We start from the raw sequence: 54421 nt of genomic DNA on the forward strand, positions 1-54421 counted from the left end.
CGTTCAGGCCTTAAGCGCAGCTTTCCTCTACGCGGTGGCCTCCGTGATCATCAAGCGCCTCAAGGGGGTTCCGCCGCACCTGATCGCCTTGGTCCAGGCAGTTCTCGGAACCCTGATGCTTCTGCCGCTTGCCGACTTCTCCAGGCTGCCGATGGAGACTGCCCAATGGGCCTACCTGCTGGCGCTCGGGGTGGTTCACACCTGCATCATGTACATTTTCCTGTACTCAGCGCTTCAGAACCTGCCGACGCCGGTGATCGCGGTGCTATCCTTCACCTATCCGGCGGTCGCCATCCTGGTGGATTTCATCGCCTATGGCCGCGACCTGTCCTTGAACCAGTGGAGCGGCATCGTGCTGATCCTGCTCGGCAGTGCCGGGGTCAATCTCAAGTGGCGGCTTGGGTTGAGCAAATCGCCCGGCAATGCCGCCGCGCACTAGTTCTACCGCTCCAGCAGGTCCGGCCGCCGCTCCCGGGTGATCCGCTCCGATTCCTGGCGCCGCCAGCGCTGGATCATCGCATGGTTGCCGGAGAGCAGCACGTCGGGAATAGAGCGGCCCTCCCATTCGCGGGGGCGTGTGTAATGCGGGTATTCGAGGCGGTTCGCCTCGAAGCTTTCCTCGGTGCCGGAGGCCTCCTTGCCCATGACGCCGGGCAAGAGCCGCACGCAGGCGTCGAGCACGATCATCGCGGCCATCTCGCCGCCGGAGAGCACGTAGTCGCCGATCGACACTTCCTGGAGGCCGCGGCCCTCGATGACGCGCTCGTCCACGCCTTCGAAGCGGCCGCAGACGATCACGACGCCGGGACCCGCCGCGAGTTCGCGCGCAAAGGCTTGCGTGAGTGGCTGACCCCGCGGGCTCATGAGCAGTTTCGGCCGGGGATCGTTCTCAGGAACGTTCGCGTCGATGGCTTGGCCAAGCACGTCGCAGCGAAGCACCATGCCGGGACCGCCGCCGGCGGGCGTATCGTCGACGACGCGGTGACGGCCGAGCCCATGGTCGCGGATGTTCCGGGCCGCGAGCGACCAGACGCCCCGCGCGAGCGCATCGCCCGACAGGGACATGCCGAGGGGGCCTGGGAACATGTCGGGGTAAAGGGTCAGGATGGTGGCGTCGAAACTCACGCCTCGTCCTCAGGCTCGGATTTGGCAGGCTCGAAAAAATCGTCCGGAGGAACGGCTACGATGCGTTTTGCCGAAATATCGACGTGGGGCACGAAGGCCTTGGTGAAGGGCAGCAGGGCGGTTGGGCCGTTCGGCATGGGGGCGATCTCCAGAAGATCGCCGCCGCCGTAATTGGGAACGTCGACCACGGTGCCGATAGCCTCGCCGGCCTCGTTCTGGACGGTGAGACCGATCAGGTCCGCGAGCAGGAACTCATCCTCCTCGTCCGGGAGCGGGAGCTTGCTCCGTTCCAGATAGACCTGCACCCGGTTGAGGGCCTCGGCGGCCTCACGGGTTGTGACGCCATCGACCTGCGCGACGAGCATATCCGTTGCGGCGCCGGGCGCGGGCCGCACCCCTTTCAGGGTCAGCAGCCGACCATTGGCGGCGATCAGCGGCCTGTAGCCGGCAAGCGCCTGCGGGTCGCCCGTATAGGATTTCAGCCGCACCTCGCCCTTCAGGCCCTGGGCACGGCCGAACTCGCCCACGAGGACGAGGTCGCCTCGCTGCGCCGGAGAGACACCTCCTCCCCCTTGTTGGGAGGAGATGGAGGTGGGGGTGCTGGCGCCATGGTCGGTTGCCTTGACGCCAGCACCCCCACCCCTGCCCTGCCCCGACGCAAGCCGGTTGTTCCCGGTTTGCGTATCCTTTGACGGATCCTGGGGGAGGGATGAGGTGGAGCGTTGTTGGAAACGCTCCTTCTTCGTCATGGTGCTTACGCAGCCTCGCCTTCGGAGCCTGCAGCCGCAGCGGCAGCCCGTGCGTCGGCGCGCTCCTGGGACTTCTTGCCGGGCACGGCCTTCTGCGGGTTGCTGCGGGCCGGGCGCTTCATGAGGCCGGCGTTGTCGAGGAAGCGCAGGACGCGGTCGGTGGGCTGAGCGCCTTTGGCGAGCCAAGCCTGGATCTTCTCGACTTCGAGAACGACGCGGCCGGCGTCATCCTTCGGCTTCATCGGGTCGTAGGTGCCGACCTTCTCGATGAAACGGCCATCGCGCGGGGAGCGCGAGTCGGCGACGACGATGCGGTAGTAAGGACGCTTCTTGGCACCACCACGGGTGAGACGGATCTTCAGGGACATTTTATTCTCCTAGTGTTTAGGCTTTTCACCAAATTCGCTGATCAGGCGTTCGATAGAGGATTCATCCTCCAGGTCACCCGTGGACCGAAGCACTTCCACATTGGTCATGCCGTCCTCGAGCAGATCAATCTCCCAGTATGCACCGGGAACACGGGCGAGAACGGTGATCCCGTCCTCTCGAAAGAGGCGGATTTCGTTCCAGATTTCCGCATCTTCCAATCTCTTTGACAGCGCGTGAGCGCGCTGAAGAAGCTCAGCAGCTGTCATCCTAAAACTCACTTCTTCTTCCCGAACGGGAGGCTGCCGATGCCGGGAAAACCCGGGATCTTGCCTCCGCCGAGTCCGGGCAGGCCCGGCACGCCCTTCGGCATGGACGGAAGACCGCCCGCGCCACCGGGGAAGTCGGGCAGCTTGCCGCCCATCTGCTTCTGCAGGGCCTCGATCTGCTCCGGCGTCGGCTGGGGCATGCCGCCACCGCCGCCGATGCCGAACATCTTGCCGAGCTGGCCCGCCATGCCCTTGCCCTTGCCGCCGCCCATCATCTTCATGACGTCGGCCATCTGGCGGTGCATCTTGAGGAGCTTGTTGATCTCCTCGACCTTGGCGCCCGCACCCGCCGCGATGCGCTTCTTGCGCGATGCCTTCAGGATGTCCGGGTTGCGGCGCTCGGCCGGCGTCATGGAGTCGATGAGGGCGCGCTGGCGCTTGATGATGCGGTCGTCGAGATTGGCGTTTTCCAGCTGCGCCTTCATCTTGGCCACGCCCGGGAGCATGCCCATCATGCCGGAAAGGCCGCCGATCTTTTCCATCTGGGCCAGCTGGTCGCGCAGGTCCTCCAGGTCGAACTTGCCCTTGCGCATCTTCTCGGCCATGCGCTGAGCCTGCGCCTGATCGAAGTTCTCGGCGGCCTTTTCGACGAGCGAGACGATGTCGCCCATGCCGAGGATGCGGTTGGCGACACGCGAGGGGTGGAACTCCTCCAGCGCATCGACCTTTTCGCCCGTGCCGATGAGCTTGATCGGCTTGCCCGTCACGGCGCGCATCGAGAGCGAGGCGCCGCCGCGGGCATCGCCGTCCATGCGGGTCAGCACGATGCCGGTGACGCCCAGCCTCTGGTCGAAGGCGCGGGCCGTGTTGACCGCGTCCTGGCCGGTGAGCGCATCGGCGACGAGCAGCACCTCATGCGGGCCCGTGGCGGCGCGCACTTCCGCCGCCTCCACCATCAGGGCCTCGTCCACGGTAACGCGGCCGGCTGTGTCGAGCATCACCACGTCGTAGCCGCCAAGGCGCGCGGCTTCCATGGCGCGCCGGGCGATCTGCACCGCCGTCTGGCCGGCCACGATGGGAAGCGTATCGACGCCCACCTGCTTGCCGAGAACCGCGAGCTGCTCCTGGGCCGCCGGACGGCGGGTATCGAGGGAGGCCATGAGCACGCGCCGCTTGTCGCGGTCGGTCAGGCGCTTGGCGATCTTGGCGGTGGTCGTCGTCTTGCCCGAGCCCTGCAGGCCGACCATGAGGATGCCCACCGGCGGGGCCGCGTTGAGGCTGATGACCTCGGCGTCCGCGCCCAGCATCTCCACGAGCTGGTCGTGGACGATCTTGACCACCTGCTGGCCGGGAGAAACGGATTTGACGACCTCGGCGCCGACTGCGCGGGCCCGCACCTTGTCGGTGAAGGAGCGCACCACCTCGAGGGCCACGTCCGCCTCGAGCAGGGCGCGGCGAACCTCGCGCAGGGCCGCGTTCACATCCTCCTCGGTGAGAGCGCCGCGGCGCGTCAGCCCGTTGAGGATATTGGAAAGCTTATCGGAAAGGCCTTCGAACATGATCAATCAATTCCTCTTGCGATGAGCGGTACATCGCGATCGCTGAGGGATTTTTCAAAGTGGTCGATCGCCGCCTTGAACTTGTCGCGGCAGTCCGGATTGCAGAAGCCGACGACCTCGCCCCGGTAAAGGGTGAGAGAATCCGCCGCGATCGGCTTTCCCGACCACGGGCAGGTCTCGTTGACCGCGTCCTCGATGCGCAATGTGCTGTTCGACATCCTTCGTCCTCTTTCGTCGTGACCGGGCTTATTCTGGTCGCGACGGCGTAGGGGAAACCCAAATGGAAGCGCGCCCGAGGGCGCATCGCGCTGTCGGACGTTGACCTCCAGCCTCTCGGGCTGGTCGGCGGCTCAAAAGGGCTCGCTCTACAGATTTGCGGTCAGCGCTTAAGGGAAAGGAGCGCAAGAGTCAAGAATAAGCCCGAAGATCTGGAGTCCCCGGGGCGCGGGCACCGTCATCCCGGACGACGCGCAGCGAAGATCCGGGATCGTGTTCAGGACAAAGCACCGTTCTCGTCTTGCGATCCCGGATCGTCTTTGGCGTCCGGGACGCCGTTATACTCGGTTGCGTTCGAACCCTTGCCGCTTCGAACCCTTGCCGATCTGCCCTCCCATCCCCACGCTTAAAGCTTCGCCGAGGAATCCTGCTCCGAGGAACCCTGCTCTCATGAATCGCCGCACCCTTCTCAAGGCCTTGGGCCTTCCCGTCATTGCCGCTACCGGAGCCCTGGGCTGGATGACCGCTGCGCGCTCGAGGAACCGCTACTACGAAGGCCCGGTGACGGATCATTTCGACGGGGTGCGGTTCTTCTCGCCGGGCCAGCCGCAGGACAAGGGATTTACGGAGCTTCTCCGCTGGCAGCTCGGCGGCGGGCGCAAGGACTGGCCGGACAGTTTCCCGAGTCCCTTCCGGGACAAGCCCCCGGCCGAGGTCCAGGGCCTGCGAACGGCGCTGATCGGCCACGCCTCGTTTCTGATCCAGGTGGCAGGCCTCAACATCCTCACCGATCCGGTGCTGTCCGAGCGGGCGAGCCCCGTCTCCTTCGCCGGCCCCAAGCGGGTCAACCCGCCGGGCATCGCCTTCGAGGACCTGCCGCCGATCCATGTGGTGCTGATCACCCACAACCATTACGACCATCTCGACACCGACACCCTGGGAAGGCTCTGGCAGCGAGACCGCCCGAAGATCGTGGCGCCCCTCGGCAACGACGCGGTGATCCAGGCCGAGCATCCCGAGATCCCGGTCGAGACGCGGGACTGGGGCGGGTCCGTCGATCTGGGCAATGGCGTCACCGCTCACTTCGAGCCCGCCTATCACTGGTCGGCGCGGGGCATCAACGACCGGCGCATGGCGCTCTGGTGCGCCTATGTGCTCACCACGCCGGCAGGCACGATCTACCACATCGGCGATACGGGCTTCGGCGACGGCAAGATTTTCCACCGCGTTCGCGAGCGCTTCGGCAAGCCCCGCCTCGCCCACCTGCCCATCGGCGCCTATGAGCCGCGATGGTTCATGGAGCCGCAGCACATGAACCCCGAGGATGCCGTGAAGGTGCTGGGCATCGTCGAGGCCGAGCAGGCGCTGGGCCACCATTGGGGCACGTTCCGGCTCACCAACGAGGGCGTCGACGAGCCGCCGCAGGAGCTGGCGGCGGCGCTCCAGGCGGCGGGGATCCCGCCTGAGCGTTTCAGGGCGCTGAGGCCTGGCGAGGCATGGGCGCCGTCGGACTAAGGATCAGCTCCGGCAGCTCGTGGGGAGCATCCACGAGGCAGGCAACGCCTGCTTCAATCAGTTCTTGCCGTGAGCCGTAGCCCCAGGTCACGCCAATGGTTGCAAGCCCGTTGGCCTTCGCCCCGATGGCGTCGTGCTTCCGGTCGCCGATCATGACGGCGCGTGCCGGATCGAAGCGCTCCTGCTCGAGGATGTGCCGGATGAGATCGCGCTTGTCGGCATTCCGGTTGTCCGGCTCCGAGCCATAGATCTCGGAGAAGAACTGCGACAGCTCGAAATGATCGAGGATCCGCCGGGCAAAAACCTGGAGCTTCGAGGTCGCCACATAGAGACGGACGTCCTCCTCCCGCAGATCCTGAAGCAAGGCCGGGATGCCCGCATAAACCTCGTTCTCGAACAATCCCACATCGCCGTAGCGCTCGCGGTAGAAGCGCACGGCGTCCTGCGCATCGTCGGACCCTCCCAGAAGCTCCGTGAAGCCTGCAATCAGCGGCGGCCCGATCATCCAGGTCAGCGCGTCCGCTTCAGGAACGGGACGCCCCAAGCGCTCAAGGGCATATTGGACCGAGCGGGTGATGCCCGTCTTCGGATCGGTCAGGGTTCCGTCGAGATCGAGGAGCGCGATCATTCTTTCGGCTGAACGTAGATGTTCACCTCGAAATTGGTGTCCTGCGAATCCGTGAAGTCGCTGACGTATTCCTCGATGAAGGCGTCCTTCGCCACGATCTCCTTGATGTCGAGATAGGCCGTGATGGTCTCGTAGGTGCCGTCGATCTCGTCGTAGGCGTCCTTGTGCACGAAACGGAACGACTTGCCCTCCGGCGTCCTGCCGAACTTGATCTGAGGCGTCAGCTCGGTCTTGCCCTCGGGTGCCCCGGCGATCGGCACCATCGCCTCGTATTTGAAGCCGTTGTCGTCGGTGTCGACGAAGATGGTGAGCGGCCGGCCCGTGGGGGCGATCCCGGCCTTCTTCAGCTCGTCCTCGATCTTGGTGAAGGTGGTCTTGAGGTTGTCGAAGGCCTCGTCCCAGGTGCTGGTGCCCGCGAGCACCGCCGTGGGTTTTGCGGCGAGCACGCCCTCCTCCACCCCGGTCGGATCGCTCGGGTTGGGGAACAGGGTCGTGCGTCCCGCCTGTTGCGCAGGCGCGGCGGGAGCCGGCTGCGCGGTCACCGGCGTTTGCGGCTGTGCCGGAGCCTCCGCCGGAGCGGGGCTCGGAGCGGCAGGAGGCGTGATGGGGGCGACGGCTGGAGCCGAAGCTGCCGGGGCACCCGCCCCGGGAGCCGAAGGGGAGGTCTCCGCCGCAGGGGGCGTCTGCGCCAGGGCGAACCCAGAGCACAGGGCTAGGACCAGAACGACAGGAAGGGAACGCAGCCGCATGAGAGTAACGCCTTACCCACGAATCACGAAAAGATACCTTGCAGCAACATAGGAGGCTTTGCGCAAAGCCGCGAGAGTGTCCTCGCGCCGCTGTGGCGGGGCGGATTGCAGCAGGCGGCCCAAACCCTGAGACTGCCTAAAAAATCCTCTGGTTGACATTCCCCAGCCCGCACCGAAGCTTAGGCCCTGGCTTATGCTTGAGCCTCCTCATGCTCCGGGCTGCTCGATGACGGAAGAGTTTCTGATCTTTGCCCTGGTCGGCTTCCTGGCTCAGCTCGTCGACGGGGCGCTCGGCATGGCTTTCGGGGTCCTGTCGACCACGAGCCTGCTGGCCTTCGGGGTGCCGCCCGCAACCGCCAGCGCCGTCACCCACGTGACGGAGATCTTCACCACGGCGGCCTCGGGCACCTCCCATGTGGTCCACCGCAACGTGAACTGGCGGCTCGTGGCCCGGCTCGCACCGGCCGGCATGCTCGGCGGAGTCATCGGGGCCTTCGTCCTGTCCAATATCGATGCGAAAACAGTCCAGCCTCTGGTGTCAGCTTATCTCATGGGGATCGGCGTCTACATCGTCTTCAAGGCCTTCCGCCCCCTCTGGCCGCGGGAGGTTCGCGACAAGCTCGTGCCGTGGATCGGGGCGGGCGGCGGCCTGCTCGATGCCATGGGCGGGGGCGGATGGGGTCCCATCGTCACGAGTTCCCTGATCGGGCGGGGTCATGCTCCCCGGCAGGTGATCGGCTCCACGAACCTGACGGAGTTTCTCGTCACCCTGGTCATCTCCGCGACCTTCATGGTGACCCTGGGCTGGTCCGAGCTGAGCTCGGCCGCAGGCCTTATCGCCGGCGGCGTTCTGGCAGCTCCCCTGGGCGGGTTCGTGGTGAGCCGCGTGCCGACCCGCCCCCTGATGATCGGGGTCGGCTGCCTGATCATCGCCACCAGCATCCCCCGGATCGTGCAGGCCTTCTGACGATGTTGCCGCAGAGGCATTCAATCCTTTGCGACGTCTGCCCTCTCGCGATTTCTGCCTTTTTAAGCCATATACGGCCCCATGAGCGCCCTTTCGAACAGCCGTTTCCTGAAAATGAACGGTCTCGGCAACGAGATCACCGTGCTTGACCTGCGCGGATCGAGCCACCGCGTCACCCCGGTTGAAGCGCGCGCCATCGCGGCCGACCCGCGTTCGCGCTTCGACCAGCTGATGGTGCTGCACGATCCGGTCACCCCCGGCACCGACGCCTACATGCGCATCTACAACACGGACGGCTCGGAGTCCGGCGCCTGCGGCAACGGCACCCGCTGCGTCGCCTGGGCGATGATGAGCGATCCCGCCATGAGCCGTCCCCTGTCTGAGGGTCTCGTGCTGGAAACAAGGGCCGGGCTTCTGCCCGTGGAGCGCGTGTCGGACCTCGTGTTCACCGTCGACATGGGCCCGCCGCGTCTCGCCTGGAACGAGATTCCCCTGCGCGACCCCTACCCGGACACGCGCAGCATCGCCGTCGATAGCAAGCTGCCCGAGGCTCCCGAGCTTCAGGGCCCTTCGGCGGTCAGCATGGGCAACCCGCACGCGATCTTCTGGGTCGAGGACGCGCTCGCCTACGATCTTGCCGCCATCGGCCCCGTTCTCGAGCGCGACCCGGTCTTCCCCGAACGCGCCAACATCTCGTTCGCCCAGGTCACCAGCCCCGAGCACATCCTGCTCCGCGTCTGGGAGCGCGGAGCAGGCGCCACCCGCGCCTGTGGCTCTGCCGCCTGCGCCACCGTCGTGGCCGCAGCGCGCAAGGGGCTCACCGGCCGCAGGGCCGTGGTGTCGCTGCCGGGCGGCGATCTCGTCATCGAGTGGCGCGAGAGCGACGGCCACGTGCTCATGACCGGCCCGACCGAGCTGGAGCACGAGGGAACCCTCTCGCCCGCCCTGTTTGCCGGAGCGGCCTGATGGCGGTCGAGGTCGTCACCTTCGGCTGCCGGCTCAACATCTACGAGTCGGAGACCATCCAGCGCCATGCGGAGGAGGCGGGCCTCGGCGATCTTGTCGTCGTGAACACCTGCGCCGTGACCGCGGAGGCATCGCGCCAGGCGCGCCAGTCCATCCGCCGGATCGCGCGCGAAAAGCCCGATGCCCGCATCGTCGTGACGGGCTGCGCCGCGCAGGTGGAGCCTGAAACCTTCGCGGCGATGCCCGAGGTGTCGCAGGTTATCGGCAACCACGAGAAGATGAAGGCCAACACCTGGGCCGGCCTGCGCGATTTCGGCGTGGGTCAAGCTGAGAAGGTTCTCGTCAACGACATCATGGCGGTCAAGGAAACCGCCATGCATCTCATCGACGGCCTGCGCGGGCACACCCGCGCCTTCGTGCAGGTGCAGAACGGCTGCGACCACCGCTGCACCTTCTGCATAATTCCCTACGGCCGCGGCAATTCCCGCTCCGTGCCCATGGGCGAGGTGGTGAGCCAGGTCCGCACCCTTGTGGAGCACGGCTCGCGCGAGGTGGTGCTCACCGGGGTCGACATCACGAGCTACGGCGTCGATCTGCCCGGCGAGCCGAAGCTCGGCACCCTGGTGAAGAGCCTGTTGCGCCACGTGCCGGAACTGGAACGCTTACGCATCTCCTCCATCGACTCGGTGGAGGCCGATGACGATCTGCTCGACATGATCGCCACCGAGAGCCGTCTGATGCCGCATCTGCATCTCTCCCTGCAGGCCGGCGACGACATGGTGCTCAAGCGCATGAAGCGCCGGCACCTGCGTGGCGACGCCATCGCGTTCTGCGAGCAGGTCAAACGCTTGCGCCCCGACATGGTGTTCGGGGCCGACATCATCGCGGGCTTTCCGACCGAGACCGAGGACATGTTCTCGCGCTCCCTCGACATCGTCGAGGAATGCGGGCTGACGCATCTTCACGTCTTTCCCTTCTCGCCCCGCCCCGGCACCCCTGCCGCGAAGATGCCCCAAGTGGCTCGCGACGTGGTGAAGGACAGGGCGCGCAGGCTTCGCGAGCGGGGCGAGGCCGCCCTGTTGCGGCACTTGACCGAACAGGTCGGCACCCGCCGCAACGTGCTGATCGAAGCAAACCAGCTCGGCCGTACGGAGGGGTTTACCCTGGTGCGTTTCGCATCGCCTGTGAAGCGGGGCGAGATCCAGACTGTCACCATCGCGGGTCATGACGGCAAGGGATTGCTGGCCGCGTAACCACGTAGCGGAGCGTGGAGGCGTTTTCAGAATTAAGCACTGTCATCCCGGCGAAGGCCGGGATTCATAACCGTGAGCCAAGCGGAGTTAAGCACCGTCAGCGGCTATGGCTTCCCGCCTGCGCGGGAACGACGGCGCTGCGGGTCTCACGTCTTATCCTGTCCCTGATCGACTGCATCGTCCGAGATGCCCCCGCACGCCTTCACCCGCTCCCGCATATGCTCCGGCACCGGCGCCTCGACGGTGATCGGCGGCTTTTTCGGATAAAGCGGCACCGTGACGCCGCGGGCATGGAGATGCAGGCCCGGACCGTGGAAGCGCGGCGCCGTGCCGTAGATGGGATCGCCCAGGATCGGGAAGCCGGATGCCGCGCAATGCACCCGCAGCTGGTGCGTGCGGCCGGTGACGGGGCGCAGTTCGAGGAGGGTGAGACCTTCCGCTCGCCCCAGCACCCGCCACTGGGTCAGCGAGGGCTGGCCCTTCGGGTCCACCTTCATCCACCAGCCGCGATCGGGCGATTTCGGCGCAAGGGGCAAATCGATCTCCCCCTCATCGGCGTCCGGTCCGCCTTCCACGACGGCCCAGTAGACCTTGTCGATCTCGGCCTTCTTGAACATCTCGTTGAGGCGCGCAATCGCCTTCGGGTGGCGGCCGAGGATGAGGCAGCCGGAGGTGTCCTTGTCAAGGCGGTGCGCGGCCTCCGGGCGGCGGGGCAGGCCGAAGCGCAGGGCGTCGAGATGGTGAAACAAGGTCTCGCCGCCCTTGGGGCCGGGATGCACGGGCAGGCCGGCAGGCTTGTCGATCACGAGCATCAGGGCATCGCGATACAGCAGACGGGACACTATCTCTTCCGCATTCATGCTGCCTCGGCTATCGAGGCAGGAACGTGAAAGCAAGCACAACAATCAAAAGGCAAAGCGAAACCCATGGCTGAGACCAAGCCTGACAAGCCCGGATTCCTGTCCCGTCTGTTCGGGCGCAAGGCTGACCCAGCCCCTCAACCCGATCAGGCGGTGCCGCAGGCCGGCAGCCATCCGGTGGCCGGCGGCCATCCTGAGACGATGCCGTCCCCGCCGACCACTGGCGCGGACGATCTCACGGCCGCACCCTCGACCGTCACGACCGCCTCCCCCGACACAGCCGAAGAGAACAAGACCCCGGCACAGCTCGCAGGCGCCGATCTTCAACCGGTGGAAGGCCTGGACCCCGAGGGCACCAACCCGCAGGAGCCGCTGCCGCGCATCGTCACCGAGACAGGCCCGGAGCTGCGCCCCGATATGGCGGCCGAAGCAGTGCCAGCCCCTGAGCCGCCTCCCGCCGCGGTCCCGCTCTCCCCCCAACCGGAGCCGGCTCGGGGCTGGTGGCAGCGCCTGACGGAGGGCATGCGCCGCACCTCTTCGTCCCTGTCGGACAGCGTCACCGGCCTCTTCACCAAGCGCCGGCTCGACGATGCCACGTTGGAAGAGCTGGAGGATGCCCTGGTCCAGGCGGATCTCGGCGTGCCCACGGCCATGCGGATCACGGAAGCGATCTCGGCCGGCCGCTACAACAAGGAGATCTCGCCCCAGGAGGTAAAGGCCATTCTGGCCGGCGAGGTGGAGAAGACGCTCCAGCCCGTCGCTCAGCCTCTCACCATCGACCGTGCGAAAAAACCATACGTGATCCTCATGGTCGGCGTGAACGGGGCGGGCAAGACCACCACCATCGGCAAGCTCTCGCAGAAGTTTCGCCAGCAGGGTCTGACGGTGATGCTGGCGGCCGGCGACACCTTCCGGGCAGCGGCCATCGAGCAGCTCAAGGTCTGGGGCGAACGGGTTGGCGCGCCGGTGCTGTCCCGCGAGCAGGGAGCCGATGCGGCAGGCCTCGCCTATGACGCGCTCCAGGAGGCCAAAGCCAACGGCACCGACGTGCTTCTCATCGACACGGCGGGCCGCCTGCAGAACAAGGCGGGCCTCATGGCCGAGCTCGAAAAGATCGTGCGCGTGGTGAAGAAGTTCGATCCCTCCGCGCCGCATGCCACCCTCCTCGTGCTCGACGCGACGGTGGGGCAGAACGCCATGAGTCAGGTCGAGCTGTTCCAGAAGGCCGCCGGCGTCACGGGCCTCGTGATGACCAAGCTCGACGGCACGGCGCGAGGGGGAATCCTGGTGGCGCTGGCCGCGAAGTTCGGTGTGCCGGTCCATTTCATCGGCGTCGGCGAAGGGGTGGAAGACCTGGAGCCCTTCACCGCCCGGGATTTCGCCAGAGCCATTGCCGGGCTGGAGGGATGATAACATCCTCTGTCATTCCCGAACGAACGCGTAGTGGAGGGAAGGGAACCCATGTTCAGGCATGGCGCTATGGATCCCCTTCCCTCGCCCGCGGCTCGCCGGGGATGACACCGTAGTGCTAACCCCAGTGTCATTCCCGGCCGGAGATGGCGAAAGCCATCGCAGGGGAAGGGAATCCACAACCAGGTGCAACGCCATGGATCCCCTTCCCGCACTTCGTGCGCCGGGGATGACACCGGTGTCCCTTTGTGTGCAAATCCATTAGAAGAAGCTCATGACCGACGAAAAGCGCCTCCCTCCCCTCCTCAAGCTCGCCCTCGAACTGGGGCCGCTCGCCCTGTTCTTCATCGGCAACGCCTATGGGGACCGGTTCGGCTTTGCGGAAGATCAGCGCATCTTTGCCGCCACGGGCCTGTTCATCGTGGCAACCATCATCGCGCTCGGCATCAGCTACGGGCTCACCCGCAAGCTGCCGATCATGCCGGTGGTGTCGGGCATCGTGGTGGTGGTGTTCGGGGGGCTGACCCTGTTCCTGCAGGACGAGACCTTCATCAAGCTCAAGCCCACCATCGTGAACACCCTGTTCGGCCTCGTGCTGCTGGGCGGACTTTATTTCCGCAAGCCCCTGCTGCAGATCGTGCTCGACAGCGTATTCGAGCTGACCGAAGAAGGCTGGCGCAAGCTCACCCTGCGCTGGGCCCTGTTCTTCTTCGCGCTGGCGGCGATCAACGAGATCGTTTGGCGCACGCAGACCACGGATTTCTGGGTCAGCTTCAAGGTCTTCGGCATCATGCCGCTCACCATCGCCTTCGCGCTCGCGCAGACGCCGCTGCTGCTCAAGCACGAGATCAAGAAGGCGGAAGAGGTTTAGGCACACCCTCTCGACTGTCATTCCGGGGGCGGCTCTTTGAGCCGCCCCCGGAATCCATAAACACGACACTGCTCGAACAGGGCACCTCGCAAGCCGCTGCGTTCTATCCTGCACTATCAGCGGTTATGGATTCCGGGCTCTCGCTACGCTCGCCCCGGAATGACAGCGAAGCGAAACCCTCACCCCACCGGCTTCATCAGCACCATCTTCCGCGTGACCCCCGGCAGGGGATCGCACTCTACCTCGGTCCAGAGATCCTCCTCGCCAGCCGCCACCACTGTCTCCTGCGAGGCCAGGAGCTCGCAGCCGGCACCCTTGGTCGCCTGCTCGATACGAGAGGCGATGTTGACGGTCTCGCCCACCACGGTGAATTCGAGCCGGCTCTCGTCGCCCACGACGCCGCAGAACACGTCGCCCGTATGGATGCCGATGCCTAAGCGCACCGGCGGGTTGAAGCCGCGCTTGGCGTTCCAGCGCTCGATGAGCGTCAGGAGGGTCCGGCCGCAGGCGAGGGCCCGCTTGGCGTCACCGTCCTGCGCGCCCGGCACGCCGAACAGAATCAGCGCCCCGTCCCCGGTGAACTTGTCGATGACGCCACCGTGCCGGGAGGCTGCCCGCAAAACGCGCCGGCGGAAGGACGTGATGAACACGGCAAGCTGCGCCGGCTCCATGGTTTCCCCGAAATACGTGGAGGCGCGAATGTCCACGAAGAGCACCGTCACCGGAATGCGCCGTCCCTGGCGCAAGGACGCGAAGGCCTGGTCGGTGAGGATGGGCGCGAGCTCGCGCGGCAGGTAGCGGGTGAGATTGACCCGCAAGGTGGTCTCCCGCACCGCCCGCTCCAGCATCAGCCGCCCCTGGCGCGCCACCAGGATCAGGATCAGGGCGGCAGCAAAGACCATGACGATGCGGACCATGTTGGCCTGCGGGGAGAACAAGCCCACGATCCGGGCCAGATCCTCTTCCCGTTCCGCCGGGGTCAGCATGCCGCCCGCAAAAGCAATCAGGGTCAGGCCGATCACATAGACAGCCGCCACATAGGCCTGGAGCCGGGGCTGATAATGGATGGCGGCCGCCGCCATGGTGATCGGCACCACCCATGCCACCGGAAAAGCCGCGAAAAGGCTGCCGGGTATCCCTAAACCCCAGTGGCTGTAGCCGAGATTGCCCAGGACCAGGAGGGCATCGAGGGCCGCGGTGATGACGGGCAGCTTTTCAATGGCGATCCGTTTCGAGGCAAGCCAGGCCCCAACCCATCCCAGCGCACCGAACAGGACCAGGGTCAGCTCCGCGGCCGAGATCTGCTTGAGCGCCATGGGATTGTCGAGTTCGACGCCTGCCGTGGCAACCAGAACCGCCAGCAGCAGGAGCCCTGCGGTGACGATGCGCGCGACCCCTGCGCGCTGCAGGGCGCCGGTATCGGCCTCGCGGATCAGCCGATGCGTGGCATCGCTCAAGGCAGGCGTCGTCCGCAGCTTGCTGAGCATGTCCAAGGCGGGGCGGATGCGGGGTCGCGGGGTCACAGGTTTCTTTTTGCTCCCGGGCAGGTTGATTTTAGGCACTGACAGGTGCCTCAACGCCCATTACCGATCAGTTACGCAACCATGACCTGCCGGTAAGATTCAGGCAGGATCCTGCTACCAGGAATATATGGCTCATGAGCGAGACCTCACAAGCGATCACCCTTTATGTGGATGCGGATGCCTGCCCGGTGAAGCCCGAAATCTACCGGGTCGCCGAGCGCCACCGGGTCAAGGTCTTCGTGGTGTCCAATTCCTTCCTGCAGGTGCCGCAGGATCCGCTGATCGAGCGGGTGGTGGTCAGCTCAGGGTTCGACGCGGCGGATGACTGGATCGCCGAGCGGGCAAGCCGCGGCGCCATCGTCGTCACCGCCGACATTCCGCTGGCGAGCCGCTGCGTGAAGGCGGGCGCCGACGTGATCGGCCCCACGGGCAAGCCTTTCTCGGAAGCCTCCATCGGCATGGCGCTCGCCACCCGCAACCTGATGGAGGACCTGCGCGCCATGGGTGACGTGACGGGCGGGCCGAAGCCGTTTTCGGCCAAGGACCGGTCGGCCTTTCTGTCGGCGCTCGATGTGGCGATCAACCGGCTCAAGCGCGCGGGGTTTGGCGCAACCGCTCCTTGAACGCGGCAAAATTCTCCGGCGTCAGGGGCCCGATATGCTTGTGGCGGATGGTGCCGTCGGGGCCGACGATAAAGGTTTCGGGCACGCCGTAGACGCCCCAGTCGATGGACGCGCGGCCGTTCGGATCGACGCCGACGGCCGCATAGGGGTTGCCCAGGGCGCCGAGGAAGCGGCGGGCGTTGTCCGGGTTGTCCCGCTGGTTGATGCCGACCACGCGCACGGACGGGTCCCTGGCGAGCTCCACCAGCAGCGGATGCTCGTGGCGGCAAGGCGCGCACCAGGAGGCCCAGACGTTCACGACCGTGACGCGGCCCTTCAGGTCCTCGTTGGAGAAGCCGGGCACCGGCCTGCCCTCGGCGAGAAGCCCTTCCAGCGGCGCCAGGCTGAAGGCGGGAACAGGCTTGTTGATGAGGACGGACGGCACCTCGGCCGGATTTTTCCCTGAGATCAGCTGCACGCCGAACAGCGCCACCAGTCCGACGAAGACGAGGGCCGGCAGCAGGAAGATCAGGCGCGAGCGGGAGGGAGCGGTCGCCTCAGCCACGGCGGGACCTCCGGCCGATGCCGCGGGCCTCAAGCTCGGCAAGTGCCCGCACCTGAATCCGATGATCGATGAAAGCCCGCAGGATCAGCCCAAGCACGACAAGCGCCGTCAGGATGTAGGAAAGAGCGATGAAGAAGGTGTGCGACATCGTTTAAGCCGCCTGGGCATCGAGGCGCTCGGCCTCCAGGATGGTAAGCGTGCGCACCCGGCGACGCAGGATCTCCGTGCGCATGCCGGCAAGGTGCAGGGTGACGCCCACGAGGGTGAAGGCGACGGCCATGATCAGGAGCGGCACGAGCATGGAGGCATGGATCGTCGGCCCGCCGAGGCGGAACACGGAGGCCGGCTGGTGCAGGGTATTCCACCAATCGACGGAGAACTTGACGATCGGCACGTTCACGGCCCCCACGAGGGTGAGGATCGACACGGCGCGGGCAGCCCGGTTCGGCTCCTCAATGGCGCGCCACAGGGCGAGAATGCCGAGATAGACCAGCAGCATCACCAGCATGGAGGTGAGCCGTGCATCCCATTGCCAATAGGTGCCCCACATGGGCTTGCCCCAGAGCGAGCCGGTGACAAGGCAGATCAGCGTGAAGGCCGCCCCGATGGGAGCGGCCGCCTTCTGCGACACGTCCGCCAGCGGGTGGCGCCAGACGAGGGTGCCGAGCGCCGAAGCAGCCATGGTCATGTAGAAGAACAGGGACAGCCAGGCCGCGGGCACATGGATGTACATGATCTTGACCGTGTCGCCCTGCTGGTAATCGGCCGGTGCCACGAACCACACGAGGTAAAGGCCGACGGCCAGCAACAGCGCGCCCAAAGCCCCTACCCACGGCAGGAGCGTGCCGCTGAGGCTCATGAAGCGGGTCGGATTGGCAAGCTCTCGGATCATGGGTTCGATGTAGCGGTCTAAGGACATGCCTGCAACGTGGAGATCGCCGCAAGCGGAATAACGATTTCGCCAGGATGGAGGCTTTTAGAGCCTATGAGGAGCGTTGGGCATTCAGGAAATGTGCGTAGGATCTTGGCCGTGGTGTCATCGCCGGCGGCCATAGGGCAGGCAAACGGATCCAATCGCGCGCTCAGCACCATGGATCCCCTTCCCTCGCTGGGGATGACACGGCGCCCGTGAGTCCAGTGCGCCTTTCATTCGCCATCCCATCCGGCCTATAGTTTCCGCCCCTGTTGCGGAGCGATCATGCGCCTTGGTGCCCTGAGCCTTCTTGCCCTGACCGTTCCGGTTCTCCCGGCAGCGGCGCAGGACATCAGCCTACGCCTGCCGGTTGCCTGCGAGATCGGCCGCACCTGCTTTGTCCAGAAGTACCTGGATCACGATCCCTCTCCGGTGATGCGGGACTATCAATGCGGCGCCGTGGGGGAGAACGGCCATGACGGGACCGACATCCGGTTGCCGTCGATGGTGGAGCAGCGCGCCGGCGTCGATGTGGTCGCGGCCGCAGACGGAAAGGTCGCCAACACCCGCGAGGGCGTTCCCGATGCTTTCGTGACCGAGCAGACCCGCGAGAAAATCAGCCAGATCGGGTGCGGCAACGCAGTGGTGATCGATCACGGCAACGGCTGGCGGACCGCCTATTGCCACATGGCGAAAGGCAGCCTCACGGTGCGCTCGGGGCGGGAGGTGAAGGCGGGCGACAAGATCGGTCAAGTCGGCCTGTCAGGGCTGACGGAGTTTCCGCACCTGCACTTCACGGTTCTCAAGGACGGCAAGCCGGTGGATCCCTTCGCCTACGGGGCGCCGGAGAAATCCTGCGGCGGCGGAAAATCCCTGTGGGAGGCATCCCTCCAGCGGCCGCTCGCCTACCAGACGGGAACCGTTCTCAACAAGGGCTTTGCCCCGGGGCCCGTGACGATGGAGGCCATCGAGGCAGGCACCGCCGAGCAGGAGACGCTCACGACGAAGTCCCCTGCCCTGGTGGCCTATGTGCGCGCCATCGCTCTCAAAGGCGGCGACGTGCAGACGCTCACCCTGTTCGACCCCGACGGCAAGCCGCTGGCCCAGAACAAGGCGCCGCCGCTCGACCGCGACAAGGCGCAATGGATGGCCTTCGCGGGGGTCAAGCAGCCGTCCGGCGGTTTCCGTCCCGGCCTTTACCGGGCCATCTACCGGGTGGAGCGCGACGGAAAGCCCGCCATCGAGCAGGCCTTCGGCATCAGCCTCCAGCCGTGATACCCTCGTGCGCCGCCCGGCTGTCGGCGGGAGCCCCGTCGCGCTCGGTGAGGCCGTAGTCGCGGATCACGCCCGCAACCCGCAAACGGTAATCGCGAAAGACGCCGGCGCGGCCCGCGCCTTGCGTGGTGCGGTGCGAAGACAGGTTGCGCCAGGCCCGCACCGCCTCCTCGTCGCGCCAGAACGATAGGGACAACAGCTTGCCCGGTTCGGTGAGGCTCTGGAAGCGCTCGACCGAGATGAAGCCGTCCATGGCGGTCAGGTCGGAGCGAAGCGCCGCCGCAAGACCGAGATAATCCCGCTTTCCGCTATCGCCATCGGGCCAGACCTCGAAGATCACCGCGATCATGGTTTGATCAACTCCGCATGAGGGGCCGAGGCAAGCCGGAGGAAAATCCGGTCCTCCCGGCGGATGAACTGCTCGCGCTTGGCGAATTCGTAGTTGGCCCGTCCCATGGGATCGCTCCGCAGGCGTTCGCGATAGGCCTCATAATCCGCAAGGCTCTTGATGTTGTAAACGCCATAGGCCGTTGTGCTGGACCCTTCATGGGGGGAGAAGTAGCCGATGAGATCCGCGCCGCAGCGGGGAATGGCCTGGCCCCAGCTGCGGGCATATTCGTCGAAGGCGGAAACCTTGAAGGGATCGATCTCGTAGCGGATGAAGCAGGTGATCATTGGCGGGCATCCTGTCTGTTGAACGCCCGCATGTCTTAGCGGATTGAATGACGTGAATGGTTCGGCTACAATCGAACTATGAAAGAAGGTCCCGTCATTGCTTCTGTCGCCGCGCTCCTGGGAGACCCGGCACGCGCCAACATCCTCACCGCCCTCATGGATGGGCGGGCGCTCACCGTAAGCGAGCTCGCCGGGGCCGCGGGCGTTACCCTCCAGACCACCAGCGGACACCTGGCCAAGCTCGAGGCTGCCAACCTGCTCACGGCCGAGAAGCAGGGGCGCCACCGCTATTTCAGGCTCTCCGGCTCGGACGTGGCGCAGGTGCTGGAAGTCCTGATGAGCCTAGCCGAGCGCACGGGCGCAACCCGGGTCCGCACAGGCCCGAAGGATGCGGCGCTCAGATCCGCCCGGGTCTGCTACGACCATCTGGCCGGCGAGCGCGGTGTGGCGCTGCTCGACGGGCTTCGGCAACAGGGGCTTCTCAAGGGCGAGAAGGACATGGCTCTCACCGAGAAGGGCCATGCCTTCTTCAGCGGTTTCGAGATCGACCTGGCGGCCCTGGAAAAAAGCCGCCGTCCCGTTTGCCGGGCCTGCCTCGACTGGAGCGAGCGGCACAATCATCTCGGCGGCGCCCTGGGAGCGGCCATCCTGTCCCGGCTGATCGACAAGGGCTGGGTCCGGCGCGACACCGGACGGGTCCTGACCTTCACCTGCGAGGGCGCGGAAGGGTTTGCGTCCACCTTCACCCCGGCACAGGCCAGGGGTTCGCAAGCCGCCTGAGACCCTAGGCGAGCCTGTAGGAGTCGATCCTCTCGAACCCCAGCGAGCGGTAGAGCCGCAGCGCACCGGACGGGTTATCCGAATCGACCTTCAAATCGAGGAAGGCCGCCCCCCTCGCCTGGAAGGCTCGAAACGCTTGGCACAGCAGCGCCGAGCCGAGCCCCTGCCGGCGCAGGCCCGGAGCCACGGCGAGATCCTTGACGAAGGCGCTGGTCCAGCACTGCGCCACCCCCACGGCCCGCCCCTGCCCGTCGGCCGCGATGAAGCAGAGACCGGGATCGTATTCCGAGTCGTCCCGCAGGCTGGGCCACCAGATCCCGAAGGGCTCCACGTACCCGCCGCCCTGCGCATAAGCCGCAACGAGGAGCGCATGAACGGCTTGCGCATGGTGCTCGGGCTCGAACGGGACGAGCCGGATCCCTGCCGGCCAGAGGGGCTCCGGCAGGGGATCGGCCAAGAAACGTCGCATTCGAAGCACGAGACGCTCCGCCATCCCGCCTACTCCCCCGAACGCAGGGCTGCCGCAGCCCCGACGGTGCCGACCACCGCAGCGATCAGCGACAAGGCTGCAAGGATCAGGAACGGGGTCGCGAAGGGCACGGTCCCGCCGACCGCCGCATTGGCCGCCGAGACCCCGAAAATGAGAGTGGGGATCATGAAGGGCAGCACCAGGATGGCCAGGATCAGCCCGCCGCGCCGCAAGGACGAGGTCAGCGCCGCACCGACCGCGCCGATGAAGGTGAGCGCGGGCGTTCCCACGAGCAGGGTCGCCACCATGGCGAGCATGGCCTCCGGCGACAGCGCCACGAGAAGGCCGAGGAAGGGGGCGGCGATCGCAAGCGGCAGGCCGGTGACGAGCCAGTAGGCCACCACCTTGGCCAGCACGACGATCTCCAGGGGCGCGTGCGACATGCGCAGGAGATCGAGCGACCCGTCGTCCTGGTCGCCCTGGAAGAGCCGGTCGAGACCGATGAGGGTCGCGAGCAACGCCGCGATCCAGAGGATCGCCGGGCCGATGCGCGAGAGCAGGTTGAGATCGGGCCCGAGCGCGAAGGGGATGAGGGTCACGATCATCAGGAAGAAGATCAGCCCCATCACGCCCGAGCCGCCGACGCGGGCGGCGAGCTTCAGGTCCCGGACCAGAAGAGCGTTGAAGGAGCGGATCATGCGTCCTCTCCGCCTCTTCCTTCTCCCGCGGGGGCGAGAGGGATTTTGGTGCGCTCGATCCTGATTTCCTTCGCGTCCTTCAGAAACAGCGGCGAATGGGTGGTGGCCGCGATCATGCCGCCGCTCTCCCGATGGCCTTCGAGAATCAGCCGCAGGGTTTCCTGGGAGCCGGTGTCGAGGGCGGAGGTCGGCTCGTCGAGGAGCCACAGCGGTCTGTGCGCCACGAGCAACCGGGCCAATGCCACCCGGCGGCGCTGACCGGCCGACAGATACGCCACCGGCAGACGGGCCGCATGGGCGAGCCCCACCGCCTCCAGGGCCTCATGGGGCTTCAGAGCGGGACTGCCCAGGAAGTCGCGGGCGAAGGAAAGATTCTCCTCGGCCGTGAGCGCCGCCTTGAGGGCGTCCCGGTGCCCCACATAGTGCAGGCACTCGAGCAGGGGCCGCTCGCCGGCCCCCTCCAGGAGAATTGTTCCGGTTGCGGGATGAAGCCGCCCGGCCAGAATATCGAGGAGGGAGGATTTCCCGGCCCCGTTCCGGCCGGTGATCACCAGGGCTTCGCGGGGCTCCAGAACAAACGAGACGCCCTCGAAGATGCGGCGCTCCCCCCGGTCGCAGGCCAAATTGTTAACGCTCAGACGCAAACCAGCGACCCCTGCCCTCATTGCACCCCAGAATGGTTCTAAACCGTGTAGCGGGATGGCTCGAAATGATCTATAGCACCCCTGGCTGCGCCGCGCGCCAAGGCGTCCAATCCGCCTCGCGCGCTCACTCCCTATCCGGGCGCCCCCGGAGCGGCGCGCGCATATCGCGCTTTCGGCCGAACACAATGTTCGTAACCCAAATGCACGCGAGGATTCGCCGTGACGCTCAACAATAGCTTCAATGCCCGCCAGACCCTTCAAGTCGGCGACAAATCCTACACCTACTACTCCCTCGTCGAGGCCGAGAAGAACGGTCTTGCCGGCGCCTCGAAGCTGCCCTTCTCCATGAAGGTGCTGCTCGAGAACCTCCTCCGCTACGAGGACGGCCGCACAGTCACCAAGGCCGATATCGAGGCCGTGGCCGCCTGGCTCGACAACAAGGGCAAGGACGAGAAGGAAATCGCCTACCGTCCCGCCCGCGTCCTGATGCAGGACTTCACCGGCGTTCCGGCCGTGGTGGATCTCGCGGCCATGCGCGACGCCATGAAGAACCTCGGCGGCGACCCGCGCAAGATCAACCCGCTGGTGCCCGTCGACCTCGTCATCGACCACTCGGTGATCGTGGACGAGTTCGGCACGCCCAAGGCCTTCGACCGCAACGTGGAGCTGGAATACGAGCGCAACGGCGAGCGCTACCGCTTCCTCAAGTGGGGCCAGACCGCCTTCGAGAACTTCTCGGTCGTGCCCCCCGGCACCGGCATCTGCCACCAGGTGAACCTGGAATTCCTGTCCCAGACCGTGTGGACCCGCAAGGACACGGCGACCGGCGAGGAAGTGGCCTATCCGGACACCCTGGTGGGCACCGATTCGCACACCACCATGGTCAACGGCCTTGCCGTTCTCGGCTGGGGCGTGGGCGGCATCGAGGCGGAGGCCGCCATGCTCGGCCAGCCGGTCTCCATGCTGATTCCGGAAGTGATTGGCTTCAAGCTCACCGGCAAGCTCCGGGAGGGCGTGACCGCCACCGATCTCGTGCTCACCGTCACCCAGATGCTGCGCAAGAAGGGCGTGGTGGGCAAGTTCGTGGAGTTCTACGGCCCCGGCCTCACCGACATGTCGGTGGCCGACCGCTCCACCATCGGCAACATGGCGCCCGAATACGGCGCCACCTGCGGCTTCTTCCCCATCGACCAGAAGACGGTCGATTACCTGCGCACCACCAGCCGCACGGACGAGCGCGTGGCTCTCGTGGAAGCTTATGCCAAGGCGCAAGGGATGTGGCTCACGCCTGACATGGCCGACCCCGTCTTCACCGACAGCCTCGAGCTCGACCTTGGCGACGTGGTTCCCTCGCTCGCCGGCCCCAAGCGCCCGCAGGACCGTGTGACGCTGGACACCTCCAAGACCGAGTTCCTCGGCGCCATGGAGAAGGAGTTCCGGAAAGCGCAGGAGATCGGCAAGCGCGTGAAGGTCGACGACGCCAACTACGATCTCGGCCACGGCGATGTGGTGATCGCGGCGATCACCTCCTGCACCAACACCTCGAACCCGAGCGTGATGATCGGCGCAGGCCTTCTCGCCCGCAACGCGGTGAAGAAGGGCCTCACCTCCAAGCCGTGGGTGAAGACCTCCCTGGCGCCCGGATCGCAGATCGTCGAGGAGTACTTCAAGAAGGCCGGCCTCCAGGGCGACCTGGATGCGCTGGGCTTCAACATCGTCGGCTTCGGCTGCACCACCTGCATCGGCAACTCGGGCCCGCTGCCGGAGAACGTCTCGAAGGCGATCAACGACAACGACCTCGTGGCGGTGTCGGTGCTCTCCGGCAACCGCAACTTCGAAGGCCGCGTGAACCCGGACGTGCGCGCGAACTACCTCGCCTCGCCGCCGCTGGTGGTGGCCTACGCGCTCGCCGGCTCCATGCTGGTGGATCTGGTCAACGATCCGCTCGGCACGGACTCCGACGGACAGCCGGTGTACCTGAAGGACATCTGGCCCTCCTCGGCCGAGGTGCAGGACTTCATCGACCGCACGATCACCAGCGAGCTGTTCAAGAGCCGCTACTCGGACGTGTTCTCGGGCGACGAGAACTGGAAGAAGGTGACGTTCGAGCCGGGCCTCACCTACGAGTGGGACATGGGCTCCACCTATGTGCAGAACCCGCCCTACTTCGAGGGCATGACCAAGGACCCGAAGCCGGTCACGGACATCGTGAACGCCCGCATCCTCGGGCTCTTCCAGGACTCGATCACCACCGACCACATCTCGCCCGCAGGCAACATCCGCGCCGCGTCGCCGGCCGGTGAATACCTGCAGTCGCATCAGGTGCGCGTTGCCGACTTCAATCAGTACGGCACCCGTCGCGGCAACCACGAGGTGATGATGCGCGGCACCTTCGCCAACATCCGCATCAAGAACCAGATGGTTCGGGACGAGAGCGGCCACGTGGTCGAGGGCGGCTACACCATCCACCACCCCTCGGGCGAGCGGATGTTCATCTACGACGCCGCCATGCGCTATCAGGCCGAGGGCGTTCCGCTGGTGGTTCTTGCCGGCAAGGAATACGGCACCGGCTCGTCCCGCGACTGGGCCGCGAAGGGCACCAACCTGCTCGGCGTGCGCGCCGTCATCGCCGAGAGCTTCGAGCGCATCCACCGCTCGAACCTGGTCGGCATGGGGGTTGCTCCCTTCGTGTTCGAGCAGGGCACGTCCTGGGAGACCCTGGGCCTGAAGGGCGACGAGACCATCACCATCAAGGGCCTCGCCGGCGACCTGAAGCCGCGCCTGCGCATGGAGATGGAAATCACCTCCGCGGACGGCTCGGTGAAGCGCGTTCCCGTGCATTGCCGCATCGATACGCTGGAGGAGGTCGAGTACTTCCGCAACGGCGGCATCCTGCACTACGTGCTGCGCCAGCTCGCAGCGTAAGGCACACGCCAAAACGCCCGCTCTTCGCATGAGGAGCGGGCGCTGACAGCGAAGAACAGGGGCGCTCCAGCCGTGGGGCGCCCTTTTTGTTGGCTCGGATAACGGGGGCTCATCGGCGATGTCGCTTTCGGTCCCTTGCGGCGCTTTAGCCCGTCCCTCGAGCGGTCGCTTGTGCTTACAACGCTATTCCTTGGTAAGCCGGCTCGGGGTTTCGTTAAGCCCGCGTTAACCGTCCTGGGCGGAAGCTTGCTTCATTGTTTCTCTGACCTTCTCAAAAGCTATGAGCGATCTTCTCGTCAGCATCCGTCACGCCAAGCCCGATGACGCTGCTGCTTTGTCCAAGGTTTTCGATGTGGCTTGGCGCGAGGCTTATCTCGGCATCATTCCGGGCCTCACCCTTGAGAAGATGTTCTCGCGCCGCAGCGAGCGCTGGTGGCGCTCCACGGTGTCCCGGGGCCGGCCGCTGGTGGTGCTGGATATCGGCCAGGGGGCGGCGGGCTATGCCTCCTATGGCCGCTGCCGGGATCGCTCCCTGCCGGCGAGGGGCGAGATCGACGAACTCTACCTGCTGCCGGAATACCAGGGTCTCGGCTTCGGCCGGCGCCTGTTCAAGGCTGTGCGCAACGACCTGCGGCACCGGGAGATGGACCGGTTCGTCGTGTGGGCGCTCGAGGACAACGAACGCGCCTGCGCGTTCTACGAGGGAATGGGCGGGCAGAAGGTCTCGCGGGTCGAGGAGCGCATTGGGGGCACGCCGCTGGCCAAGGTGGCCTACCTCTTCCGCTGACGGCGCTTTGCCGCAAGACGGGTCCCCTTTCCGGGAAAACGCCCTAAAAACCTGATTTCGCTTCTTGTTGCCGGGGCTTGCTCCGGCTAGTGAAGCGTCCAGCTTCAGGGAGCGGCTTTACTGGACCTTTTGGGTCAGGCCGCTCTCAGGGCCAGCTTTTGCCGCATTTTCACCGGTGAACCGGCGTCCCCTCCTGCCGGAGGATGCCTCACTTGGAAAATGCTCCAAGCCTTGTTCCGGAGACCAGCTCTATGCGCATTGACGCAATCCCGATTGGAAAGAACCCGCCGGACGACGTGAACGTCGTGATCGAAGTGCCGCTCGGCGGCGAGCCCATCAAGTATGAGATGGACAAGGAGTCGAGCGCTCTGTTCGTCGATCGCTTCCTCTACACCGCCATGCGGTATCCCGGGAACTACGGCTTCATCCCGCACACGCTCTCCGGCGACGGCGACCCGTGCGATGTGCTGGTGGCCAACACCCGCGCGATCATCCCCGGCGCCGTCATGAGCGTGCGCCCCGTGGGCGTGCTGGTGATGGAGGACAATGCGGGCGAGGACGAGAAGATCATCGCCGTGCCCTCCGCCAACCTGACCCAGCGCTACGACCGGGTGCAGAACTACACCGACCTGCCCGAGATCACGATCAAGCAGATCGAGCACTTCTTCGAGCACTACAAGGACCTCGAGCCCGGCAAGTGGGTGAAGATCATCCGCTGGGGCGACGTCACGGAGGCCCGCCGCCTGATCAACGAGGGCATCGAGCGGGCCAAGAAGAAGTAAGACAGGCTCGCGCTCTCGTCCCACGACAGGAGGCCAGGCATTTGCCTGGCCTTTTTCATGGAGCCACCTGGGATCACCCGGCCGCAGCGGGGAACCCGTGGCCGGTGCTGCGGTGCTCGGCGAGCGCTTGGCGCAGGATCTGCACCGCCGAGGACAGGAACAGGCCCGCCATGAGGGCTGCGACGATCAGATCGGGCCAGGCGCTCGCAGTCCACCAGACCGCCCCTGCCGCAAGCGTCACGACGATGTTGCCGATGGCGTCGTTGCGCGAGCACAGCCAGACCGACCTGACATTGGCGTCGCCGTCCTTGTAGCGCATCAGCAGGAGCACGCTGGCGACATTGGCCGCGAGGGCCAGAAGCCCGATCCCGCCCATGATCTCCGCCCGCGGCAGTCCCAGGACGAGCACGTGATGAACGGTTGAGCCCAGCACCCAGGCTCCCATGACCGACAGGCTCAGCCCCTTGAACAGGGCAGCGGTCGCCCGCGTGCGTAAGGAAGCGCCGATCACCGCAAGGCTCAGGCCGTAGGTGACGGTGTCGCCGAGGAAATCGAGGGCATCGGCTTGCAGGGCCTGCGAGCGGGCCAGGTGCCCGGCCACGATCTCGGTGACGAACATGGCGGCATTGATGAGGATCACCGTCCACAGCACGCGCTTGTAGCGCGGATCGACTCCATCGAAGACCGGCACGCCTCCATGGCACCCGCAGGCCCCATCGGCAGGGCCGTGACCTGCCGATGGCATCGCCTCGTGCACCGCATGGTCGTGGCTGTGAGCCTTGTGGGGGCTGCAGCATGCATCGTGCCGGTGTCCGCAGGCTTCGCTCATCGTTTGCTCCTTTTCAGCGTCGGTGCAGAACCGTACAATCTCTAGCGGCTAGAGGTTCAAGAGATAAATGACCGATCTGTCCATTGGAGAACTGTCGCGCCGGGTTGCGGTGAAGGTGCCGACGATCCGCTATTACGAGCAGATCGGGCTCCTGCCCGTCCCGCCGCGCACGGAAGGGCGGCAGCGGCGCTATGGGGCGCAGGCCGTGTCCCGCCTCCGCTTCATCCGCCATGCGCGGGATCTAGGCTTCGAGGTGGAGGCGATCCGGGAGCTTCTGAGCCTGAGCGCCATGCCGGAACAGCCCTGCGAGCCGGCCGACCGGATCGTTCTGCGGCACCTCGAAAGTGTCGAGCGCCGCATCGAGCAGTTGAGCCTCCTGCGCGCCGAGCTGCGGCACATGTTGGACGATTGCACCCATGGCCAGGTGCGGGAATGCCGGATCATCCAGGTTCTGGCCGATCACGAGCAATGCCGGCACGAGCACGGCAGAACAGTCTAGAGCGCCTCGCCCCGGAGCAGGCGCGGTGCCTCCCGGCCTGTCAGTCCCGCCGCCTCGCCGATGAAGAAGCGCTTCAGGCCCGGCATCCGGTCGACGAGGCCGAGGCCTAAGTCGCGGATCAGGCGCACGGGCAGGATGTCATTGGAGAAGAGCCGGTTCAGGCCGTCCGTCACCACGCCCATGGCGGTGATGTCGGTGCGGCGCGCGCGCTCGTATTGGTCCAGAACGTCGGCCGCGCCCGGATCCATGCCGAGCCGCATGGCGTCCGTGACGATCTCGGCAAGCGCCGCAGCGTCATGCAGGCCGAGATTGAGCCCCTGACCCGCGATCGGGTGGATCACATGGGCCGCATCGCCCAGAAGCGCCAGGCGCTCCCCCACGAAGGAGCGCGCCACGCCGAACGACAGGGGAAAGGCCTGGGGCTTGGTCTCGAACGAAAGCGCCCCAAGCTGCAATCCGAAGCGGCGCTCCAATTCGACGAGCAGGTCCTCGGGGTGGGATTCCAGCAAGGCTGGCACGTTCTCGGCCCGTTCGGTCCAGACGATGGAGGAGCGATTCTTAAGGCTGCCATCGGCCTGGAGCTCCGATTTGAGCGGCAGGATCGCAAAAGGGCCTGAGGGCAGGAAGTGCTCAACGGCCCTGCCCTCGTGATCGCGCTCGTGCCCGATGGTGGCGACGATGCCGGACTGTTTGTAAGGCCACGAGATCCAGCCGATTCCCGCCTGTTCGCGCAGGCGCGAACGCCCGCCATCGGCGGCCACCAGGAGTGCGGCCGGCAGGGTTTCCCCGCCGGCCAGGGCGACCTCGGTGCGGGCGCCGTGCACGGTAAAGCCCTTGACGCCTTCAGGCCTCAGTTCGACCTCCGCCTCCCGGCAGGCCTCCAGAAGAGCTGCGGTCAGGTGGCCTGCCGTCACCATATGGGCGAAAGGCTCTGTTCCGTCCACGTCCCTCTCGAAGGTGAGAAAGGTGGGGCGCACCGGGTCCTGCAGCCGGCTGTCGGTGATCACCATGTCGAGGATGGGCTGGGCGCGCTCCGCCACTCCGTCCCAGACGGCGAGCGCCGTCAGCATCCGGCGGGCGGCGGCCGCGATGGCATAGGAGCGCTTGTCCCCGTGTGGATCGCGTTTCAGGGCCGGGTCGCACATGACCACGTGGATCCCGTCGGAAAGACCTCGTTTGAGGGCGAGCGCCAGGGACAGTCCGGCGAGCCCGCCGCCGGCGATGACGATGCGCGGTCGCTCCACACCCGTTGCTGCGCTCATCGGTCTTTCTCCATGCCTCAAACGTTATAGGTGGGTGTCAGCGATCCATTCGCCAGCGTCAAGCTTGACGTTCCTGACCCGCTCGCCGATGGATGGCACGATCTGATCAAAGGATTCCGAGGCCCATGTCCCGCGCCGTCACCGACCTGCTCTCCATCCTCGACCTCGAACGGCTCGAGGTGAACCTGTTTCGCGGGCAAAGCCCGAAGAGCGGATGGCAGCGGGTGTTCGGCGGTCAGGTGATCGGGCAAGCGCTGGTGGCCGCCACCCGCACGGTGGACGGGCGCCATCCCCACTCGCTTCATTGCTATTTCATGCTGCCCGGCGATCCCAAGGTCCCGATCATCTACGAGGTGGACCGCCTTCGCGACGGCCGGAGCTTCACCACCCGGCGCGTGCTGGCGATCCAGCACGGGCAGGCGATCTTCTCCATGTCGGCCTCGTTCCATCTGGAGGAAGAGGGCTTCTCGCATCAAGCCGAGATGCCGAAGGTGCCTGGCCCCGATGAGCTTCCCAGCGAGGAGGAGGTAAAAGGCGGCCTGATCCTCAAGATGCCGGAGCCCATGCGCACCTATTACGAGCGCGAGCGCCCGCTGGAGATCCGGCCCGTGGAACTCAATCGCTACATGTCGCGCGAGCCGGGCGAGCCGCGCTTCCACGTGTGGATCAAGACCACCGGGCGCCTGCCGGACGATCCGGCCATTCATCAATGCGTGCTCGCCTACGCCTCCGACATGACGCTCCTCGACACGTCCCTGATCCCCCATGGCCGGACGGTGTTCGAGCCTGAGATCCAGCCGGCCAGCCTGGACCACGCCATGTGGTTCCACCGGCCCTTCCGGGCCGACGAGTGGCTGCTCTACGCGCAGGACACGCCGAGCGCCGGCGGTGCCCGCGGCCTGTCCCGCGGCCTCATTTTCAAGCAGGACGGCACTCTCGTCGCGTCCGTCGCTCAGGAAGGGCTCATCCGCGAGCGGAGAGCCTGAACCCTTCTGCTCAATAAGTAGGCATCCAGGCACAATTATAGCCCAGCTAATGCTGCCTATCAAAGAGGCAGCATCCCCGTCCCTATGCGCCGCAAAGCTTGGCATGTTTCTTGCGTAAAGGCCCCACGACACCCGTCCAGAGGTCGGGTTCACGTGGAAACCGTCGCCCGATCTTTCGGGCAGACGTCTCAAAGGGGGCCTGACCCATGAAAATCGTGATGGCGGTCATCAAGCCGTTCAAGCTGGAGGAGGTGCGCGATGCGCTCACCACTCTCGGCGTGCACGGCCTTACCGTGACTGAGGTGAAGGGCTACGGACGGCAGAAGGGTCATACGGAGATCTATCGCGGCGCCGAATATGCCGTGAGCTTCCTGCCGAAGCTGAAGATCGAAGTGGCGGTCGCCACCGAGCTGGTGCCGCAGGTGATCGACGCGATCACCGCATCGGCCCGGACGGGCCAGATCGGCGACGGCAAGATCTTCGTCATGTCGCTTGAAAAAGCCGTTCGCATCCGCACGGGCGAAACCGATGCCGACGCCCTCTGATCCCAATTTCTTTGCTCATTTCCGGAGTTCACTTCCGATGACGTTTCGTCCTCTTCTTCTGCCGGCGCTTGGCGCGCTGGCGCTGGGCTTAAGCCTCGCCGCCTTCGATCCCGCCCTCGCGCAGGACGCCGCCGCAGCCCCCACCGTCAACAAGGGCGACACCGGCTGGATGCTCGTCTCGACGATTCTCGTGATCCTCATGACGATCCCGGGGCTGGCCCTGTTCTATGGCGGCCTCGTGCGCACCAAGAACATGCTGTCCGTGCTCATGCAGGTTTTCGCGGTGTTCAGCCTCGTGGCCATCCTGTGGGTGTTCTACGGCTACTCGGTCGCCTTCACGTCCGGCGGCGAAGGCGCGCTCGGCGCCATCGTCGGCGGCTTCGGAAAAGCGTTTCTCGCCGGCGTGACCACGGATTCCACCGCCGACACCTTCACCAAGGGCGTCGCCATTCCTGAATTCACCTTCATCGCCTTCCAGCTCACCTTCGCGGCTCTCACGCCGGCCCTGATCGTCGGCGCCTTCGCCGAGCGCATCAAGTTCTCCGCCGTGATGCTGTTCACGGGCCTGTGGGTGACCTTCGTCTACCTGCCGATCGCCCATATGGTGTGGTTCTCGGAAGGCTATCTCTTCGGCCTCGGCGCTCTCGACTTCGCGGGCGGCACCGTAGTGCACATCAACTCGGGCGTCGCCGGTCTCGTGGGCGCCCTGCTGGTGGGCAAACGCATCGGCTACGGCCGCGACCTGATGGCTCCGCATTCGCTGACGCTGACCTTCGTGGGCGCCTGCCTCCTGTGGGTCGGCTGGTTCGGCTTCAATGCGGGCTCGAACCTGGAGGCCACGGGCGGCGCCGCGCTCGCGCTCCTCAACACCATTGTGGCCCCCGCCGCGGCCGGTCTCTCCTGGATGACCGTCGAGGCCATGAGCAAAGGCAAGGCCTCGCTGCTGGGCATCGCCTCGGGCGCGGTCGCCGGACTTGTGGCCATCACCCCGGCGGCCGGCCTTGCGGGCCCCATGGGCTCCATCGTGCTGGGCCTCGTTGCCGGCGCGGTCTGCTACTTTGCGGTCACCGGCGTGAAGAACGCTCTCGGCTATGACGATGCCCTCGATGTGTTCGGCATCCACGGCGTGGGCGGCATCCTCGGCGCCATCGGCACCGGCATCGTGGCGGCCCCGTCGCTCGGCGGCTACGGCGTCGGCGAGTACAGCATCGGCGGCCAGGTCTGGACCCAGATCATCGCCGTGGCGGTGACGCTGGTGTGGACCGGCATCGGCTCCGTGGCGCTCTTCAAGCTCGTCGATCTGGTGGTTGGCCTGCGGGTGACCCAGGACGCCGAGCGCGAAGGCCTCGACCTCGCCGACCACGGCGAGCGCGCCTACAGCTACTAAAAGGTTATCCGCATTGCCCAGCGGGCGATGCGGCAGCGAAGTCTTCCAGAGGCTCGAACGGAAAAGCCCCGGTCATACGCCGGGGCTTTTCTTGTTCTCAGATACTGACTGTCATTCCGGGGCGGGCGTTAGCGAGAGCCCGGAATCCATAACCGCTAACGCTACAGGATAGAATAAAGCGGCTTTGGGCGCGCCTACTCGACAGATCTTGTGTTTATGGATTCCGGGCTCCGCGACGCGGCTCCGGAATGACAGTGAGGACGATATCACCCGTTCTTCACAAGCTGCCGCAGCTTCCCGCGCCGGGTCTCCTCCGGCTCCTGGAAGTTGGACGTGCCGTAGAACTCGCCCTTGCTGTCCATCAGGAACAGGGTGGCCGAGTGGTCCATGGTGTAGTCCGAGCCTTCCGTCGGGACCTTGCGGTAGTAGATCTTGTAGGCCTTGGCCGCCGCGGCGACCTCCTCTTCCGTTCCGGTGAGACCGACGATGCGCGGATCGAAGGAGGACAGGTAGGTTTTCATCAGCTCGGGCGTGTCCCGCGTCGGGTCCACGGTTATGAAGGCGGCCTGCAGGTTTTCCGCGTCCTTGCCTAAAGCCGCCATGTCCTGGGTGAGGTCGTAGAGGGTGGTCGGGCAGACCTCCGGGCAATGGGTGAAGCCGAAGAACACCACGAAGGGCTTACCCTTCAGGTTCTCGTCCGTGAATGGTTTGCCCTCCTGGCTCGTGAGCCGGAACGGCCCGCCGATCGGCACCTTGCCGGCGCTCTGCTGCGCGTCGGGCAGGATCAGCAGAAGGGTGGTCAGCAGGGTCAGGGCCGCAATGGCGAAGACCAGGAGCGGTATGAGAAGGCGCTTGAACGTCATGGCAAATCTCCTGCCTTAATGCTTATGCTCGGCCGGCGCCGAGGCGCCGATGCCGCGCACCGCGTAGTCCACCTCGACGGCTCCGGCCTTCTCGAACTGGAGGGTGCCCTTGACGGTCTGGCCCTCCTTCAGGGGCTCCTTCAGGTCCACGAACATGAGATGGAAGCCCCCGGGCTTCAGCTCGACGGTGGTGCCCGGCCTGATCTCGAGCCCGCCTTCCACCGGCTTCATGCGCATGACGTCGCCCTCGAGGCGCATCTCATGCACCTCGACCTTGCCGGCGAGCGCAAACGACCCGCCGATCAAGCGGTCGGGCGCCGTGCCGGTGTTGGTGATGCGCAGGTAGCCGCCGCCGACCTTGGCGCCGCCCGGCGTCGCCCTCGACCAGGGCTGCTCCAGGTTGAGCGCGCCCGATTTCTGCGCCGGTGCCGCGTTGGCTGCGGCCACGATCCTCACGCCCGGTGCAGGCGATTTCAGGCTGTGCGGATCCTCGCCGGCAGCAGGCACCTGGCTCCATTCCTCGACGGCGCCCTCGCATTCCTGCACCACGGGAAAATACACCGTCGCGCCGTGCTGGTAGGTGTCGGTGAAGCGGGCCTGGAACACGAACTCGTCGTAATGGCCATCGTCGAGAGACCCGGACCACACGATATCGGTCACACCTTCCGATACGGCTTCGCCATGAACCTGATAAGCCCTGACATAGGCCCCCTTGGCGGTTTCCAGCTTCCAGCCGGCTTTCGGCATGGGCTTGACGGCCACGATGCCCTCCGGGATCCGCACCCGGACCTTGAGGGTCGGCTTGCCCTCGCATCCATGCGGGATGCGTAGGGTAGCCTTGTAGGTGGAATCCGGCGCGGTCTGCCCGTTCTCGAAGGAGACGTGAGCGAAGGCGGGCGACGAGAATGCGATAAAGGCGGCGCCAAGCGCGCCGAGGCGTGACGAAGTCATGGGAGACGTCCTGTGGTTTCGGATGATCGTTGTGGAGCAATCAGCCGAGGCGCGGCGGCGCGCGGGACCCCAGGGGCAGGACGCTGGACGTAACGCGCAGGACCGATGAGCCGCCGGGGGTTCCGGCGACAAGGGCTACGGGTTCGAGGCGCTCGAGAGCGGTGGAGCCCGGCGGCTCTGCCGGCCCCGAGCCGTGACAGCCCGCGAGGCAGCACAGGCCGTCATGGGCTTTGGCGGGTGAAGGGTCGGACGAAGAGGAGCCGTCCTGTATGCAGAGGATTCCCTGCGCGCCTGCGAGCGTTGCCGCATGAAGCGCGCCGCCGATGGGCAGGAGCAGCATCTGCAGGACGAACGCATAGACCATCGCCGCCACGATGGCGGCGCGCGTCCAACCGGTCCTGGAGGCCATGCGGGTCATGGCCGGGACACTGGTCCCTTGAAGGCGGAAGGTCAACCGCGCAAAACGCCTCCCAGGCCCCGGACTGAGAGCCAGGGCCACTTTTTCCGCACGATGCGTTTAGGGTTAAAGGACCCTTAACCCGGCAGCGCTAGCATCCTTGGCAACATTGTCCCGTCCACTGTTTTCAGAGTGGTTTGATGCGTACGGCCCGCCGTTCTTCTTCCGCCTATGATGGCCTTTTCAGCGCCTTCCGCGGTTTCCTCGCCCGGCGGGCGCAGGAGCTGACAGGCCTGTGCCTGATCGCCCTCGCCGGAGCGGTCGCCGTGGCCCTGTCGACCTGGGCCGTCGACGACCCCAGCCTCAACAACGCCACCGATCTGCCCGTGCGCAATCTTCTCGGTTGGCCCGGCGCCATCGTGGCCGATCTGCTCATGCAGCTTCTGGGCTTGGGCGCCATTGCGGCCGTTATGCCTTTGGCGCTCTGGGGCTGGCGCCTCATGAAAACCGGCGAGCTCGGCCGCATGCAGCTGCGCCTCGCGCTGTGGGTCATCGGCTCGGGCGCGGCGACCGCACTGGCGAGCGCCCTGCCGCCCACGCAAAGCTGGCCCTTGCCCACGGGCCTTGGCGGCGTGGTCGGCGATGCGATCCTGGCCGGCGCCAAGGCGGTGACGGGCCTGTCCAGCGGCTCGGCCAGCGCGGTTCTGGGCTTCCTGTTCGCCGCCTTGGCCATCCTGAGCCTCAGCGCTGCCTGCGGCCTCGGCGCGGCGGATGAGAGGCACCACGAGGAGCCGGAGGATCCAGAGGAGGATCAGCCCGTCAGGCGCCGCAAGATCCAGGACTGGGACGAGACGGAGGATGCCGGCCACGACGAGCCGGGCTGGGGCATCGTGTCCCTGGGTGCCCTGGCCCATGGTGTTATGAGCCTGCGGGCGAGCGCCCGGCGCTGGAGCGAGGGCCGTCGCTCCGCTCCAGACGACGAATTCGAGACCGTGCCCGCTCCGGCCAAGCGCTCGGCCCGCCAGCCCGGCGCGATGCGGCGCGAGCCTGTTCTCGACGGGGCTCCCGCACGCAGGCCCGCACCGGCTTCCGTGCCGATGCATGACGAGGACGACGCGCCCTGGGACGAGGATGACGTTCCCGCTCCGGCGGCACGGCTCGAGCCTGCTCCCACCCGCGTCGCGCCGGTGCCGGCGGCTCCGAAGCCCGGCAAGCGCATGGCCCGGGAGGCGCAGCCCTCTCTCCTCGACGAGGCGAACTACCAGCTGCCCCAGCTCAACCTGCTCGCCGAGCCGAAGCGGCCCGCAGCCCCTCTGGTTTCGGCCGAGGCCCTGGAGCAGAACGCCAACCTGCTCGAAGGCACCCTGGAGGATTTCGGGGTCAGGGGCGCCATCACCAAGGTCAATCCCGGCCCTGTTGTGACGTTGTACGAGCTTGAGCCGGCGCCAGGGACGAAGTCGTCCCGCGTCATCTCCCTGGCGGACGACATTGCCCGCTCCATGAGCGCGGTCTCGGCCCGCGTGGCGGTGGTGCAGGGCCGCAACGCCATCGGCATCGAGCTGCCCAACCACAAGCGCGAGACCGTGTTCCTGCGCGAGCTTCTCGCCTCGCAGGACTTCGAAACCTCCAAGCAGAAGCTGGCGCTCTGCCTCGGCAAGACCATCGGCGGCGAGCCGGTGATCGCGGATCTTGCCCGCATGCCGCACCTCCTGGTGGCCGGCACCACCGGCTCCGGCAAGTCGGTGGCGATCAACACCATGATCCTGTCGCTGGTCTACCGGCTCTCGCCCGCCGAGTGCCGCCTGATCATGGTGGACCCCAAGATGCTGGAGCTGTCCGTCTACGACGGCATCCCGCATCTCCTCACCCCGGTGGTCACCGACCCCAAGAAGGCCGTGGTGGCGCTCAAATGGGCGGTGCGGGAAATGGAGGACCGCTACCGCAAGATGTCGAAGCTCGGGGTGCGCAACATCGACGGCTTCAACGCCCGCGTCGTCGAGGCTAAAGCCCGCGGCGAGACCATCACCCGCACGGTGCAGACAGGGTTCGACCGCGAGACGGGCGAAGCGGTCTACGAGGATGAGGTGATGGATCTCGATCCCTTGCCCTACATCGTTGTGATCGTGGACGAGATGGCCGACCTGATGATGGTGGCCGGCAAGGAGATCGAGGGCGCCATCCAGCGCCTGGCCCAGATGGCCAGAGCCGCCGGCATTCACGTGATCCTGGCAACCCAGCGGCCCAGCGTGGACGTGATCACCGGCACCATCAAGGCGAACTTCCCCACCCGCATCTCGTTCCAGGTCACCTCCAAGATCGACAGCCGCACGATCCTGGGCGAGATGGGCGCCGAGCAGCTCCTGGGCCAAGGCGACATGCTGTACATGGCCGGCGGCGGGCGCATCACCCGCGTGCACGGACCCTTCTGCTCCGACGAGGAAGTCGAGAAGGTGGTGGCCCACCTCAAGCGCCAGGGCCGTCCGCAGTATCTGGAGGCCGTGACGGCCGATGAGGACGACGGCGGCGGTGCAGGCTCGGACACACCGGTCTTCGACCAGGGCGAGTTCGGCGCACCGGGCGGGGATCTGTACGACCAGGCGGTGGCCGTGGTGCTGCGGGACAAGAAGGCTTCGACGAGCTACATCCAGCGGCGCCTGCAGATCGGCTACAACCGGGCCGCCTCGCTCATGGAGCGCATGGAGAACGAAGGCATCGTGGGACCTGCCAACCACGCCGGCAAACGCGAGATTCTGCTTGAAGCGCCCGGCATGGGAGAGGATTAAGGTCTCACGATCGGAACCTTGGCCGCTGCCCTGCGTCATTGTTGAGCCATGTGCAATGGCCAAGCAGCGTCCACTATAGGTTCCGAAGGAGATTCGTCGGATGCGTCCTGTCCATCTTGCCGGCCTGATCGCGGCCCTGTCCGCGCTGGCGGGTGCCGTGCCGGCTTCGGCCCAGACGACGCTGCCGATCGAACTCATGCTGCCCTCGGCCAGTCCGGCTGCGCCTGCGACCGCAGCATCGGCGGCACAGGGCTTCAACCTCTCGGCGGCGCCCCTGCCGACCGCCTCCTTCCGTCGGCCGGCGGCAGCACCTGCCTCCATCACTCAACCCACCCGCGTGGACATGACAAGGCCCGTGAATGCGGAGCAGGTTCTGGCCGCAACGGCGCCGCTGCCGCCGTCCCGGCCGGCCTTGGCCGAGGCGCCGGAGCCGGAACCCATCGCGATTGCGCCCAAGCCCATCGTCACGGCTTCCGCTGAGCCGGTGGCGCTGGTGCAGCCGCTGCCAAACGCCGCCATCGTCGAGCGGGCCAATGCCTATTTCACCAATCTCAGCACCCTGGTGGCCGATTTCACCCAAGTGGGCGGCGACGGGCGCAGGCAGGGCGGCACCCTTTATCTTCAGCGGCCGGGCAAGGTGCGGTTCGAATACGATCCCCCCGCCACCCTCCAGGTGATCGCCGACGGCCGCTCGGTGGCCGTACGCGACCGGAAGCTCGCCACCCAGGATCTCTACTCGATCTCCCAGACACCGCTGAAGTTCCTGCTGCGCGAGCGGGTCAATCTCGGCCAGGACATCAAGATCACCGGCATCACCCATGACGGGGATTCGGTGCGCATCAACCTGGAGGACTCCTCGACGCTCGGCGGAACCTCCCGGATCACCCTGTACTTCGACCCACAGGTGGAAAGCTTGAACCAGTGGCGCATCGTCGATGCGCAGGGATTCCAGACCGTCGTGGTGCTGGGCAAGATGGAGCGGGGCCGCCGGATCGATCAGGACCTGTTCAAGATCCAGTACGAGGCCATCATCGGCGCCGGCAACAACCGGTAAGGAAGCTGTGGCCGCTCCCAAGCCGCCAGATGGCGCGATCGGTGTCGTTCCCGGCCGCAGAGCAGCGAAGGGGAAGGGACGCCAGCCACACGCTCAGCGCCATGGATCCCGTTCCCGGCCTGCGGCCGTCCGGCATGACACCTCGCCCTTCCCTCCGGCCCAAAACTGTCGTAGCCGGTGAACATCGTCCGAAGGGCCACACCCCGTGCAACTGACCGTCTCGACATGGAACATCAATTCCGTTCGCCTGCGCATCGACCAGGTGGGCCGCTTCCTCAGGGAGCGGCGCCCCGACATCCTCTGCCTGCAGGAAACCAAGTGCCCGAACGACAAGCTGCCTCTGAAGGAGCTGCAGGCCTTCGGCTATCCGTTCGTGGTCCATATGGGCCAGAAGGGCTATAATGGGGTCGCGATCCTGTCCCGCTATCCGTTCTCTGAAACCGGCGTGATGGAGATGTGCGGCCGCCAGGACGCCCGCCACATCTTCGTGACCTTGAGCCGGGAGGCCAAGGCTGCGGCAGGGCTCACGATCCATAATTTCTACGTACCGGCCGGCGGCGACATCGCCGATCCCGACCTCAACGAGAAATTCCGCCACAAGCTCGACTTCATGGCCGAGATGCGCGCCTGGGGCAGCCGCGCGAAGCCCACCTCGGGGCCCTCGATTCTGGTGGGCGACCTCAATGTGGCTCCCCTCGAGCACGACGTGTGGAGCCACAAGCAGCTTCTCGACGTGGTGAGCCACACGCCGGTGGAAACCCAGGCCTTGGAGGAGCTGCGCCAGGAGGCCGAGTGGATCGACGCCATGCGCCACCTGAGGCCCGAGCCGGAAAAGATCTATTCCTGGTGGAGCTACCGCTCGACCGACTGGGCCCAGGCCAACAAGGGCCGCAGGCTCGATCACATCTGGCTGTCGAACACCATGAAGGACAGCTTGCGCTCCATCGACATTACCCGCGAGACCCGCGGCTGGGAGCGGCCCTCCGACCACGTGCCCGTCACGGCGGTGCTGGAGCTATAGGCAGCACTTCCATCCCTCCCTGTCACCTGCGCGGATTTCTCCTCATGTACGGCATCGGTATCGTCGGGCTCGGCACAATGGGCCGACGGCTTGCAGAAAGCTTCAAGGCGAACCCCGCCTTCAGGATCGTTGCGGCACATGATCCAGCCGCATCGGAAACGACGATCCCGATGGCCAGCAGCGTCGATGAACTCGTCGGCAATCCATTGGTCCAATGCGTCTATGTGGCGACGCCTCCTCTCACCCATGAGGCGATCGTCAGGGTCGTTGCCGGCGCCGGCAAGGCTGTCTTCTGCGAGAAGCCTCTCGCCGCAACGCCGGAGTCGGCCCGAGCCTGCGTCGATGCCGTTGCCCAGGCCGGCATCCCGGCTGCCGTCAATTTTCCGTTCGCGACGGCACCGGCCGCCCTTCGCCTCAAGGAACTGGTCGAGACCGGAGCGCTCGGCGACAACCTCTCGGCCCATCTGACCCTGCGCTTTCGGCAATGGCCCAGAGGGTGGCAGCAGGGCGCGACCACATGGCTTGCAGGGCCCGAGCAAGGCGGCTTCACGCGGGAGGTGGTCTCCCACTTCATGTTCCTGGCCCAGCGCCTCTTCGGCTCGGGACAGCTGACCGAATGCTCCGTCGAGCGCGGAGAAACGGGAACGGAAACACGGGTTCATGCCGTGCTGCGGTTCCCAGCGGCGACCCTGACCATCGACGGCGCCGTGGCAGGCACCGAGGAGGAGTTCAACCGCTTCGAGGTCAAAGGCTCCAAGAGCGCAGCCGTCATGAGCGAATGGTATCGCCTGACCCATGAGAGCGGCGACATCGCACCGGTGCGGGCGGATGCCGGGCAGATCGCGGAACTCGCAAAGCTTCTGGAAGGCCGAGCCCACCGGCTCGCCACCTTCGAGGAGGCGGCAGACGTGGTGCGGCTCATCGAAGAAATCCTGGCATCCTGAGCGCCGGCTAACCTTCACTCATCTTTGGTCCTGCGTGAAGAACCGTGCTCCGCTTCGGCGCAAAATGAGCAAAGTGGGTGTTCTACATGCGAAAAACCCTGCTATGTTTCCGGCATGACACAAGGGAATGCCGAGGCTTGCAGCCCAGGGGGCGCAGCCCATAACAGCGCGATCGCCGCGGACATCCAGGCGATCGGCCGCATCGATGCGGTGTCGTCCATCCTGAACATCCTCGTGGAAAGCACGGGCCTGGGCTTTGCGGCCGTTGCCCGGGTGACGGAGACCTCATGGACCGCCTGCGCAGTGCTCGACCGGATCGGCTTCGGCCTTCCGGTCGGCGGCGAGCTTGAGGTCGCAACCACCTTCTGCTCGGAGATCCGGGCCTCCGGCACGCCCATCGTGTTCGACAAGGCCAGCGAGGATGCGGTCTACTGCACCCATCCGACGCCTAAGATGTATGGCTTCGAGAGCTATATCGCGGTTCCGATCATCCTGAGGTCCGGCGAGGTCTTCGGCACCATCTGCGCTCTCGACCCGAAGCCCGCGAAGCTGTCCGATCCCAAGATCTTGAAGAGCCTGGAGCTGTTTGCCGAGCTGATCGCCTCCCAGCTGGAACTCGACGAGACGCTTGCGGAGCTCAGGGCCGAGCGTGAATACCTTCACGCCCTGTTCCGGCAGATGCCGAGCATGATGAGCGTGGTGCGCGGGCCGGACCACGTGCTGGAGATGGCCAACGATACCTACCGCCGGTTCGTGGGCGAGCACAGGGATCTCATCGGCCGTCCGATCCGGGAGGCGCTGCCGGAGGTCAGGGATCAAGGCCTTCTCGATCTGCGGGATCAGGTTTATCGGACCGGCCAGCCCTATATCGGCCGCGCCCAACGGGTTCTCCTGGCCCGTGAACCGGACGGTTCACCGGAGGAGCGCTTCCTGGATTTCATCTACCAGCCCATGAAGGACGCTCAGGGTCGGGTGATCGGGATCTTCAGCGAGGCCATCGACATCACGGAGCACAAACGCGCCCTCGATCACCAGGGCCTTCTGATCAACGAGCTGAACCATCGGGTGAAGAACACCCTGGCCACCGTCCAGTCGATCGCGTTCCAGTCCCTCAAGCATTCCCAGACGGTCGAGCATGCCCATGAGCGGATCGAGAACCGGCTGATAGCGCTCTCGCGCGTTCATGACGTCCTGACCCAGGAAAGCTGGGACAGCGCCGAACTGCGCACCATCGTGCACCAGGCGATCTCGCCTTTCGAGAGCGTTGACCTGCAGCGCTTCGCCATTTCAGGCCCCGCCATCAAGCTGCCCCCGCAGCAGGTGCTGCCCTTGTCCATGGCGGTCCACGAGCTCTTGACCAACGCGCTCAAATACGGCGCGCTCTCGGTCCCCTCCGGCTGGATCTCGATCTCGTGGGACATCGCCCCTGACGGCAAGACGTTGTCATTGCGGTGGGATGAAAACGGCGGACCGCCCGTCAAAGCGCCATCCAAGCGCGGGTTCGGCACCCGCCTGATCGAGCGTGGCCTTGCTCAGGAGCTGGGCGGAGCCGTGACGATCGAATTCGATCCGTCCGGGGTGATCTGCGCCATCACCATCCCGCTGTTCGGCCGGAAATCCTAAGCCCAGGTACGGAACACGCGGCCCGGGATGCCGCCTGCGAAAAACGCTTCAGGCGTGGTCGTCCTCATCCGGCGGCACAGCCGGGGCGCTCTCGCCGTCGATGGCGATGAGCTGCTGGCGCACCCCTTCAAGCCCTTGCGTCAAGCGGGCGAGCTCCTCGGCCATGGCGTCCTGCATGGCCGCGGCGGCATCGGGGAACTCCTGCAGCACGCGGCGCATGAGGCTCGGGCTCACGCGGATGACCGTGGAAGGCTCGCGGGCGGTGGCGGTGGCGTGTCGTTCGATGCGGGCGAACAGCGCCGCATGCCCGATCAAGGCTCCCGGTTCTGCGATGAAGGCGGCAGGCGAGCCGTCATCGGCGGCATCGAGCGCGATGGCCCCGCGGCTGACCACATAGCCTCCATCGGACCGGTCGCCCTTGCGGAACAGGACGTCGCCCTCGCGCAGCATCCGGTTCTCGGACGCGAAGGCGACAAGGCGCAGCGCATCCCGCTCCAGCAGGCAGAACAGGGGCGCATGGCTTAAAGTGGCGATGTCGTCGTCAAGCGCCATGGCTTTTAAGGGATCAGCTTGTAGCCGCCGGGCTCGGTGACCAGGATGGAGGCATTGGAGGGATCGGATTCGATCTTCTGGCGCAGGCGGTAGATGTGGGTTTCCAGGGTGTGGGTGGTCACGTTGGAATTGTAGCCCCAGACCTCGGTCAGCAGGGTGTCGCGCCCCACCACCGCCTGGCCGGCCCGGTAGAGATAGCGCAGGATCGCCGTCTCCTTCTCGGTGAGCTTGAGCTTGGAGCCCTTGTCGGTGGTGAGCAGCTTCGAGCCCGGGCGGAAGATGTAGGGGCCGATCTGGAACACCGCATCCTCGCTCGCCTCGTACTGGCGCAGCTGCGCCCGGATGCGGGCGAGCAGCACGGCGAACTTGAAGGGCTTGACCACGTAGTCGTTGGCGCCTGCCTCCAGGCCCATCACCGTATCGGTCTCGGAGCCCTGAGCGGTCAGCATGATGATCGGGCTGCGAAAGCCGTTCTGGCGCATGACCTTCACGGCGTCGCGCCCATCCATGTCGGGCAGGCCCACATCCATGATGGCCAGATCGATCCGGTCGCCCTTGACCGCGTCGATGGCGGCCGTGGCGGTTTCGGCCGTGGCGATCTGGAACTCGTCATAAAGGCCGAGCTGCTCCGCAAGGGTGTCGCGCAGGTCCTGATCGTCATCGACGACGAGAAGGCGGCTGGCATTCGACATCTTGAACCCTTCAACACGATGGACGGCATTAAGCGTAGAGCAGCGCTCGAAAAAGCGAAGCCACGCAACCTGCAGCCGGTTCGTCCGCCTTTTTGCGCTGCGCACGATCCCGATCGACAAAATCGGCGCCGGCCTTTTCGCCGGCGCGAGCCCTGAGCCCAAGCCTTGAACCTTGGATCATGCCCATGCATAAGAGTAGTCATTCCCAGCTTGACAACAAGAGGGACCCTGGTCCCTTCCACTGCCGATGAAACCTTCTCGCGTCAATGTTATCCGCGTCTATCGCTCTCCGGTCGATCACAGGCGGGGGCGGATCGTCGCCGGAAACCTCGTCATTCCCTGCGCCCTCGGCCGCTCCGGCACGAGTCACGCCAAGCGCGAAGGCGATGGGGCCGCGCCGGTCGGGAGGTTCAAGCTGCTGGAGGCCTTCTACCGGGCCGATCGCGACCCGCGGCCCCGCACGGGCCTGAAGCTTCGCCCGATCCGGCGGACCGACGGCTGGTCGGACGACCCCAGCGACCACCGCTACAACTGCCTCATCACCCTGCCCTGCTCCACGCGCCATGAGGCCATGTGGCGGGACGACCATCTCTACGACGTGGTGATCGACATCGCCTGGAACCGGGGCCCCATCGTGAAGGGCCGCGGCAGCGCCTTCTTCCTTCACCTCGGCCGCAAAGGCCTGACCCCGACGGATGGCTGCGTGGTGGTGGAAAAGCCCATGATCCGGCGCCTGCTGGAGCGGATCGGGCCGCACACGCAGATCGAGATCGTGGGTTGATGACCATCCTGATCGCTACCTGCTCCGAGTACCCCCATCCCACACCGAGCCTTGAGGCTTTGCTGAAAGCCTTGAGGGCGCACGGCATGGAAGCGGCCTATCTGCCCTGGAAGACGGCGCCGCTGGATACGTTCGCAGCCGCCGATGCGGTGCTGCCCCTGTGCTGCTGGGACTACTACGACGATCCGGAGCGTTTCCTCGGCTGGATCGATGCGCTCGGAGCCAGGGGCGCAAAGCTGCTCAACGAGCCCGACCTCCTGCGCTGGAATTTCCGCAAGACCTATCTGCTGGAACTGGCGGCGGCAGGGCTTGCCGTGCCCAAGACGCTCCACCTTCCGGAGGCAAGCCGCCAGACCATCGAGCGGGACATGGGACGGCAGGGCTGGCAGGCTGCGGTTCTCAAGCCGGTATCGAGCCAGAACGGGCATGGCATCCACAAGCTGGAATGGGCTGATCGCGCCCGTTGGCCCAGCAGCCTGGAATTGAACGGCGAGTGGCTGCTCCAGGAGTTCCAGGAGGATATCGGCGCTCTCGGGGAGACGACTCTTACCTTCATCGACGGCATCTTCTCCCATGCGGTCCGCCGCGTTCTCAAACCCGGAGAATGGCGGGCGAATCCGCAATTCGGCATCACCTATGAGCGCGTGGAGGTGAGCCGGGACGTGATCGGCACGGCTCAGGCTTACATCGATCATCTGCCGCAGGCACCGCTTTACGCCCGCGTCGACGGGCTCGCGCGGCCCGGTGGGTTCATATTGATGGAGCTGGAGCTGATCGATCCGTATCTCTATCTCGAATTCGCTCCCGGCAGCGCCGACGTGATGGCACGGGCTGTGCTTCGAAGACTCGGGTGAGAAGATCGGATCGAGCTCGCGGGCAACGCCCCGCCGTCATGGCCGGGATCAACCCGGCCATGACACATTTTGCTCGGCAGTCCCGGATTATCCAAGCACAGTATCGTAGAACGTCCCGGGCTCTTCGATCTCGCGCATCCTGCCCTTGTCGATGAGCAGGAAGCGGGTGCCGATGGTGGTCACGAAGCTTCGGTCGTGGGACACCACGATGCAGGTGGCTTCCGCATCGAGGATTTCCGTTTCGAGCTGCTCGCGTCCGGGAATGTCCACGTGGTTGGTGGGCTCGTCCATGAGATAGAAATTCGGCTCGGACAGGCGCAGCGCCAGCAGGCCGAGCCGCGCCTTCTGGCCCGGCGACAGTTTGGCGATGGGCAGCGTCTGCCGCTCGATGGAAAAGCCTGCTTCGGCCAGTACCGCGCGGCTGCGCTGATCGCCGAGGCGGAACCGCGACAGGATGAAATCGTGCGCGGTGCTTCCGCTTGGCAATTGCTGCATGCCCTGATCCACATAGCCGAGCGCAAGGCTTGGGCTCACCCGGATGCCGGGCAAGCCATCCGGCTCACGCATCGCCCGGTGCAGCAGGCGCACGAGCTGCGACTTGCCCGCGCCGTTGCGGCCCAGCACCACGATGCGCTCCCCCTGCGCGACTTCGAGCTTGGGGATGGCAAAGAGCTTTCGCCCGTCCGGCGCCTGCACAGTGACGTTCTCCAATGCCACCAGCACCCGCGCATGGGTGCCGCGATTGCCGAGCCGGATCTCGCCGGCCCGCTCCTTGTGCACGGACCGGGCGTTTTGCTCCAACGCATCGGCGCGGCGCTTGATCTGCGCGGATTTCACCTGCGCGGCGTCGCTGCCGCCGTTGATGCCGACATTGCGCAGCGTCGAGGCACTCTGGCGCAGGCGCTTGACCTCGCGCAGGGTCCTGTCGCGCTGCGCGAGGGCTGCCGCGTCATGTTCCTCCAACAGCACGCGGGCGCGCCGATAGGGATGCGCGAACGAGATGGACTCCTCAGGCCGCAGGAACAGGGTCTTGTTCGTACAGGCATCGAGAAAATCGCGGTCGTGGCTCGCCACCACGATGGGCGCCGTGTAGGACGCATTGCTGATCCACGCCTCCAGCCGGAAGAGCTTTTCCAGATCGAGGTGGTTCGTGGGCTCGTCCAGCAGCAGGATGTCGGGCTCGGTGATCCAGGCCCGGGCGATGAGCGCCAGGCGCTGCCAGCCGCCGCTGAGCGCGGAGATCGGCAGGACGCGAAGATCGGCTGGGGTCTGGAACTCGTCGAGCACCATGTCCACGCGCCATTCCTGGCTCGCACGCTCTTCGGGCGCAAGCGCCTGATGCAGGACACCGTGGAAGGACAGATCGAGCAGGTGCGCCGGCACGTCCTGCTCCACGAGAGCGATGCGCAGGCCGCGCGAGCGGATGATGTCGCCGTGGGTTGGCTCGGCGAGACCCGCAAGGCATTTCAGAAGGGTCGATTTTCCGGCGCCGTTGGCCGCCACGAGGCCGAGGCGGTCACCCTCGCCGATCACGAGGTTCAGGTTTTGGAACAAGGGCGTATGGGCAACGACGCCGACATTGCGAAGGCTGAGGGAAGTCATGGATGGGATCTCTGGTGCAGCGCGCCTGGGCCTGAAGCCATCAAAGCGCGTAAAAGTCTGGAACGTGTCAGACGCGCCGGCTCCTTGCGGAGCCTGGCGCGGAAAGCCGTTCAGAGCTGACCAGAATGAGATGGAGGCGGTTTTAGGAGACCGTCAGATCCGTTCGATGGTCGGCCCTGCAACAAACTGCTGCAGGGCATGCCAGGGGCCGAACATGCGCAGATGCATCGCCTCAGTCATGCAGCCCTCCCTGGTTCGAACGTGAATCGATCCGGTATGCTTAACCGGGATGAGACGCGAATGCAACGCGCCTGCGAAGGCTGGCCCCTAGTTTATAAAATGTTATATCTGTGCCTGTGGGTGCGGATCATAGGGGTTGGAGATGTCTGGTGCTGTGGTTGAGGTTGCAGCGCCGTCGATCTGGCGTCAGCAGCCGTTCTGGAACCTCTTTGTGCCTGCAATCGGCGTCGGTCTCGAGCAGCAGATCGTTTTCATCGCTTTGCCGCTCCTCGTGTATCAGGCCACCGCATCGACCATCGAAATGAATCTGGTTCGCGGGCTGGGTCTTTTGCCCAATCTTCTTCTCGCGTTCGTCATCGGTGCCATCGTCGATCAGGCGGACAAGAAAAGTTGGCTCGTCCTCGCTTTGGCCGCACAAGCCGCCTGCCTGTGCGGCCTGGCGCTGGCCTTCCAGCAGGACAATGTCCAACCGGCCCTCACCTATCCTCTGATCTTTTTCCTGAGCACCGCCATCTATGCCTACTACAACGCGCAGACCGTGGCCTTGAAGATGGCTCTGCGACAGGAGGACCTCGGACCGGCAACGGCCGCGCTCTCTTCCATCGGCCAAGCGTTTCAGATGCTGGGACCGGCGCTCGCCGGTCTCCTACTGATGCTCCCATCGCCTTCGGCGAGCCTCTGGGCCGCGGCCATCGTGGCCCTTCTCGGTTTCGCAGCCGTTCTCCGGCTCAAGCTGCCCCATGCCGTGAAAAATCCGGGTGAGCGCCTCGGCGTTCGGATCGCCGAGGGATGGGAGGCTTTGCAGGCCAATCGCCCCCTATGGCTGCTGACCCTGGTGGTGATCGTGACCAATTCCGCCGCAGGCATGTTCAGCATCACCATGCTTCAGAAGCCCCAGGCGGCTGGATTGTCCGGAGCCCAGATCGGCCTCATGTTCTCCGTTGCCGGCGGTATCGGTGTTACCGGCGCCCTGCTGGCGCCGCGGGTCCGCCAACGGTTCACCATGGGCGGAGCCTGCCTCCTGGGGCTTGGTTTCGTGACCTTGTGCTACGCCGCCGCCAGCCTCGCGTCGCACCCGGTAACGCTCACCGCCATTCTCGCCTGTGACGCCTTCTTCGGGATGATCTACAACGTGATGACTTGGACGCTGCGCCAGGAGACCACGCCCACACCTGTGATCGGGCGCGTAACGGGCATGACGGGCTCTCTCTTCAAGCTCGCCATGCCGTTTGCCATCGTGGCTGCGGGCCTCCTGTCGGAACAAGCGGGCATGGGGCTGGTATTCCTGGCCAGCGCTGCGCTCAACGGTGCAATGCTGGTCGCGTTCTGGCTCACGCCAGCCTTGCGGAATTTGAAATAGGGCGCATAGTTCAGCCGTGCCCTAAAGATCAGGCAACATCGGGATCAGCGCATCTCCATGGAGAGTCCCCCTCAATCCGCGAGTCTGGGGGATGATGTCGAGCCGCACGACAGGCCGTGACGGCAGGTTCTCCGATGGGAGGATCGGCCATAGGGTGTTCCTCCTGCAGGTCTTCTCCTAACCACTGCCGGACGTGGTCGGGATCGAGCCCGATGTCGCGGATGAGATGATCCCCAAGGGACTGGAGTCGCTCCAACTCATCCCGCAGATGCCGCATCTGGGCATGAGCGATCCAGGATTGGCGGATATTACGCAGGCGGGAAACGAACACGTCCCGCAGGATGAGATGGACCATGCTTGACCTCCTGTCATGGGAGGTCGCCTATTCTTCTCATATTTACAGTGGCTTCAAACGGTATATCCTTCAGGGTGTCTTGAGAAAAAGTCATGTGAGATCATGCCTCGCCTCCCCTCCCTGAATGCCCTGCGAACATTTGAGGCCGTGGCTCGCCTGGGCGGCATGGAGCGGGCTGCGGGCGAGCTTCATGTAACCCAGAGCGCCGTCAGCCGGCAGATCCGGCTGCTCGAAGAGGAGCTTGGTATTCTCCTGTTTCGGCGGGTTCACCGCGCTCTCGTGCTTACTCCGAAAGGTCAGGCCCCGGCCTCGACCTTGCGCGCGGCACTCGATCTCATCTCAAGTGGTGTAGAGCACCTCGCGCAACCGTCTGAGCGGCTGAGGATCCACGTTGCGTCAACCTTTGGCATCCGCTGGCTCGTGCCAAGACTCTCTCGATTCGAGGCTCGCCATCCGGAATGGCGGATCGAGGTGAATCTCGCCTGGTACAACTTCGAGCCTAAGGATCAGGGGTACGATGTCGGCATCACCTATGGCCGCTCCTCATGGCCTGATGCGTGTCTCACCCCCATTCTGACCGAACAGCTGACACCGGTCTGCTCTCCAGATTTTTTGGAGAGACACCGGCCTCCGAGGCAAGCCAGTGACTTCGATACCTTGCAAATCCTCCATTGTCAGTTTCAACCGCCGAACCCAGGTGATTGGCACCGCTGGGCATCAGATTGGAGCGGTGGCTTCTTCGATACTAACCGCGGCGAGGTATTCGCTACGCTCGATCTTTCCCTACGTGCCGCAGAAACAGGACGAGGAATTGCCATGGCCGATCTGGCGATGGTCGAGGACGATCTTGCCCTCCGACGTCTCATTCGGCCTTGCCCGGAGGCGATGGTGTCCGGGGATACCTATCACTTCGTTCAACCGGAGCCGGAGCACAACACTCCTATCGTGCTGGCTTTCCGCGATTGGCTTCTGGAGGAGGCGCAAGCCTCCACGATTCAGAGCCGAACAGTCCTTTTCGCCTCTCCCGTTCAGGCTTGAGCCTTCGCGCGACTCCCAAAGATCGCGCTGCCCACCCGCACATGGGTGGCGCCGAGCTGGATGGCCGCGTCGAAATCGGCGCTCATGCCCATGGAAAGCACCTTGAGGCCATGCCGCTTGGCGACGGTGTTGAGGAGCGCGAAATGGGGCGACGGTGGGTCCTCGGCCGGGGGGATGCACATGAGGCCTTCGATCGTGAGGCCGTGCTTGCTGCGGCAGGCCTCGAGGAAAGCGTCGACCTCGGTGGGGATCACCCCACCCTTCTGCGGCTCCTCGCCGGTGTTCACCTGGACCAGCAGGCGCGGCGTCCTGCCCTGCCGGGCGATCTCCTTGGCGAGCGCCTCCGCTAACGAGGGCCGGTCGAGGGTGTGGATCACGTCGAAGAGCTCCACCGCCTCACGGGCCTTGTTGGACTGGAGCGGGCCGATCATGTGGAGTTCGACTCCTTCGTAGCGCTCGCGAAGGCTAAGCCACTTGGCCTTGGCCTCCTGCACGTAGTTCTCGCCGAACACCCGCTGGCCTGCGGCGAGCACAGGCTCGATGGCTTCTGCTGGAAACGTTTTCGACACGGCCACGAGCGTAATGCCTGAGGGATCCCGGTCATAATCGGAGGCCGCGCGCGCGATGCTCTCCCGCACCTGCCTCAAGCCTTCGACCGCATCGTTCTCGCTCATGGTGTCCTCTCTCACTCGTGTCATCCCGCCGGAGATGGCCCTATGCCATCGGAGGGGAAGGGGATCCACGGTCCGGCACACCGCCATGGACCCGCTCCCCGGCCCGTCCGAGCCGCCCGGGATGACACCGGGGCAAATCTTGACCGCCTCCCACACGCGAAACCGTTGACCGCGCGGGAGAGCTGTGTCCTAGTCCGCCGCAACGTGGCGGCGCAAGCCGCTTGAATCTTTCAAACGACGGATACTTGAGAAAAATGAGGCCCGAGCGCTACAACGCCAAGGAAGCCGAGCTGAAATGGCGGCAGGTCTGGAACGACCGCGACCTGTTCAAGACCCATAACGACGACCCGCGTCCGAAATACTACGTGCTCGAGATGTTTCCCTATCCGTCGGGGCGCATCCATATGGGCCACGTGCGCAACTACACCATGGGCGACGTGGTGGCGCGCTACAAGCGGGCCAAGGGCTTCAACGTGCTCCACCCCATGGGCTGGGACGCCTTCGGCATGCCGGCGGAGAACGCCGCCATGCAGAACAAGGTCCATCCCAAGGAATGGACCTACGCCAACATCAGATCCATGCGCGGCCAGCTGCAGAGCATGGGATTGGCCATCGATTGGAGCCGCGAGATCGCCACCTGCGATCCGAGCTATTACCGGCACCAGCAGCGCATGTTCCTGGACTTCCTCGAGGCCGGTCTCGTCGACCGCAAGACCGCCAAGGTGAACTGGGACCCGGTGGACCACACGGTGCTCGCCAACGAGCAGGTGATCGACGGGCGCGGCTGGCGCTCCGGCGCCCTGGTCGAGCAGCGCGAGCTGACCCAATGGTTTTTGAAGATCACGGATTTCGCCGAGGATCTGAACAGCAGGCTCGACACCCTCGACCGCTGGCCCGAAAAGGTGCGCCTGATGCAGCGCAACTGGATCGGCCGCTCGGAAGGCCTGCTGGTGCGCTTTGCGCTGAAGCCCGAGACCGTGCCGAACGGCGAGACCGAGCTGCAGATCTACACCACGCGGCCCGATACGCTTTTCGGCGCCAAGTTCATGGCGGTTGCGCCTGACCACCCCCTGGCCAGGGCCGCGGCCGAGAAGAACCCGGAGCTTGCCGCCTTCATCGAGGAGTGCAAGCGCGTCGGCACGGCCCAGGAAGCCATCGACAAAGCCGAGAAGCTGGGCTTCGACACCGGCGTCAGGGCCGAGCACCCGTTCGATCCGAACTGGACCCTGCCGGTTTACGTGGCGAACTTCATCTTGATGGAATACGGCACCGGCGCCATCTTCGGCTGCCCGGCGCATGACCAGCGCGACCTGGATTTCGTCAACAAGTACGGTCTCGGCAACACGCCGGTGGTCTGCCCGCCGGACCAGGACCCAGCCTCCTTCGTGGTCACCGACGTGGCCTATGACGGCGAAGGCCGGATGATCAATTCCCGCTTCCTGGATGGCATGAGCATTCCGGAAGCGAAGGAAGAGGTTGCCCGCCGCCTGGAAGGCCAGACCCGGGGCAACCAGCCGGTCGCCGAGCGCAAGGTGAACTTCCGCCTGCGCGACTGGGGCATCTCGCGCCAGCGCTACTGGGGCTGCCCGATCCCGGTCATTCATTGCGAGACTTGCGGCGTCGTGCCGGTGCCCAAGGACCAGCTGCCCGTGGTGCTGCCGGAGGACGTCTCCTTCGACGTACCAGGCAACCCCCTCGACCGCCACCCCACCTGGAAGCATGTGAGCTGCCCGAGCTGCGGCGGCAAGGCGCGCCGCGAGACGGACACCATGGACACGTTTGTCGATTCGTCCTGGTACTTCGCCCGCTTCACCGACCCGACCCTGACGGATCAGCCCACCGACCGCGCTACGGTCGATGCCTGGCTGCCGGTGGACCAGTATATCGGCGGCATCGAGCACGCGATCCTGCACCTGCTCTATTCGCGCTTCTTCACCCGCGCCATGAAGGCGACGGGCCATGCCGGAATGGACGAGCCGTTTGCCGGCCTGTTCACGCAGGGCATGGTGGTGCACGAGACCTACAAGGACGGGAGCGGCGCCTGGGTGCTGCCCTCCGACGTGCGCTTCGAGACCGACGGCAATGTGCGCAAGGCCTTCCATGTGGAGAGCGGCGCGCCGATCGAGATCGGCTCGATCGAGAAGATGTCGAAGTCGAAGAAGAACACGGTCGATCCGGACGAGATCATCGGTTCTTATGGCGCCGACACCGCCCGCTGGTTCATGCTCTCCGACTCGCCGCCTGAGCGCGACGTGATCTGGACCGAAGAAGGCGTGCAGGGCGCCGGCCGCTTCGTGCAGCGGGTGTGGCGCCTCGTCGGCGAGATCGCGGATCGCATGGGCGGCGGCGATGGTGCCGCCGCGGACGGCACTATCGGCACCGCCGTGCGCAAGGCCGCGCATAAGGCGCTTGCCGCCGTCGAGGAGGATGTGGAGCGCCTGCGCTTCAACCGCTGCGTTGCCCATCTCTACGAGCTCGCCAACAGCCTGCAGGATCTGGCGAACCAGGCCAAGATCACCGACGAGCCTGGCATGGGCGCGGCCTTTGCCGAGGCCGGGCGCATCTTCGTGCAGCTGCTCGCTCCCATGATGCCGCATCTGGCGGAGGAGTGCTGGGAAGCCCTGGGCCAGTCGGGCCTCGTGACGGACGCAGCCTGGCCTGCAGTCGATCGCTCGCTCCTGGTCGAGGACACGGTCACCTTGCCGGTCCAGGTCAACGGCAAGAAGCGGGCCGACGTGACGGTTGCCCGGGACGCCGATCAGGCTACCATCGAGGCAGCCGTGCTCTCGCTTGATGGCGTGCAGAAGGCTATGGAAGGCAAACCGGCCCGCAAGATCATCGTCGTTCCCCAGAGGATCGTGAATGTCGTCGTTTAACCTCAAGGGCTTCGCCCGCGTCGCTCTCGCGGCAGGCCTCACCCTGAGCCTGTCCGCCTGCTTCCGCCCTCTCCACGGTCCGACAGCTTCGGGCCGGTCGCTGCAGACGGAGCTCGCCTCCATCGAGGTGCCCGAGAGGAAATGGCCTGGAGCCCTGGCAAACACGGGTCACTACCTGCGCAGCGAGCTGATCTATGCTCTCAATGGATCGGGCTCCGACACGCCCAAGCGCTATCGGCTGAATCTGGCTCTCAGCCAGAGCCAGTCGAGCCCGGTTGTCGACTCGCAGATCGGAACGGCAAGCTCCGTAATCGTCGGCGGCACGCTCACCTACACGCTGACCAGCCTTGACGGCAGCACGGTGATCACCCAGGGCACAGCAACATCCACGACGAGCTATGACCGCTTCCCGCAGCGCTTTGCCAACATCCGGGCAGGCCGGGATGCGGAAATCAGGCTGGCGAAGACCTTGGCCGAGCAGGTCAGGACCCGGTTGTCGGCGACGCTCGCCACCCGCACCTGAGCCGATGGTCGCCGTCAAAGCAGGTGATGTGGAAGGGGCGCTGCGGCGCCCCGATCCGCGCATCGGCGTGTTCCTGTTCTACGGTCCCGATATGGGCCTCATCAACGAGCGTGCGCGCGCCGTCGCCGAGCGCTCGGTGGACAATCCGTCCGATCCCTTCCAGCTCATCCGTATCGATGGCGACGACATCGCATCCGACCCGGGCCGCCTTGCGGACGAAGCAGGCACCATGGGCCTTTTCGGAGGCAAGCGCGCGATCTGGGTGAAGTCGACCTCGCGCAACATTGCACCCGCGGTCGATGCGGTCCTGAAATCGGGCATGCAGGATACGGTGATCGTGATCGAGGGCGGTGATCTGCAGAAGTCGTCGCCTTTGAGAACCCTGTGCGAGCGCTCGCAAAACGCGCTCGCCCTGCCCTGCTATGCGGACGAGGCCAAGAACCTCGGCGCAGTCGTCGACGAGACCCTGAAAAGCAATGGCTTTTCCATTTCACGCGATGCCAGGACGGCCCTGATCGCCAGCCTCGGCGGAGACCGTCTCGCGACCCGTGGCGAGCTCGCCAAGCTCATGCTCTATGCCCACGGGCAGCAGGAGATCACCTTGGGCGATGTGGACGCCATCATGAGCGACGTCTCGAGCCTTGCCATGGATGCGGTGGTCGACGCGGCATTTGCAGGCGAGGGCACTGGCTTGGAGACCGGTTCAAGGCGGCTGGCGGCGGAAGGCGTGAATGCGGCCGTGCTGCTGGGTGCAGCCCTGCGTCACGCCTTAATGCTGCTGACCGCTCGTCTATCCGTAGAGGAAGGCCGCTCCATTCCGGCCGTCATGGAAAGCATGCGCAGCCTGCATTTTCGGCGAAAGCCGTTGGTGGAACGCCATCTCCAGCGCTGGACGAGCGGCAGCCTCAAGGATGCAATCGCTCTTCTTCAGGCAAGCCTTCTCCAGACCCGCCGCCTCTCCCATCTTGACGATACGATCGCGGCCAAAACCCTGCTCGACCTTGCGCGAGCCGCACGGCGATAGACCTCGCAGCGTACCCGCATGCCTTTGGTCATGGTCGGGCTTGTTGCGGCCGCCCCGATCTTCAAGAGCGTTGCGCTTCGGAGAGTGAGATAACGGGCACGGGGCGGCGTTCTGAGGAAGGTATCACTCCCGGCCGAAGCGCCATTGGTGGCGAAGGGGATTCATTCTGCTGAGGGTGAACATGGATCCCTTCCCTCGCTGCGCTCGCCAGGGATGGACAACGACACCGTCACGGATTCAACCGCCGGCACAGCCCGTCGAGCTGCTCCAGGGTCTTGTATTTGATGCGCAGCTCGCCGCCCTCCCCTTTGTGGTCGATGCTGACGGTGAGCCCGAGCACATCCTGGAGCGCCTTTTCAAGAGCGCGGGTGTCAGGATCCTTCTCCGTCTTCGAGGCCCTCGGCGCTTTGGCTTCCGCTTGCGACGATTGTGTGTCGCCCTGAGCGATCTCTTCGACCTGGCGGACACTCAGGCCCTCGTCGAGGACCCGCTTGGCCACCTGGACCGGATTCTTGACCGAAAGCAGGGCGCGGCCATGGCCGGCCGTGAGCTTGCGCTCCATCAG

At 65.5% G+C, this 54421-nt stretch carries 57 protein-coding genes and 1 pseudogene (2 of these 58 only partly in view); 29 read left to right on the forward strand and 29 right to left on the reverse strand.

What is annotated here, in order from left to right:
• On the forward strand, positions 1-439 hold the 3' portion of the coding sequence (locus tag JKG68_RS05905; protein ID WP_202056902.1) for a DMT family transporter. Its footprint begins 470 nt before the window's first position; 439 of the gene's 909 nt are visible here — the last part of the coding sequence; its start codon lies off the left edge, out of view; it ends in the stop codon at positions 437-439.
• 2 nt (positions 440-441) lie between these two features.
• On the opposite strand, the gene trmD is transcribed toward JKG68_RS05905, so the two are convergent.
• From trmD to JKG68_RS05935, 6 genes and pseudogenes are all read right to left on the reverse strand, one after another.
• Positions 442-1125 carry a tRNA (guanosine(37)-N1)-methyltransferase TrmD gene (gene trmD, locus JKG68_RS05910; protein ID WP_202056903.1) on the reverse strand — a complete coding sequence of 228 codons (684 nt, stop codon included), beginning with the start codon at positions 1123-1125 and terminating at the stop codon, positions 442-444.
• Positions 1122-1735: pseudogene (rimM, locus tag JKG68_RS05915) on the reverse strand (ribosome maturation factor RimM). Before rimM ends, trmD begins: the two are co-directional and overlap by 4 nt.
• Positions 1736-1879: 144 nt before the next feature.
• The gene (gene rpsP / locus JKG68_RS05920) at positions 1880-2242 is read right to left on the reverse strand and encodes a 30S ribosomal protein S16 (RefSeq protein ID WP_202056907.1); all 363 of its coding nucleotides are present in this window, start codon (positions 2240-2242) and stop codon (positions 1880-1882) included.
• 9 nt (positions 2243-2251) lie between these two features.
• Positions 2252-2509, reverse strand: coding sequence for a hypothetical protein (locus tag JKG68_RS05925; RefSeq protein ID WP_202056909.1), 258 nt, complete (start codon positions 2507-2509; stop codon positions 2252-2254).
• 8 nt (positions 2510-2517) lie between these two features.
• Positions 2518-4068: a signal recognition particle protein gene (gene ffh / locus JKG68_RS05930; RefSeq protein WP_202056911.1), complete on the reverse strand. Its 1551-nt coding sequence runs from the start codon at positions 4066-4068 to the stop codon at positions 2518-2520.
• A 2-nt stretch (positions 4069-4070) separates the two neighbouring features.
• Positions 4071-4286, reverse strand: a complete 216-nt coding sequence (locus tag JKG68_RS05935) for an eL24 family ribosomal protein (protein ID WP_202056913.1) — start codon at positions 4284-4286, stop codon at positions 4071-4073.
• 448 nt (positions 4287-4734) lie between these two features.
• On the opposite strand from JKG68_RS05935, the gene JKG68_RS05940 reads away from it, so the two are divergent.
• Positions 4735-5799 (forward strand): MBL fold metallo-hydrolase, encoded by a 1065-nt coding sequence (locus tag JKG68_RS05940; protein ID WP_202056915.1) that lies wholly within the window; start codon positions 4735-4737, stop codon positions 5797-5799.
• On the opposite strand, the gene JKG68_RS05945 is transcribed toward JKG68_RS05940, so the two are convergent.
• Positions 5756-6427 carry an HAD family hydrolase gene (locus JKG68_RS05945; RefSeq protein ID WP_202056919.1) on the reverse strand — a complete coding sequence of 224 codons (672 nt, stop codon included), beginning with the start codon at positions 6425-6427 and terminating at the stop codon, positions 5756-5758. The two genes, JKG68_RS05940 and JKG68_RS05945, sit on opposite strands and share 44 nt — an antisense overlap.
• Entirely contained in the window at positions 6424-7176 is a 753-nt protein-coding gene (locus JKG68_RS05950) for a GyrI-like domain-containing protein (protein ID WP_202056921.1), read from the reverse strand. The genes JKG68_RS05945 and JKG68_RS05950 overlap by 4 nt, the downstream gene beginning before the upstream one ends.
• A gap of 226 nt (positions 7177-7402) precedes the next feature.
• On the opposite strand from JKG68_RS05950, the gene JKG68_RS05955 reads away from it, so the two are divergent.
• The 3 genes from JKG68_RS05955 (at position 7403) to mtaB (ending at position 10362) form a co-directional block, all read left to right on the forward strand.
• Complete coding sequence (locus JKG68_RS05955; RefSeq protein ID WP_202056923.1) at positions 7403-8143, forward strand: sulfite exporter TauE/SafE family protein; 741 nt, start codon at positions 7403-7405, stop codon at positions 8141-8143.
• An 81-nt stretch (positions 8144-8224) separates the two neighbouring features.
• Positions 8225-9109, forward strand: a complete 885-nt coding sequence (gene dapF / locus JKG68_RS05960; RefSeq protein ID WP_202056925.1) for a diaminopimelate epimerase — start codon at positions 8225-8227, stop codon at positions 9107-9109.
• Positions 9109-10362, forward strand: a complete 1254-nt coding sequence (gene mtaB, locus JKG68_RS05965) for a tRNA (N(6)-L-threonylcarbamoyladenosine(37)-C(2))-methylthiotransferase MtaB (protein ID WP_202056927.1) — start codon at positions 9109-9111, stop codon at positions 10360-10362. The genes dapF and mtaB overlap by 1 nt, the downstream gene beginning before the upstream one ends.
• Before the next feature lie 146 nt (positions 10363-10508).
• Here the strand turns inward: mtaB and JKG68_RS05970 are convergent, their stop codons facing one another.
• The gene (locus JKG68_RS05970) at positions 10509-11222 is read right to left on the reverse strand and encodes an RluA family pseudouridine synthase (protein ID WP_202056929.1); all 714 of its coding nucleotides are present in this window, start codon (positions 11220-11222) and stop codon (positions 10509-10511) included.
• A gap of 66 nt (positions 11223-11288) precedes the next feature.
• Here JKG68_RS05970 and ftsY point away from each other — a divergent pair, with 66 nt between their 5' ends.
• Together ftsY and JKG68_RS05980 are read left to right on the forward strand one after the other, a co-directional pair.
• Entirely contained in the window at positions 11289-12632 is a 1344-nt protein-coding gene (ftsY, locus tag JKG68_RS05975) for a signal recognition particle-docking protein FtsY (RefSeq protein WP_202056930.1), read from the forward strand.
• A 274-nt stretch (positions 12633-12906) separates the two neighbouring features.
• Positions 12907-13503: a septation protein A gene (locus JKG68_RS05980; protein ID WP_202056931.1), complete on the forward strand. Its 597-nt coding sequence runs from the start codon at positions 12907-12909 to the stop codon at positions 13501-13503.
• 179 nt (positions 13504-13682) lie between these two features.
• Here the strand turns inward: JKG68_RS05980 and JKG68_RS34480 are convergent, their stop codons facing one another.
• Positions 13683-15026, reverse strand: a complete 1344-nt coding sequence (locus JKG68_RS34480) for an adenylate/guanylate cyclase domain-containing protein (protein ID WP_202056933.1) — start codon at positions 15024-15026, stop codon at positions 13683-13685.
• 134 nt (positions 15027-15160) lie between these two features.
• On the opposite strand from JKG68_RS34480, the gene JKG68_RS05990 reads away from it, so the two are divergent.
• On the forward strand, positions 15161-15649 hold the full coding sequence (locus tag JKG68_RS05990) for a YaiI/YqxD family protein (RefSeq protein ID WP_202056934.1): 489 nt from the start codon (positions 15161-15163) through the stop codon (positions 15647-15649).
• On the opposite strand, the gene JKG68_RS05995 is transcribed toward JKG68_RS05990, so the two are convergent.
• Genes JKG68_RS05995 through JKG68_RS06005 form a run of 3 tightly spaced genes read right to left on the reverse strand, consistent with a single transcriptional unit; the run spans position 15615 to position 17112 of the window.
• Positions 15615-16193 (reverse strand): DsbE family thiol:disulfide interchange protein, encoded by a 579-nt coding sequence (locus tag JKG68_RS05995; protein WP_202056935.1) that lies wholly within the window; start codon positions 16191-16193, stop codon positions 15615-15617. The two genes, JKG68_RS05990 and JKG68_RS05995, sit on opposite strands and share 35 nt — an antisense overlap.
• On the reverse strand, positions 16186-16341 hold the full coding sequence (ccmD, locus tag JKG68_RS06000; RefSeq protein WP_202056936.1) for a heme exporter protein CcmD: 156 nt from the start codon (positions 16339-16341) through the stop codon (positions 16186-16188). The genes JKG68_RS05995 and ccmD overlap by 8 nt, the downstream gene beginning before the upstream one ends.
• 3 nt (positions 16342-16344) lie before the next feature.
• Positions 16345-17112, reverse strand: a complete 768-nt coding sequence (locus JKG68_RS06005; protein WP_246515130.1) for a heme ABC transporter permease — start codon at positions 17110-17112, stop codon at positions 16345-16347.
• 279 nt (positions 17113-17391) lie between these two features.
• Between JKG68_RS06005 and JKG68_RS06010 the strand changes: the two genes are divergently transcribed.
• Positions 17392-18381 carry a M23 family metallopeptidase gene (locus tag JKG68_RS06010; protein WP_202056937.1) on the forward strand — a complete coding sequence of 330 codons (990 nt, stop codon included), beginning with the start codon at positions 17392-17394 and terminating at the stop codon, positions 18379-18381.
• Here JKG68_RS06010 and JKG68_RS06015 read toward each other — a convergent pair.
• Positions 18365-18730: an antibiotic biosynthesis monooxygenase family protein gene (locus JKG68_RS06015; protein ID WP_202056938.1), complete on the reverse strand. Its 366-nt coding sequence runs from the start codon at positions 18728-18730 to the stop codon at positions 18365-18367. The genes JKG68_RS06010 and JKG68_RS06015 overlap by 17 nt on opposite strands.
• Positions 18727-19056, reverse strand: a complete 330-nt coding sequence (locus JKG68_RS06020) for an NIPSNAP family protein (RefSeq protein ID WP_202056940.1) — start codon at positions 19054-19056, stop codon at positions 18727-18729. The genes JKG68_RS06015 and JKG68_RS06020 overlap by 4 nt, the downstream gene beginning before the upstream one ends.
• Positions 19057-19134: 78 nt before the next feature.
• Between JKG68_RS06020 and JKG68_RS06025 the strand changes: the two genes are divergently transcribed.
• Complete coding sequence (locus tag JKG68_RS06025; RefSeq protein ID WP_202056942.1) at positions 19135-19836, forward strand: ArsR/SmtB family transcription factor; 702 nt, start codon at positions 19135-19137, stop codon at positions 19834-19836.
• 4 nt (positions 19837-19840) lie between these two features.
• On the opposite strand, the gene JKG68_RS06030 is transcribed toward JKG68_RS06025, so the two are convergent.
• From JKG68_RS06030 to ccmA, 3 genes are read right to left on the reverse strand one after another with little or no spacing between them, the layout of a single operon-like run.
• Positions 19841-20305, reverse strand: a complete 465-nt coding sequence (locus tag JKG68_RS06030; protein WP_202056943.1) for a GNAT family N-acetyltransferase — start codon at positions 20303-20305, stop codon at positions 19841-19843.
• 29 nt (positions 20306-20334) lie between these two features.
• Positions 20335-21003, reverse strand: coding sequence for a heme exporter protein CcmB (ccmB, locus tag JKG68_RS06035; protein ID WP_202056944.1), 669 nt, complete (start codon positions 21001-21003; stop codon positions 20335-20337).
• Positions 21000-21647, reverse strand: a complete 648-nt coding sequence (ccmA, locus tag JKG68_RS06040) for a heme ABC exporter ATP-binding protein CcmA (protein WP_202056945.1) — start codon at positions 21645-21647, stop codon at positions 21000-21002. Before ccmA ends, ccmB begins: the two co-directional genes overlap by 4 nt.
• A 219-nt stretch (positions 21648-21866) precedes the next feature.
• Between ccmA and acnA the strand changes: the two genes are divergently transcribed.
• The 3 genes from acnA to ppa all read left to right on the forward strand — a co-directional run bounded on the left by acnA (position 21867) and on the right by ppa (position 26141).
• A complete protein-coding gene (gene acnA / locus JKG68_RS06045; RefSeq protein ID WP_202056946.1) occupies positions 21867-24572 on the forward strand; it encodes an aconitate hydratase AcnA in 2706 nt (901 codons plus the stop codon).
• 280 nt (positions 24573-24852) lie between these two features.
• Positions 24853-25359 (forward strand): GNAT family N-acetyltransferase, encoded by a 507-nt coding sequence (locus tag JKG68_RS06050; RefSeq protein ID WP_202056947.1) that lies wholly within the window; start codon positions 24853-24855, stop codon positions 25357-25359.
• Between the two features lie 251 nt (positions 25360-25610).
• Complete coding sequence (gene ppa, locus JKG68_RS06055; protein ID WP_202056948.1) at positions 25611-26141, forward strand: inorganic diphosphatase; 531 nt, start codon at positions 25611-25613, stop codon at positions 26139-26141.
• A gap of 73 nt (positions 26142-26214) precedes the next feature.
• On the opposite strand, the gene JKG68_RS06060 is transcribed toward ppa, so the two are convergent.
• Positions 26215-26970: a cation efflux transmembrane domain-containing protein gene (locus JKG68_RS06060; RefSeq protein ID WP_202056951.1), complete on the reverse strand. Its 756-nt coding sequence runs from the start codon at positions 26968-26970 to the stop codon at positions 26215-26217.
• A 67-nt stretch (positions 26971-27037) separates the two neighbouring features.
• On the opposite strand from JKG68_RS06060, the gene JKG68_RS06065 reads away from it, so the two are divergent.
• Positions 27038-27469, forward strand: coding sequence for a MerR family transcriptional regulator (locus JKG68_RS06065; protein ID WP_202056953.1), 432 nt, complete (start codon positions 27038-27040; stop codon positions 27467-27469).
• On the opposite strand, the gene JKG68_RS06070 is transcribed toward JKG68_RS06065, so the two are convergent.
• Entirely contained in the window at positions 27466-28731 is a 1266-nt protein-coding gene (locus JKG68_RS06070) for a ubiquinone biosynthesis hydroxylase (RefSeq protein WP_202056955.1), read from the reverse strand. The two genes, JKG68_RS06065 and JKG68_RS06070, sit on opposite strands and share 4 nt — an antisense overlap.
• Before the next feature lie 125 nt (positions 28732-28856).
• Between JKG68_RS06070 and tesB the strand changes: the two genes are divergently transcribed.
• The 3 genes from tesB (at position 28857) to JKG68_RS06085 (ending at position 31649) form a co-directional block, all read left to right on the forward strand.
• On the forward strand, positions 28857-29717 hold the full coding sequence (tesB, locus tag JKG68_RS06075) for an acyl-CoA thioesterase II (RefSeq protein ID WP_202056958.1): 861 nt from the start codon (positions 28857-28859) through the stop codon (positions 29715-29717).
• Positions 29718-29923: 206 nt separating this feature from the next.
• A complete protein-coding gene (locus tag JKG68_RS06080) occupies positions 29924-30262 on the forward strand; it encodes a P-II family nitrogen regulator (RefSeq protein WP_202056960.1) in 339 nt (112 codons plus the stop codon).
• A 37-nt stretch (positions 30263-30299) separates the two neighbouring features.
• Positions 30300-31649 carry an ammonium transporter gene (locus tag JKG68_RS06085; RefSeq protein WP_246515132.1) on the forward strand — a complete coding sequence of 450 codons (1350 nt, stop codon included), beginning with the start codon at positions 30300-30302 and terminating at the stop codon, positions 31647-31649.
• Between the two features lie 266 nt (positions 31650-31915).
• Here the strand turns inward: JKG68_RS06085 and JKG68_RS06090 are convergent, their stop codons facing one another.
• From JKG68_RS06090 to JKG68_RS06100, 3 genes are read right to left on the reverse strand one after another with little or no spacing between them, the layout of a single operon-like run.
• Positions 31916-32512 (reverse strand): SCO family protein, encoded by a 597-nt coding sequence (locus JKG68_RS06090; RefSeq protein WP_202056962.1) that lies wholly within the window; start codon positions 32510-32512, stop codon positions 31916-31918.
• A 15-nt stretch (positions 32513-32527) separates the two neighbouring features.
• Positions 32528-33463: a DUF1775 domain-containing protein gene (locus JKG68_RS06095; RefSeq protein WP_202056964.1), complete on the reverse strand. Its 936-nt coding sequence runs from the start codon at positions 33461-33463 to the stop codon at positions 32528-32530.
• Positions 33464-33503: 40 nt separating this feature from the next.
• Positions 33504-33881: a hypothetical protein gene (locus JKG68_RS06100; protein WP_202056966.1), complete on the reverse strand. Its 378-nt coding sequence runs from the start codon at positions 33879-33881 to the stop codon at positions 33504-33506.
• 179 nt (positions 33882-34060) lie between these two features.
• On the opposite strand from JKG68_RS06100, the gene JKG68_RS06105 reads away from it, so the two are divergent.
• The 5 genes from JKG68_RS06105 to JKG68_RS06125 all read left to right on the forward strand — a co-directional run bounded on the left by JKG68_RS06105 (position 34061) and on the right by JKG68_RS06125 (position 41285).
• Complete coding sequence (locus JKG68_RS06105) at positions 34061-36643, forward strand: DNA translocase FtsK (RefSeq protein ID WP_202056967.1); 2583 nt, start codon at positions 34061-34063, stop codon at positions 36641-36643.
• Between the two features lie 100 nt (positions 36644-36743).
• Positions 36744-37697, forward strand: a complete 954-nt coding sequence (locus JKG68_RS06110; protein WP_202056968.1) for an outer-membrane lipoprotein carrier protein LolA — start codon at positions 36744-36746, stop codon at positions 37695-37697.
• Between the two features lie 205 nt (positions 37698-37902).
• On the forward strand, positions 37903-38718 hold the full coding sequence (gene xth, locus JKG68_RS06115) for an exodeoxyribonuclease III (protein WP_202056969.1): 816 nt from the start codon (positions 37903-37905) through the stop codon (positions 38716-38718).
• A 44-nt stretch (positions 38719-38762) separates the two neighbouring features.
• On the forward strand, positions 38763-39662 hold the full coding sequence (locus JKG68_RS06120; protein ID WP_202056970.1) for a Gfo/Idh/MocA family protein: 900 nt from the start codon (positions 38763-38765) through the stop codon (positions 39660-39662).
• Between the two features lie 114 nt (positions 39663-39776).
• Positions 39777-41285: an HWE histidine kinase domain-containing protein gene (locus JKG68_RS06125; protein WP_202056972.1), complete on the forward strand. Its 1509-nt coding sequence runs from the start codon at positions 39777-39779 to the stop codon at positions 41283-41285.
• A gap of 48 nt (positions 41286-41333) precedes the next feature.
• Here JKG68_RS06125 and JKG68_RS06130 read toward each other — a convergent pair whose 3' ends face one another.
• Together JKG68_RS06130 and JKG68_RS06135 are read right to left on the reverse strand one after the other, a co-directional pair.
• Positions 41334-41837: a cyclic nucleotide-binding domain-containing protein gene (locus tag JKG68_RS06130; protein WP_202056974.1), complete on the reverse strand. Its 504-nt coding sequence runs from the start codon at positions 41835-41837 to the stop codon at positions 41334-41336.
• 5 nt (positions 41838-41842) lie between these two features.
• Positions 41843-42529, reverse strand: coding sequence for a response regulator transcription factor (locus JKG68_RS06135; protein WP_202056981.1), 687 nt, complete (start codon positions 42527-42529; stop codon positions 41843-41845).
• A 247-nt stretch (positions 42530-42776) separates the two neighbouring features.
• Between JKG68_RS06135 and JKG68_RS06140 the strand changes: the two genes are divergently transcribed.
• Both JKG68_RS06140 and JKG68_RS06145 read left to right on the forward strand, forming a co-directional pair.
• On the forward strand, positions 42777-43310 hold the full coding sequence (locus JKG68_RS06140; RefSeq protein ID WP_202056987.1) for a L,D-transpeptidase family protein: 534 nt from the start codon (positions 42777-42779) through the stop codon (positions 43308-43310).
• Positions 43310-44164: an ATP-grasp domain-containing protein gene (locus tag JKG68_RS06145; protein WP_202056989.1), complete on the forward strand. Its 855-nt coding sequence runs from the start codon at positions 43310-43312 to the stop codon at positions 44162-44164. The genes JKG68_RS06140 and JKG68_RS06145 overlap by 1 nt, the downstream gene beginning before the upstream one ends.
• 87 nt (positions 44165-44251) lie before the next feature.
• Here JKG68_RS06145 and JKG68_RS06150 read toward each other — a convergent pair whose 3' ends face one another.
• Positions 44252-45766: an ABC-F family ATP-binding cassette domain-containing protein gene (locus tag JKG68_RS06150; protein ID WP_202056991.1), complete on the reverse strand. Its 1515-nt coding sequence runs from the start codon at positions 45764-45766 to the stop codon at positions 44252-44254.
• A 382-nt stretch (positions 45767-46148) separates the two neighbouring features.
• On the opposite strand from JKG68_RS06150, the gene JKG68_RS06155 reads away from it, so the two are divergent.
• Positions 46149-47366 carry an MFS transporter gene (locus tag JKG68_RS06155; protein WP_202056993.1) on the forward strand — a complete coding sequence of 406 codons (1218 nt, stop codon included), beginning with the start codon at positions 46149-46151 and terminating at the stop codon, positions 47364-47366.
• Between the two features lie 28 nt (positions 47367-47394).
• On the opposite strand, the gene JKG68_RS06160 is transcribed toward JKG68_RS06155, so the two are convergent.
• Positions 47395-47721 (reverse strand): hypothetical protein, encoded by a 327-nt coding sequence (locus JKG68_RS06160; RefSeq protein ID WP_202056995.1) that lies wholly within the window; start codon positions 47719-47721, stop codon positions 47395-47397.
• A 102-nt stretch (positions 47722-47823) separates the two neighbouring features.
• On the opposite strand from JKG68_RS06160, the gene JKG68_RS06165 reads away from it, so the two are divergent.
• Entirely contained in the window at positions 47824-48759 is a 936-nt protein-coding gene (locus tag JKG68_RS06165) for a LysR substrate-binding domain-containing protein (protein ID WP_202057001.1), read from the forward strand.
• On the opposite strand, the gene JKG68_RS06170 is transcribed toward JKG68_RS06165, so the two are convergent.
• A complete protein-coding gene (locus JKG68_RS06170) occupies positions 48750-49433 on the reverse strand; it encodes a YggS family pyridoxal phosphate-dependent enzyme (protein WP_202057003.1) in 684 nt (227 codons plus the stop codon). The genes JKG68_RS06165 and JKG68_RS06170 overlap by 10 nt on opposite strands.
• 254 nt (positions 49434-49687) lie before the next feature.
• Here JKG68_RS06170 and leuS point away from each other — a divergent pair, with 254 nt between their 5' ends.
• From leuS to holA, 3 genes are read left to right on the forward strand one after another with little or no spacing between them, the layout of a single operon-like run.
• The gene (gene leuS / locus JKG68_RS06175; protein ID WP_202057005.1) at positions 49688-52309 is read left to right on the forward strand and encodes a leucine--tRNA ligase; all 2622 of its coding nucleotides are present in this window, start codon (positions 49688-49690) and stop codon (positions 52307-52309) included.
• Positions 52296-52832: an LPS assembly lipoprotein LptE gene (locus JKG68_RS06180; protein ID WP_202057007.1), complete on the forward strand. Its 537-nt coding sequence runs from the start codon at positions 52296-52298 to the stop codon at positions 52830-52832. Before leuS ends, JKG68_RS06180 begins: the two co-directional genes overlap by 14 nt.
• 4 nt (positions 52833-52836) lie before the next feature.
• Entirely contained in the window at positions 52837-53856 is a 1020-nt protein-coding gene (holA, locus tag JKG68_RS06185; protein WP_202057009.1) for a DNA polymerase III subunit delta, read from the forward strand.
• 229 nt (positions 53857-54085) lie between these two features.
• Here the strand turns inward: holA and JKG68_RS06190 are convergent, their stop codons facing one another.
• Positions 54086-54421, reverse strand: partial view of a ParB/RepB/Spo0J family partition protein gene (locus tag JKG68_RS06190; protein WP_202057011.1) — the final stretch only. 546 nt of this gene lie beyond the right edge of the window; only the last 336 of its 882 coding nucleotides appear in the window; its start codon lies beyond the right edge, outside the window; it ends in the stop codon at positions 54086-54088.

The organism is Microvirga aerilata, assembly GCF_016743775.1.
Taxonomy (GTDB): Bacteria; Pseudomonadota; Alphaproteobacteria; order Rhizobiales; family Beijerinckiaceae; genus Microvirga; species Microvirga aerilata.

Bases quoted from the DNA above. Each gene is read 5' to 3' on its own strand.
- ffh (WP_202056911.1), bottom strand. From the start codon at position 4,068: ATGTTCGAAGGCCTTTCCGATAAGCTTTCCAATATCCTCAACGGGCTG.
- JKG68_RS05935 (WP_202056913.1), bottom strand. From the start codon at position 4,286: ATGTCGAACAGCACATTGCGCATCGAGGACGCGGTCAACGAGACCTGC.
- JKG68_RS06070 (WP_202056955.1), bottom strand. From the start codon at position 28,731: ATGAGCGCAGCAACGGGTGTGGAGCGACCGCGCATCGTCATCGCCGGC.
- JKG68_RS06150 (WP_202056991.1), bottom strand. From the start codon at position 45,766: ATGACTTCCCTCAGCCTTCGCAATGTCGGCGTCGTTGCCCATACGCCC.
- JKG68_RS06105 (WP_202056967.1), top strand. From the start codon at position 34,061: ATGCGTACGGCCCGCCGTTCTTCTTCCGCCTATGATGGCCTTTTCAGC.
- holA (WP_202057009.1), top strand. From the start codon at position 52,837: ATGGTCGCCGTCAAAGCAGGTGATGTGGAAGGGGCGCTGCGGCGCCCC.
- JKG68_RS06165 (WP_202057001.1), top strand. From the start codon at position 47,824: ATGCCTCGCCTCCCCTCCCTGAATGCCCTGCGAACATTTGAGGCCGTG.
- JKG68_RS06110 (WP_202056968.1), top strand. From the start codon at position 36,744: ATGCGTCCTGTCCATCTTGCCGGCCTGATCGCGGCCCTGTCCGCGCTG.
- JKG68_RS05980 (WP_202056931.1), top strand. From the start codon at position 12,907: ATGACCGACGAAAAGCGCCTCCCTCCCCTCCTCAAGCTCGCCCTCGAA.
- JKG68_RS05955 (WP_202056923.1), top strand. From the start codon at position 7,403: ATGACGGAAGAGTTTCTGATCTTTGCCCTGGTCGGCTTCCTGGCTCAG.
- JKG68_RS05990 (WP_202056934.1), top strand. From the start codon at position 15,161: ATGAGCGAGACCTCACAAGCGATCACCCTTTATGTGGATGCGGATGCC.
- JKG68_RS06145 (WP_202056989.1), top strand. From the start codon at position 43,310: ATGACCATCCTGATCGCTACCTGCTCCGAGTACCCCCATCCCACACCG.
- mtaB (WP_202056927.1), top strand. From the start codon at position 9,109: ATGGCGGTCGAGGTCGTCACCTTCGGCTGCCGGCTCAACATCTACGAG.
- JKG68_RS06155 (WP_202056993.1), top strand. From the start codon at position 46,149: ATGTCTGGTGCTGTGGTTGAGGTTGCAGCGCCGTCGATCTGGCGTCAG.
- JKG68_RS05940 (WP_202056915.1), top strand. From the start codon at position 4,735: ATGAATCGCCGCACCCTTCTCAAGGCCTTGGGCCTTCCCGTCATTGCC.
- JKG68_RS06130 (WP_202056974.1), bottom strand. From the start codon at position 41,837: ATGGCGCTTGACGACGACATCGCCACTTTAAGCCATGCGCCCCTGTTC.
- JKG68_RS05970 (WP_202056929.1), bottom strand. From the start codon at position 11,222: ATGAATGCGGAAGAGATAGTGTCCCGTCTGCTGTATCGCGATGCCCTG.
- ccmD (WP_202056936.1), bottom strand. From the start codon at position 16,341: ATGTCGCACACCTTCTTCATCGCTCTTTCCTACATCCTGACGGCGCTT.
- JKG68_RS06135 (WP_202056981.1), bottom strand. From the start codon at position 42,529: ATGTCGAATGCCAGCCGCCTTCTCGTCGTCGATGACGATCAGGACCTG.
- dapF (WP_202056925.1), top strand. From the start codon at position 8,225: ATGAGCGCCCTTTCGAACAGCCGTTTCCTGAAAATGAACGGTCTCGGC.
- JKG68_RS06020 (WP_202056940.1), bottom strand. From the start codon at position 19,056: ATGATCACCTGCTTCATCCGCTACGAGATCGATCCCTTCAAGGTTTCC.
- JKG68_RS06090 (WP_202056962.1), bottom strand. From the start codon at position 32,512: ATGACGTTCAAGCGCCTTCTCATACCGCTCCTGGTCTTCGCCATTGCG.
- JKG68_RS06050 (WP_202056947.1), top strand. From the start codon at position 24,853: ATGAGCGATCTTCTCGTCAGCATCCGTCACGCCAAGCCCGATGACGCT.
- JKG68_RS06120 (WP_202056970.1), top strand. From the start codon at position 38,763: ATGTACGGCATCGGTATCGTCGGGCTCGGCACAATGGGCCGACGGCTT.
- JKG68_RS05945 (WP_202056919.1), bottom strand. From the start codon at position 6,427: ATGATCGCGCTCCTCGATCTCGACGGAACCCTGACCGATCCGAAGACG.
- leuS (WP_202057005.1), top strand. From the start codon at position 49,688: ATGAGGCCCGAGCGCTACAACGCCAAGGAAGCCGAGCTGAAATGGCGG.
- JKG68_RS06065 (WP_202056953.1), top strand. From the start codon at position 27,038: ATGACCGATCTGTCCATTGGAGAACTGTCGCGCCGGGTTGCGGTGAAG.
- JKG68_RS06140 (WP_202056987.1), top strand. From the start codon at position 42,777: ATGAAACCTTCTCGCGTCAATGTTATCCGCGTCTATCGCTCTCCGGTC.
- JKG68_RS05950 (WP_202056921.1), bottom strand. From the start codon at position 7,176: ATGCGGCTGCGTTCCCTTCCTGTCGTTCTGGTCCTAGCCCTGTGCTCT.
- JKG68_RS06005 (WP_246515130.1), bottom strand. From the start codon at position 17,112: ATGTCCTTAGACCGCTACATCGAACCCATGATCCGAGAGCTTGCCAAT.
- JKG68_RS06095 (WP_202056964.1), bottom strand. From the start codon at position 33,463: ATGACTTCGTCACGCCTCGGCGCGCTTGGCGCCGCCTTTATCGCATTC.
- JKG68_RS06180 (WP_202057007.1), top strand. From the start codon at position 52,296: ATGTCGTCGTTTAACCTCAAGGGCTTCGCCCGCGTCGCTCTCGCGGCA.
- JKG68_RS06010 (WP_202056937.1), top strand. From the start codon at position 17,392: ATGCGCCTTGGTGCCCTGAGCCTTCTTGCCCTGACCGTTCCGGTTCTC.
- JKG68_RS06015 (WP_202056938.1), bottom strand. From the start codon at position 18,730: ATGATCGCGGTGATCTTCGAGGTCTGGCCCGATGGCGATAGCGGAAAG.
- JKG68_RS06085 (WP_246515132.1), top strand. From the start codon at position 30,300: ATGACGTTTCGTCCTCTTCTTCTGCCGGCGCTTGGCGCGCTGGCGCTG.
- JKG68_RS06080 (WP_202056960.1), top strand. From the start codon at position 29,924: ATGAAAATCGTGATGGCGGTCATCAAGCCGTTCAAGCTGGAGGAGGTG.
- JKG68_RS06025 (WP_202056942.1), top strand. From the start codon at position 19,135: ATGAAAGAAGGTCCCGTCATTGCTTCTGTCGCCGCGCTCCTGGGAGAC.
- JKG68_RS06125 (WP_202056972.1), top strand. From the start codon at position 39,777: ATGACACAAGGGAATGCCGAGGCTTGCAGCCCAGGGGGCGCAGCCCAT.
- JKG68_RS06100 (WP_202056966.1), bottom strand. From the start codon at position 33,881: ATGACCCGCATGGCCTCCAGGACCGGTTGGACGCGCGCCGCCATCGTG.
- rpsP (WP_202056907.1), bottom strand. From the start codon at position 2,242: ATGTCCCTGAAGATCCGTCTCACCCGTGGTGGTGCCAAGAAGCGTCCT.
- ccmB (WP_202056944.1), bottom strand. From the start codon at position 21,003: ATGATCCGCTCCTTCAACGCTCTTCTGGTCCGGGACCTGAAGCTCGCC.
- JKG68_RS06170 (WP_202057003.1), bottom strand. From the start codon at position 49,433: ATGAGCGAGAACGATGCGGTCGAAGGCTTGAGGCAGGTGCGGGAGAGC.
- tesB (WP_202056958.1), top strand. From the start codon at position 28,857: ATGTCCCGCGCCGTCACCGACCTGCTCTCCATCCTCGACCTCGAACGG.
- JKG68_RS05925 (WP_202056909.1), bottom strand. From the start codon at position 2,509: ATGACAGCTGCTGAGCTTCTTCAGCGCGCTCACGCGCTGTCAAAGAGA.
- JKG68_RS06060 (WP_202056951.1), bottom strand. From the start codon at position 26,970: ATGAGCGAAGCCTGCGGACACCGGCACGATGCATGCTGCAGCCCCCAC.
- ppa (WP_202056948.1), top strand. From the start codon at position 25,611: ATGCGCATTGACGCAATCCCGATTGGAAAGAACCCGCCGGACGACGTG.
- JKG68_RS06030 (WP_202056943.1), bottom strand. From the start codon at position 20,305: ATGCGACGTTTCTTGGCCGATCCCCTGCCGGAGCCCCTCTGGCCGGCA.
- JKG68_RS06160 (WP_202056995.1), bottom strand. From the start codon at position 47,721: ATGGTCCATCTCATCCTGCGGGACGTGTTCGTTTCCCGCCTGCGTAAT.
- ftsY (WP_202056930.1), top strand. From the start codon at position 11,289: ATGGCTGAGACCAAGCCTGACAAGCCCGGATTCCTGTCCCGTCTGTTC.